Annotated in this window: 58 protein-coding genes and 1 pseudogene (1 of these 59 running past the window's edge); 34 read left to right on the forward strand and 25 right to left on the reverse strand. The window is 69.9% G+C overall.

Translation table 11 applies throughout. From position 1 onward, the window contains the following. Window positions 1–167: 167 nt before the first annotated feature. Window positions 168–1166, forward strand: coding sequence for a DUF4349 domain-containing protein (locus ABE487_RS11155; RefSeq protein WP_346451498.1), 999 nt, complete (start codon window positions 168–170; stop codon window positions 1164–1166). 326 nt (window positions 1167–1492) lie between these two features. Here ABE487_RS11155 and ABE487_RS11160 read toward each other — a convergent pair whose 3' ends face one another. Genes ABE487_RS11160 through ABE487_RS11170 form a run of 3 tightly spaced genes read right to left on the reverse strand, consistent with a single transcriptional unit; the run spans window position 1493 to window position 3825 of the window. Next, window positions 1493–1984, reverse strand: a complete 492-nt coding sequence (locus tag ABE487_RS11160) for a GerMN domain-containing protein (RefSeq protein ID WP_346451500.1) — start codon at window positions 1982–1984, stop codon at window positions 1493–1495. 20 nt (window positions 1985–2004) lie between these two features. Next, a complete protein-coding gene (locus ABE487_RS11165; protein WP_346451501.1) occupies window positions 2005–3516 on the reverse strand; it encodes a YifB family Mg chelatase-like AAA ATPase in 1512 nt (503 codons plus the stop codon). Window positions 3517–3528: 12 nt separating this feature from the next. Beyond that, window positions 3529–3825, reverse strand: a complete 297-nt coding sequence (locus ABE487_RS11170; protein WP_346451503.1) for an accessory factor UbiK family protein — start codon at window positions 3823–3825, stop codon at window positions 3529–3531. Window positions 3826–4050: 225 nt separating this feature from the next. On the opposite strand from ABE487_RS11170, the gene ABE487_RS11175 reads away from it, so the two are divergent. From ABE487_RS11175 to ABE487_RS11190, 4 genes are all read left to right on the forward strand, one after another. Beyond that, complete coding sequence (locus ABE487_RS11175; RefSeq protein WP_183425161.1) at window positions 4051–4389, forward strand: P-II family nitrogen regulator; 339 nt, start codon at window positions 4051–4053, stop codon at window positions 4387–4389. Window positions 4390–4476: 87 nt separating this feature from the next. Beyond that, window positions 4477–5151, forward strand: a complete 675-nt coding sequence (locus ABE487_RS11180) for a hypothetical protein (protein WP_346451504.1) — start codon at window positions 4477–4479, stop codon at window positions 5149–5151. Window positions 5152–5184: 33 nt separating this feature from the next. Continuing rightward, on the forward strand, window positions 5185–5874 hold the full coding sequence (locus ABE487_RS11185; RefSeq protein ID WP_346451506.1) for an AzlC family ABC transporter permease: 690 nt from the start codon (window positions 5185–5187) through the stop codon (window positions 5872–5874). Next, window positions 5871–6185, forward strand: a complete 315-nt coding sequence (locus tag ABE487_RS11190; RefSeq protein ID WP_346448144.1) for an AzlD domain-containing protein — start codon at window positions 5871–5873, stop codon at window positions 6183–6185. Before ABE487_RS11185 ends, ABE487_RS11190 begins: the two co-directional genes overlap by 4 nt. 70 nt (window positions 6186–6255) lie before the next feature. Here ABE487_RS11190 and speE read toward each other — a convergent pair whose 3' ends face one another. Then, the gene (gene speE / locus ABE487_RS11195; protein ID WP_346443568.1) at window positions 6256–7104 is read right to left on the reverse strand and encodes a polyamine aminopropyltransferase; all 849 of its coding nucleotides are present in this window, start codon (window positions 7102–7104) and stop codon (window positions 6256–6258) included. A gap of 159 nt (window positions 7105–7263) precedes the next feature. Here speE and ABE487_RS11200 point away from each other — a divergent pair, with 159 nt between their 5' ends. The 3 genes from ABE487_RS11200 to speA all read left to right on the forward strand — a co-directional run bounded on the left by ABE487_RS11200 (window position 7264) and on the right by speA (window position 11080). Beyond that, the gene (locus ABE487_RS11200) at window positions 7264–8775 is read left to right on the forward strand and encodes a M48 family metallopeptidase (RefSeq protein ID WP_346451507.1); all 1512 of its coding nucleotides are present in this window, start codon (window positions 7264–7266) and stop codon (window positions 8773–8775) included. 165 nt (window positions 8776–8940) lie between these two features. Then, entirely contained in the window at window positions 8941–9120 is a 180-nt protein-coding gene (locus tag ABE487_RS11205) for a hypothetical protein (RefSeq protein WP_346448140.1), read from the forward strand. Window positions 9121–9190: 70 nt separating this feature from the next. Next, window positions 9191–11080: an arginine decarboxylase gene (speA, locus tag ABE487_RS11210; RefSeq protein ID WP_346451509.1), complete on the forward strand. Its 1890-nt coding sequence runs from the start codon at window positions 9191–9193 to the stop codon at window positions 11078–11080. A gap of 74 nt (window positions 11081–11154) precedes the next feature. Here the strand turns inward: speA and ABE487_RS11215 are convergent, their stop codons facing one another. The 4 genes from ABE487_RS11215 to argS form a co-directional block, all read right to left on the reverse strand. Further along, window positions 11155–11907 (reverse strand): SDR family NAD(P)-dependent oxidoreductase, encoded by a 753-nt coding sequence (locus tag ABE487_RS11215; RefSeq protein ID WP_346451511.1) that lies wholly within the window; start codon window positions 11905–11907, stop codon window positions 11155–11157. 77 nt (window positions 11908–11984) lie between these two features. Then, window positions 11985–12752, reverse strand: coding sequence for a UPF0149 family protein (locus tag ABE487_RS11220; protein WP_346451512.1), 768 nt, complete (start codon window positions 12750–12752; stop codon window positions 11985–11987). A 15-nt stretch (window positions 12753–12767) separates the two neighbouring features. Beyond that, window positions 12768–13556 carry an SPOR domain-containing protein gene (locus ABE487_RS11225; protein WP_346451514.1) on the reverse strand — a complete coding sequence of 263 codons (789 nt, stop codon included), beginning with the start codon at window positions 13554–13556 and terminating at the stop codon, window positions 12768–12770. Next, entirely contained in the window at window positions 13556–15256 is a 1701-nt protein-coding gene (argS, locus tag ABE487_RS11230; protein ID WP_346443578.1) for an arginine--tRNA ligase, read from the reverse strand. The genes ABE487_RS11225 and argS overlap by 1 nt, the downstream gene beginning before the upstream one ends. Window positions 15257–15383: 127 nt before the next feature. On the opposite strand from argS, the gene ABE487_RS11235 reads away from it, so the two are divergent. After that, complete coding sequence (locus ABE487_RS11235) at window positions 15384–16136, forward strand: TSUP family transporter (RefSeq protein ID WP_346452902.1); 753 nt, start codon at window positions 15384–15386, stop codon at window positions 16134–16136. 9 nt (window positions 16137–16145) lie between these two features. Here the strand turns inward: ABE487_RS11235 and folE are convergent, their stop codons facing one another. Together folE and ABE487_RS11245 are read right to left on the reverse strand one after the other, a co-directional pair. After that, the gene (gene folE / locus ABE487_RS11240; RefSeq protein WP_346443580.1) at window positions 16146–16754 is read right to left on the reverse strand and encodes a GTP cyclohydrolase I FolE; all 609 of its coding nucleotides are present in this window, start codon (window positions 16752–16754) and stop codon (window positions 16146–16148) included. 61 nt (window positions 16755–16815) lie between these two features. Next, complete coding sequence (locus ABE487_RS11245; protein ID WP_346443581.1) at window positions 16816–17193, reverse strand: hypothetical protein; 378 nt, start codon at window positions 17191–17193, stop codon at window positions 16816–16818. Window positions 17194–17463: 270 nt separating this feature from the next. Here ABE487_RS11245 and ABE487_RS11250 point away from each other — a divergent pair, with 270 nt between their 5' ends. After that, a complete protein-coding gene (locus ABE487_RS11250) occupies window positions 17464–19329 on the forward strand; it encodes a DUF885 domain-containing protein (RefSeq protein WP_346451517.1) in 1866 nt (621 codons plus the stop codon). 151 nt (window positions 19330–19480) lie between these two features. Here ABE487_RS11250 and ABE487_RS11255 read toward each other — a convergent pair whose 3' ends face one another. Further along, entirely contained in the window at window positions 19481–20863 is a 1383-nt protein-coding gene (locus tag ABE487_RS11255; RefSeq protein WP_346451519.1) for a serine hydrolase, read from the reverse strand. 91 nt (window positions 20864–20954) lie between these two features. On the opposite strand from ABE487_RS11255, the gene ABE487_RS11260 reads away from it, so the two are divergent. From ABE487_RS11260 to ABE487_RS11275, 4 genes are all read left to right on the forward strand, one after another. Beyond that, on the forward strand, window positions 20955–21416 hold the full coding sequence (locus tag ABE487_RS11260) for an Rrf2 family transcriptional regulator (protein WP_346443584.1): 462 nt from the start codon (window positions 20955–20957) through the stop codon (window positions 21414–21416). Further along, window positions 21409–22308 carry an NAD(P)/FAD-dependent oxidoreductase gene (locus ABE487_RS11265; protein ID WP_346451520.1) on the forward strand — a complete coding sequence of 300 codons (900 nt, stop codon included), beginning with the start codon at window positions 21409–21411 and terminating at the stop codon, window positions 22306–22308. The genes ABE487_RS11260 and ABE487_RS11265 overlap by 8 nt, the downstream gene beginning before the upstream one ends. An 86-nt stretch (window positions 22309–22394) precedes the next feature. After that, window positions 22395–22964, forward strand: coding sequence for a DUF1190 domain-containing protein (locus ABE487_RS11270; protein WP_346451522.1), 570 nt, complete (start codon window positions 22395–22397; stop codon window positions 22962–22964). 2 nt (window positions 22965–22966) lie between these two features. Next, complete coding sequence (locus ABE487_RS11275) at window positions 22967–24148, forward strand: glutathionylspermidine synthase family protein (protein WP_346451523.1); 1182 nt, start codon at window positions 22967–22969, stop codon at window positions 24146–24148. A gap of 9 nt (window positions 24149–24157) precedes the next feature. Here ABE487_RS11275 and ABE487_RS11280 read toward each other — a convergent pair whose 3' ends face one another. Both ABE487_RS11280 and ABE487_RS11285 read right to left on the reverse strand, forming a co-directional pair. Then, complete coding sequence (locus tag ABE487_RS11280; protein ID WP_346448127.1) at window positions 24158–24496, reverse strand: type II toxin-antitoxin system RelE/ParE family toxin; 339 nt, start codon at window positions 24494–24496, stop codon at window positions 24158–24160. Beyond that, complete coding sequence (locus ABE487_RS11285; RefSeq protein ID WP_346451524.1) at window positions 24484–24741, reverse strand: type II toxin-antitoxin system Phd/YefM family antitoxin; 258 nt, start codon at window positions 24739–24741, stop codon at window positions 24484–24486. The genes ABE487_RS11280 and ABE487_RS11285 overlap by 13 nt, the downstream gene beginning before the upstream one ends. Window positions 24742–24915: 174 nt before the next feature. Between ABE487_RS11285 and dbpA the strand changes: the two genes are divergently transcribed. Beyond that, entirely contained in the window at window positions 24916–26298 is a 1383-nt protein-coding gene (dbpA, locus tag ABE487_RS11290; protein WP_346451525.1) for an ATP-dependent RNA helicase DbpA, read from the forward strand. A gap of 205 nt (window positions 26299–26503) precedes the next feature. Here dbpA and ABE487_RS11295 read toward each other — a convergent pair whose 3' ends face one another. Continuing rightward, window positions 26504–26968, reverse strand: a complete 465-nt coding sequence (locus ABE487_RS11295) for a peptidylprolyl isomerase (RefSeq protein ID WP_346443594.1) — start codon at window positions 26966–26968, stop codon at window positions 26504–26506. Between the two features lie 329 nt (window positions 26969–27297). On the opposite strand from ABE487_RS11295, the gene ABE487_RS11300 reads away from it, so the two are divergent. Continuing rightward, window positions 27298–27765 (forward strand): hypothetical protein, encoded by a 468-nt coding sequence (locus ABE487_RS11300; RefSeq protein ID WP_346451526.1) that lies wholly within the window; start codon window positions 27298–27300, stop codon window positions 27763–27765. Between the two features lie 126 nt (window positions 27766–27891). Here ABE487_RS11300 and ABE487_RS11305 read toward each other — a convergent pair whose 3' ends face one another. After that, a complete protein-coding gene (locus tag ABE487_RS11305) occupies window positions 27892–28911 on the reverse strand; it encodes a PTS sugar transporter subunit IIC (RefSeq protein ID WP_346451527.1) in 1020 nt (339 codons plus the stop codon). A gap of 279 nt (window positions 28912–29190) precedes the next feature. Here ABE487_RS11305 and ABE487_RS11310 point away from each other — a divergent pair, with 279 nt between their 5' ends. After that, the gene (locus ABE487_RS11310; protein ID WP_346451529.1) at window positions 29191–30768 is read left to right on the forward strand and encodes a CocE/NonD family hydrolase; all 1578 of its coding nucleotides are present in this window, start codon (window positions 29191–29193) and stop codon (window positions 30766–30768) included. Between the two features lie 112 nt (window positions 30769–30880). Here the strand turns inward: ABE487_RS11310 and ABE487_RS11315 are convergent, their stop codons facing one another. Then, entirely contained in the window at window positions 30881–31282 is a 402-nt protein-coding gene (locus ABE487_RS11315; RefSeq protein ID WP_346443598.1) for a barstar family protein, read from the reverse strand. Between the two features lie 221 nt (window positions 31283–31503). Here ABE487_RS11315 and ABE487_RS11320 point away from each other — a divergent pair, with 221 nt between their 5' ends. From ABE487_RS11320 to ABE487_RS11340, 5 genes are all read left to right on the forward strand, one after another. Next, window positions 31504–31965, forward strand: a complete 462-nt coding sequence (locus ABE487_RS11320) for a hypothetical protein (protein ID WP_346443599.1) — start codon at window positions 31504–31506, stop codon at window positions 31963–31965. A 565-nt stretch (window positions 31966–32530) separates the two neighbouring features. Then, on the forward strand, window positions 32531–33079 hold the full coding sequence (locus ABE487_RS11325) for an outer membrane beta-barrel protein (RefSeq protein WP_346443600.1): 549 nt from the start codon (window positions 32531–32533) through the stop codon (window positions 33077–33079). A 213-nt stretch (window positions 33080–33292) separates the two neighbouring features. After that, entirely contained in the window at window positions 33293–33793 is a 501-nt protein-coding gene (locus ABE487_RS11330) for a hypothetical protein (protein WP_346451531.1), read from the forward strand. A gap of 103 nt (window positions 33794–33896) precedes the next feature. Continuing rightward, window positions 33897–34187: a nucleotidyltransferase family protein gene (locus ABE487_RS11335; RefSeq protein ID WP_346443603.1), complete on the forward strand. Its 291-nt coding sequence runs from the start codon at window positions 33897–33899 to the stop codon at window positions 34185–34187. Continuing rightward, on the forward strand, window positions 34184–34528 hold the full coding sequence (locus tag ABE487_RS11340; RefSeq protein WP_346451532.1) for a DUF86 domain-containing protein: 345 nt from the start codon (window positions 34184–34186) through the stop codon (window positions 34526–34528). The genes ABE487_RS11335 and ABE487_RS11340 overlap by 4 nt, the downstream gene beginning before the upstream one ends. 124 nt (window positions 34529–34652) lie before the next feature. On the opposite strand, the gene ABE487_RS11345 is transcribed toward ABE487_RS11340, so the two are convergent. Then, on the reverse strand, window positions 34653–35552 hold the full coding sequence (locus ABE487_RS11345; protein ID WP_346451534.1) for a LysR family transcriptional regulator: 900 nt from the start codon (window positions 35550–35552) through the stop codon (window positions 34653–34655). 95 nt (window positions 35553–35647) lie between these two features. Between ABE487_RS11345 and ABE487_RS11350 the strand changes: the two are divergent. The 3 genes and pseudogenes from ABE487_RS11350 (at window position 35648) to ABE487_RS11360 (ending at window position 38382) form a co-directional block, all read left to right on the forward strand. Next, window positions 35648–36381 (forward strand): annotated as a pseudogene (locus ABE487_RS11350) (SDR family oxidoreductase). Window positions 36382–36848: 467 nt separating this feature from the next. Then, window positions 36849–37274, forward strand: coding sequence for a DUF3597 domain-containing protein (locus ABE487_RS11355; protein ID WP_346451535.1), 426 nt, complete (start codon window positions 36849–36851; stop codon window positions 37272–37274). Between the two features lie 229 nt (window positions 37275–37503). Then, window positions 37504–38382: a type II toxin-antitoxin system RelE/ParE family toxin gene (locus ABE487_RS11360; protein WP_346451536.1), complete on the forward strand. Its 879-nt coding sequence runs from the start codon at window positions 37504–37506 to the stop codon at window positions 38380–38382. A 30-nt stretch (window positions 38383–38412) separates the two neighbouring features. Here ABE487_RS11360 and ABE487_RS11365 read toward each other — a convergent pair whose 3' ends face one another. Together ABE487_RS11365 and ABE487_RS11370 are read right to left on the reverse strand one after the other, a co-directional pair. Next, window positions 38413–39435, reverse strand: coding sequence for a DUF4272 domain-containing protein (locus ABE487_RS11365; RefSeq protein WP_346451537.1), 1023 nt, complete (start codon window positions 39433–39435; stop codon window positions 38413–38415). A 74-nt stretch (window positions 39436–39509) separates the two neighbouring features. Continuing rightward, window positions 39510–40958, reverse strand: coding sequence for a PLP-dependent aminotransferase family protein (locus tag ABE487_RS11370; RefSeq protein WP_346451539.1), 1449 nt, complete (start codon window positions 40956–40958; stop codon window positions 39510–39512). A 61-nt stretch (window positions 40959–41019) separates the two neighbouring features. Between ABE487_RS11370 and ABE487_RS11375 the strand changes: the two genes are divergently transcribed. The 7 genes from ABE487_RS11375 (at window position 41020) to ABE487_RS11405 (ending at window position 47329) form a co-directional block, all read left to right on the forward strand. After that, window positions 41020–41682, forward strand: a complete 663-nt coding sequence (locus ABE487_RS11375; RefSeq protein ID WP_346448110.1) for a hypothetical protein — start codon at window positions 41020–41022, stop codon at window positions 41680–41682. A gap of 207 nt (window positions 41683–41889) precedes the next feature. Further along, window positions 41890–42312, forward strand: coding sequence for a DUF2946 family protein (locus ABE487_RS11380; RefSeq protein WP_346451541.1), 423 nt, complete (start codon window positions 41890–41892; stop codon window positions 42310–42312). A 180-nt stretch (window positions 42313–42492) separates the two neighbouring features. Further along, complete coding sequence (locus tag ABE487_RS11385) at window positions 42493–44556, forward strand: TonB-dependent copper receptor (RefSeq protein WP_346451542.1); 2064 nt, start codon at window positions 42493–42495, stop codon at window positions 44554–44556. A gap of 85 nt (window positions 44557–44641) precedes the next feature. Beyond that, entirely contained in the window at window positions 44642–44935 is a 294-nt protein-coding gene (locus tag ABE487_RS11390; protein ID WP_346451544.1) for a helix-turn-helix transcriptional regulator, read from the forward strand. Then, window positions 44932–46215: a HipA domain-containing protein gene (locus ABE487_RS11395; protein WP_346451546.1), complete on the forward strand. Its 1284-nt coding sequence runs from the start codon at window positions 44932–44934 to the stop codon at window positions 46213–46215. The genes ABE487_RS11390 and ABE487_RS11395 overlap by 4 nt, the downstream gene beginning before the upstream one ends. Window positions 46216–46269: 54 nt before the next feature. Further along, window positions 46270–46824, forward strand: a complete 555-nt coding sequence (locus ABE487_RS11400; protein ID WP_346451548.1) for a DUF2058 domain-containing protein — start codon at window positions 46270–46272, stop codon at window positions 46822–46824. Window positions 46825–46885: 61 nt separating this feature from the next. Beyond that, on the forward strand, window positions 46886–47329 hold the full coding sequence (locus tag ABE487_RS11405; protein ID WP_346452899.1) for a hypothetical protein: 444 nt from the start codon (window positions 46886–46888) through the stop codon (window positions 47327–47329). A gap of 20 nt (window positions 47330–47349) precedes the next feature. On the opposite strand, the gene ABE487_RS11410 is transcribed toward ABE487_RS11405, so the two are convergent. Beyond that, window positions 47350–48693, reverse strand: coding sequence for an ATP-binding protein (locus ABE487_RS11410; RefSeq protein ID WP_346451551.1), 1344 nt, complete (start codon window positions 48691–48693; stop codon window positions 47350–47352). After that, window positions 48690–49409 carry a response regulator gene (locus tag ABE487_RS11415; protein ID WP_346448101.1) on the reverse strand — a complete coding sequence of 240 codons (720 nt, stop codon included), beginning with the start codon at window positions 49407–49409 and terminating at the stop codon, window positions 48690–48692. Before ABE487_RS11415 ends, ABE487_RS11410 begins: the two co-directional genes overlap by 4 nt. Before the next feature lie 122 nt (window positions 49410–49531). On the opposite strand from ABE487_RS11415, the gene ABE487_RS11420 reads away from it, so the two are divergent. Next, the gene (locus ABE487_RS11420) at window positions 49532–50500 is read left to right on the forward strand and encodes an aspartyl protease family protein (RefSeq protein ID WP_346451552.1); all 969 of its coding nucleotides are present in this window, start codon (window positions 49532–49534) and stop codon (window positions 50498–50500) included. A gap of 7 nt (window positions 50501–50507) precedes the next feature. On the opposite strand, the gene ABE487_RS11425 is transcribed toward ABE487_RS11420, so the two are convergent. The 3 genes from ABE487_RS11425 to ABE487_RS11435 form a co-directional block, all read right to left on the reverse strand. After that, entirely contained in the window at window positions 50508–51341 is an 834-nt protein-coding gene (locus tag ABE487_RS11425) for a restriction endonuclease (protein ID WP_346451553.1), read from the reverse strand. A gap of 139 nt (window positions 51342–51480) precedes the next feature. Then, window positions 51481–52734, reverse strand: a complete 1254-nt coding sequence (locus ABE487_RS11430) for a hypothetical protein (protein ID WP_346451554.1) — start codon at window positions 52732–52734, stop codon at window positions 51481–51483. Window positions 52735–52824: 90 nt separating this feature from the next. Then, entirely contained in the window at window positions 52825–53526 is a 702-nt protein-coding gene (locus ABE487_RS11435) for a hypothetical protein (RefSeq protein ID WP_346451555.1), read from the reverse strand. On the opposite strand from ABE487_RS11435, the gene ABE487_RS11440 reads away from it, so the two are divergent. Next, window positions 53525–53719: a heavy-metal-associated domain-containing protein gene (locus tag ABE487_RS11440; RefSeq protein WP_346443626.1), complete on the forward strand. Its 195-nt coding sequence runs from the start codon at window positions 53525–53527 to the stop codon at window positions 53717–53719. The two genes, ABE487_RS11435 and ABE487_RS11440, sit on opposite strands and share 2 nt — an antisense overlap. An 89-nt stretch (window positions 53720–53808) precedes the next feature. Here ABE487_RS11440 and cueR read toward each other — a convergent pair whose 3' ends face one another. Continuing rightward, window positions 53809–53963, reverse strand: partial view of a Cu(I)-responsive transcriptional regulator gene (gene cueR, locus ABE487_RS11445; RefSeq protein WP_346448093.1) — the 3' end only. 337 nt of this gene lie beyond the right edge of the window; 155 of the gene's 492 nt are visible here — the last part of the coding sequence; the start codon falls outside the window, past its right edge — the gene reads right to left on this strand; its stop codon occupies window positions 53809–53811.

Genomic DNA, 53963 nt, shown 5'->3' on the forward strand with positions numbered 1-53963 from the left:
GGGCATGTTTATGCAGGTTCATCCGGGGCTCCTGGGGCTGGGTTGGCTTGGTAACCCCCCATCTTCCAGAGACGCCCCGGATGAACAACCTACTGAAAGATCACAGCTAGCCCCGATGCTCGGCGTCGCGCGTTGACCCTGCACCCCGCCCATTCTTGGAGATCCCAATGCACGTCTTCTGCCATCGCCGGCTGCTGTCGACCGGCCTGCTCTGCGTGCTGCTGGCTGCCTGTGCGCGGCCGTCGGGTGAGACCGCTACCGAGTACGCGGCCGATGCGCCGCCGCCAGCGGCCGAGGCGATGCAAGCCGATGCGATGTCGTCGCCGGCGGCGGGCGCCGGACCTGCCGCCGAGGCCGAAGCGGGGGTCGATGCCGCCGTGCAGATGGCCTCCGGCACGCTGGCGCAGACCGATCCCGCGCGCCGCTTCATCCTTGCCGCCCAAGCGCGGTTCGCGGTCGACGACGTCTACCGCTCGGCGCTCGCGATCGAGGATCTCGCCGCCGCGCAAGGCGGCTTCGTGGTCGCCAACCGGATCCGGTCCGAGACCCAGGGCATGCAGCGGCACCGCATTGGAGATGGCAAGCTGCTGGAGCTGATCGAGTACAAGACTGCAGGGGAACTGACCGTGCGCGTGCCCAGCGACCGCGCGCAGACGTTCCTGCGCGAGCTCGCCAAGCAGATGAAATTTCTCGACAGCCGCGACTTCGACGCGCGCGACGTGCAGTTCGACCTGCTGCGCCAGCAACTGGCGTACGCCCGCAGCCAGGAGTTGCAGCAATCGCTGGCGCAGGCGGTGCAGGCCGGCGACCGGCTGGACCGCAAAGGCGACGCGTTCGCCGCCCGCGAACGTGCGCTCGCGGCCCGCGACGAGGCGCGCGTGACCCAGCGCGAAGTCGAGGACCGGATCGCGTTCGCGACGATCGACCTGTCGCTCTATCAGCCTTCGCAGGTCCGGCACAGCGAACGCGTCGACCCCGAGGCCGTGTTCGCCCAGCAACGCCCCGGCTTCTTCGTGCGGATCGGCCAGGCGCTACGCGGCGGCTGGCAAGGCCTGCTCGACGCCGGCGTCGCGGTGGCGCTGCTCTGGCCGCTGTGGCTGTTTGTCGCCATCGTCGTGATCGCCTGGCGTGCGTGGCGTCGTCGCCGGGCGGCGGTGCGGAGTTGAGACCAGATCGCGGGTGACGTTGCGTAGCGCCTGCGATACGCCGTCGGCGCGCATCGTTGCCGCTCTGCGAGGTCTCGCGCCGCGCCGGCAAGCTTGTGCCGGCGCGGCGTATGGCCTTCCCCCACGATTGCCGGTGTCGTCGGAACGCTGGCGAGGTCATGGGGCTGTAGAGACAGACGCACGGTCATGGTGTCCGATTGGAGCGGCCTCGCTGCGAGGTGAGATCCACGTGCTGTGTGATCGGTTCTTCCAGGGTGCCACCGTGCACCTCCGATCAAAGGCCAGGCTGACGTACTGCCGTGGTGCAAGCAGGCGCGAGGCGCGCATCACCGCGAGAGCCCCGATCCTCCTGCGCTGCGCGCCTGGGTAGCAAAGTCGTTGGGGTAATAGAACTCGAGTGGCCGACCGTCGAACAAGAACAGGACTTGGCGCACTCCGTACCCGAGTTCGTTCTCGATGATCCCGAGTACGACGTTCTGCAACGCGGAGAGCCGATCCTCCAGCTCGGCGCCCATGTAGTCGACGTTTGCGGGGAGGTAGCTTTTTGAGATGTTCACCCTGACGACCGCAGCATCCGTTGAGATCGTCACCGAACGCAATGTGGCGCCCAGCGATCCCTGATCGCTCATTACGCATTCGATCCGTTCTTCCAGCATACGTGTGATGCGGTCAATGGCCGCGCTGTCGAGCGTGCGCATCTCTTTCGAAGCGAATGAGGCGGACGCGCTTTGCGCGAAGAGACTCAAAAGGAGGATGCTCGCAGCGAACTGCGCCGCAAAGACGATTCGGAGGCGCGGAGCCTTTGGAATTCCCTGCATGTCATCCTCCTTCGCTAAGCTCAGGCCACGGCGGGCGCTGTCGCATCGACGCCGCGATACCCCAACGCCTCTGTGAGGTGCTTCGATGCGATGTCCACACTGTCGTCGAGATCGGCAATCGTGCGCGCCACGCGCAGGATGCGGTGCATCGCGCGCGCTGATAGATGCAGGGATTCGATCGCGCGTTCGAGCAGCGCCTGGTCGGCGGGGGCGAGGCGGCAGTGGCGGGCGGTCGCGGTCTGGTCGAGTCGGGCGTTGAGGGTGCCGGCGCGCGCCTGCTGGCGCGCGCGCGCGGCGTCGACGCGGATCCGGATCGCGGCGCTGGTTTCGCCCTGCGGCGCGTCGGGGCGCAGGGCGGCCGGCGGCAGACGCGGGACGTCGACGTGCAGGTCGATGCGGTCGAGCAGCGGGCCGGAGATACGCGCGCGGTAGCGGGCGATCGCCTCATTGCTGCAGCGGCAGCGTCCCGACACGTCGCCGGCCCAGCCGCAGGGGCAGGGATTCATCGCGGCGACCAGTTGGAAGCGGGCCGGGAACTCGCTTTGCCGCGCGGCGCGCGAGATGGTCACCGTGCCGGACTCCAACGGCTCGCGCAGCACTTCCAGCGCGCGGCGGTCCCATTCGGGCAGTTCGTCGAGGAACAGCACGCCGTTGTGCGCCAGCGAGATCTCGCCCGGCCGCGGTTCGTTGCCGCCGCCGACCAGCGCGACCGCGCTGGCGGTGTGATGCGGACTGCGGAACGGGCGCGTGCGCCAGCGGGCCGGGTCGAGGCCGCGACCGCTGATCGAGAGTACCGCAGCGGTTTCCAGTGCTTCGGCTTCGCCGGCATCGGGCAGCAGGCCGGGCAGCCGCGAGGCGAGCAGGGTCTTGCCGCAGCCTGGTGGGCCGACGAGCAGCAGGTGATGGCCGCCGGCGGCGGCGATCTCCAGCGCGCGCCGGGCCTGGGCCTGGCCGCGGACCTCGCGCATGTCGGGGCCGGGCAGCGCGCACTGCGGCGGGGCGGCCGCGACCGGCAACGGTTTGGTGCCGCCGAGCAGCGCGCAGACCTCCAGCAGCGTGCGGGCAGTCCGCACCTCGACGTCGGACGCCAGCGCGGCCTCGGCGCCGTTGCCGGCCGGCACGACCAGGCCGCGGCCGGAGTCGGCGACCGCAAGCGCGGCCGGCAGTACACCGTCGACCGCGCGCAGTTCGCCGGTCAGTCCGAGCTCGCCGACAAATTCCCAGTCGCGCAGCGCCTCGGCCGGGACCTGGCCGCTGGCGGCCAGGATGCCGAGCGCGATCGGCAGGTCGAAGCGGCCGCCGCCTTTGGGTAAGTCGGCCGGGGCGAGGTTGACGGTGATCCGGCGCGCCGGGAACTCGTACTGCGCGCATTGGATCGCGGCGCGGACCCGGTCCTTGGCTTCGCGCACTGCGGCTTCCGGCAGGCCGACGATCGACATCGATGGCAGGCCGCCGCCCAGGTGCACCTCGACCTTGACCGCGGGTGCCCGGATGCCTGCGCGCGCACGTCCGTGCACGAGCGCAAGTCCCATGGTGCTGTCCTTTTAGTGGGCGGTGTCGAAACTGTCCGCCGAGGGTGCCGGCGGCGCGGCCTGGGACGTGCCCTGGGTCTCGAGCTGGCGGACCTGCGCTTCCAGGGTCTCGAGCTTCTCGCGCGTGCGCAACAGCACCGCGCGCTGGACTTCGAACTCCTCGCGCGTGACCAGGTCCAGCTTCGCCAGGCCCGATTGCAGCACGGCCTTGAAGTTTTCCTGCAGTTCCTCGCGGCTCTCGCGCAGGCCGGCGGGCACCAGCCCGCTGAGGCGACGCGCGAGCTCGTCGATGTTGTTCAGATCGATCATCAGTCAGTCCTCACGGTGTACAGATAGCGTCGCCGGCATGCGCAACGCATGCAGTCGGCCGCCTCCGCGGCGCGTCGTCAGAAAATTCCCCGGTCGCGGCGCGGGGCGCACTAGACCATGCCTCCCGGCACGCGCACAAGCGTGCTGCGCCGCGTGCTCGGCATCGTGTAGGGCGACGCGTGAGGGTGGCGTATCCTTGGCGCATCCCCTTGCGGAGGCACTGCGATGAAGATGGTCATGGCGATCATCAAGCCGTTCAAGCTCGACGACGTGCGCGAGGCGCTCGCCGAGGTCGGCGTGACCGGCATCACCGTCACCGAGGTCAAGGGCTTCGGCCGCCAGAAGGGCCACACCGAGCTCTATCGCGGCGCGGAGTACGTCGTGGATTTCCTGCCGAAGGTGAAGCTGGAGATCGCGGTGACCGACGACATCGTCGATGCCGTGGTCGAGACCGTGCTCAAGTCCGCAGGCATGGGCCGGATCGGCGACGGCAAGGTCTTCGTCTACGACCTCGAGCGCGTGGTGCGGATCCGCACCGGCGAACTGGACGCCGACGCGCTGTGAGCGGCGCCGTGTTGCGCGGCTAGGCGCAGGCGCCGGATGTCGAGTCGATGCAGGCAATCGGCCTGGCACCGCACGCGGCGCGATGTCATGGCCGGCGCGGTCATTGCGCTCGCCTGCCTCCTCGCCGCCTGCGACCGCCCCGCGGCCGCGCCGTCGCCGCCCGCACCAGTGCACGCGGCCAAGCCTGATCATCTCCACCGCCCGGCGTACTTCCGCGCGCTGCTGGCCGAGCTCGCGGCGCGGCCGGAACTGCGGGGCCACGCACTGCGGCTGCACCGCTTCGTCTACCTCTACGCCGACGGCTCGGCGTTGCTGTGGCTGCAGTCGCCGGGCGACCCGGCAGCGCTGCTGCGCTACACCTACGGCGATGCCTACCCGGCGCCCGGTATGCGCTGGGAGGCCGTCGCGGCCGGGCGCGAGGCGTCGCCGTCCGTTCTTGAACCCGACCTGCTCGACCTCGACGCGTTGCCGCTCGAAGGCCTGCCGGTCGCGGCGGCCGCTGCCGATGCGCAGCTGCGCCGGATGCGGGCCGACGCCGGCGACGATGCCGCATCGCAGGACGCGCTGGCGACCGGCCCCGACGGCCTGTACTACGTGATCGGGCAGGCCGACGGCGGCCCGGGCTGGCGCGCCGACATCAATCCGATTCCGATGCGCTGCGAGCGTACGTGGCGGTTCCACTTCGCGCCGGACGGAGCGTTGCGCGAGGTCGAGGCGATGACCGACCTCGCGCGCCCGGCCGACTGCGACGCCGCGCGTTGATGCGTGCCTGGGGGCGACGACGAGAATGACCGCATGGGACTGTCACTGACGCCGGCCACGCGGATCGGCCTGTCGATCGCGCTGGCCACCGGGCTTTATGGGGTGTCCTTCGGCGCGCTGTCGATCGCTGCCGGGCTCGACCTGTGGCAGACGATGGCGCTGAGCCTGTTGATGTTCACCGGCGGCTCGCAGTTCGCATTCGTCGGCGTGCTCGCCGGCGGCGGCGCGGGCGCGGCGGCGTTCGGGGCGGCCAGCCTGCTGGGCGTGCGCAATGCGGTCTATGCGGTGCAGATCAATCGGTTGCTGCACCCGCGCGGATGGACGCGCTTGCTCGCGGCGCAGGTGACGATCGACGAATCCGCCGCGACTGCTGCCGGCCAGCCCGAACCTGTCGAGCAACGCCGCGGCTTCTGGGTCGCCGGGCTGGGTGTGTTCGTGTGCTGGAACCTGTTCACGCTGGTCGGGGCACTGCTGGGCGATGTGATCGGCGATCCCCGGCGTTGGGGCCTGGACGGTGCCGCGGTCGCGGCCTTCATCGGCCTGCTGTGGCCACGGCTGCGCGGCCGCGAGCCGGTCGCGATTGCGGTGGTCTGCGCCTTGGCGACTGCACTCGCGATGCCGTGGCTGCCCGCGGGCGTGCCGATCCTGGTCGCGGCGGCGGTCGCGGCCGCCTGGGGCGCCTTGCTCGCGCGGCGCAGCGTTGCATTACAGGCGCGGGCGTGAGCGCGACCTGGGGTTGGTTGCTGCTGGCCTGCGCGGTCGCGTTCGCGACCAAGCTCACCGGCTACCTGGTGCCGGCGCGCTGGCTGGAAGGCGCACGCATGGCGCGCATCACCTCGGCGATGACCATCGGGTTGCTGGCGGCGTTGGTGGTCGTCAACGGGTTTGCCGGCGCCGGGGGCGTCGTGCTCGATGCCCGGGCCGGCGCCTTGCTGGTCGCGGTCGTCGCGCTGTGGCGCGGCGTGCCGTTCCTGGGCGTGGTGGTGCTGGGCGCGCTCGCGGCCGCGGGGCTGCGAGCGGCCGGCATCGGCTGAGCGGGTCGAGCGCGATGCGGGCGATGCGGGCGATGCGCGGCGGAAGCCGCGGCATCGCCGGGGTGTGGGCTCAGGCCTCCAGGGCCTTGGCCACGAACGGCGGCAGCACCTGCGCGGCCTGGTGGATCTGGGCACTGTAGTACGCGGTCTCGAAGCCCTTGGCAGCGGCGTCGGCCTGGCGGAAGTCGAAGCCCTGGCCCTTGCGCGCCAGCGTCACGCTCCACCAACCGGTCGGGTAACAAGGCTGCGGGAATGGCAGCGTCTGGAACGTGGTGAAGCCGGCCTTGCCCATCTCGGCGCGCATTTCGCGGATCAGGTCCAGCAGGGCCAGCGGGGATTCGGACTGCTGCACCAGGATGCCGTCGTCCTTGAGCGCGCGGAAGCAGCTGTCGAAGAAGGCCTTGTTGAACAGACCCTCGGCCGGACCGACCGGGTCGGTCGAATCGACGATGACGACGTCGACGCTGCCCGGCGCGCAGTCGCGCATGTAGGCGATGCCGTCGTCGAACAGCAGCTGCGCGCGCGGGTCGTCGTTGGAGGCGCACAGTTCGGGGAAGTACTTCTCCGACATCCGCGTGACCTGCTCGTCGATGTCGCACTGCACTGCGCTTTCGACGCCCGGATGCTTGAGCACTTCGCGCAGCGTGCCGCAGTCGCCGCCGCCGATGATCACCACCCGCTTGGGCGCGGCATGGGTGAACAGCGCCGGGTGCGAGACCATCTCGTGATAGAAGAAATTGTCGCGCGTGGTGACCATCATCGCGCCGTCGATCAGCATCACGTTGCCCCAGTCGGTGCTCTCGTAGATCTCGATCTTCTGGAACGGCGACTGCACTTCGTCGAGCTTCTTCGTCACGCGGAAGCCGATCGACGAGCCGGTGGGATCGAAGGTCTCGTGGAGCCAGGTCGGAGCGGACATGCGAAAGGTTCCGGTCAATTGCGGGCCGCGCATTGTAGCCGAGCCCCCATGACAGGCCGGGCGCCGAGGACTGCCGCGAGGGGCGCTTCTCCTGGACCGGCGCGCGGATTAGGATTCGGGTCGGGGACGCGCCGGACGGCGTGACGAGGGGACGCAAGGATGATGTCGGAAGCGGAGCGCCGTGCGCGGGTCGCGCGGCTGGAGACGTTCGCGCAACGCGCGCCCGGGGCCTACCGGATGCGGCTGGCCCTGCTGGCGGCCTTGGGTTTCTGTGTGCTCGGCGGCGCGGTGGTGCTGGCCCTCGGGTTGTCGGTGGGACTGGTCGCGCTGCTGCTGGTGATCAGCCCGCTGCTGCTGGTCAAGCTGGCGAAGGTGGTCTGGATCCCGATTGGCTTCGGCTGGCTGGTGCTGCGCGCGCTGTGGGTACGCTTCGAGCCGCCAGCAGGGCGGCCGCTCGCACCCGGCGAGGCGCCGCGGCTGGTCGCCGAGGTCGAGCGCCTGCGACGCGCTGCCGGAGCGCCGCGGCTGTCGGGCATCCTGATCGACGACGACCTCAATGCCGCGGCCGCCAGCGTGCCGCGGGTGCTCGGACTGTTCGGCCATCGCCACTATCTCGTGCTGGGCCTGCCGCTGATGCAACTGCTCGACCCGGGGCAGTTCGCATCGGTGGTCGCCCACGAGTTCGGTCACTTCGGCGGCGGGCATGGCCGCTTCTCTGGCTGGATTCACCGTGTGCGCCTGAGCTGGTACCGCGTGCTCGACGGCCTGGCCGCGCGCGGTGCGTGGGCGAGCCGGGTGTTCGAGCGATTCTTCCGCTGGTACGCGCCGTACTTCGACGCCTACAGCTTCGTGCTCGCGCGCCAGAATGAGTATCAGGCCGATGCGATGGCCGCCCGGCTGGCCGGCGCCGATGTCGCCGGCAGTGCGCTGATTCGGGTCAATGTCGGCGCCGCGCGCCTGGCGCACGAGTTCTGGCCGTCGGTGATCGATGCCAACCGCGAGCGCGCCGAGCCGCCGGACCGCCTGCTGCGCGAAATGGCGACCGCGCTGCGGAGTCCGCATCCGGAGGACGACGCCCGGTTGGCCGCGCAGCTGACTGCCCGCGCCGGCGTGCATGACACCCATCCCACGCTCGCACAGCGACTGCAGGCTCTGGGCGTGGAAGCGATGGTCGCGCCGCCGCCCGAGCGCAGCGCGGCCGAGGTTCTGCTGGGCGACCTGTTGCCGTCGCTGGAGGCAGCGTTCAGCGAGGACTGGCGCCTGCGCATCGGCGATGGCTGGCGAGAGCGCCACCGCGCGCACGCCGAGGACCGTGACCGGCTCGCCGCACTCGAAAGCGGTTTGGCTCGCACGCCGGCCGAGACCGTCGAGTACGCGGCCCTGGTCGAGCGCGTGCGGCCGCAGGACGACCCGGTGCCCCTGTACCGCGACGCGGTGCGCGTCGCGCCGCAGGATGCGTTCGCACACTTTCGCCTGGGCGCGTTGCTGCTCGAACGCGACGAGCCCGCTGGCGTGGGGCTGTTGCATCACGCACGGATGCTCGATCCCGGGGCAGCGGATGCGGTCAACGAGGCGCTCGCTGCCTACTATCGCCGACGCGACGACCTCGATGCGCTGGACGCGGTGATCAGCGACCAGGTATCGATCGACGACCGACGGCGCGGTGCGTAGCAAGCGCGCAATGCACTCTCGGCCGGTGATGCGCTTCTGCCGCATGGCCTGGACGGGGCTGCACTCGCCGCCGCGTGCGCCTCACTGGCGGCGACCGGGAAGATCGGCAGTGCCTGGATCGCGCGCAAGCACATCAAGGGCGATGCTGACGGGCTGCCGCACTTCGTGGTGCTGGTGCGGCTGCGCGGCCTGGTGTTCGACGCCGATGCGACGCTGCAGCGGGTGGTCGACGCGCTGGACCTGCCCGGCAGCTACGTCGCCTTCATCGCCTCTGGTCGGCGTCGGATCGCGGGCCGCGTACGCAAGGTTGCCGGCCCGCCAACGTATCGGCACGGTGACCGCTGAGGGCATGTCACCGCAGGTTGCGCCGCCAGCCCCTAGACTATGCGGCCCCTTCGCCGATGGACGCCTGCCGATGACTGCCTGGTCGACCGACCACGCCCGCAAGACCTACTCGATCCCGCATTGGAGCGAGGGGTATTTCGATGTCGACGACGCCGGGCGCATCGTCGTCTCGCCGCGCGGCGCGCAGGGCCCGTCGATCGCGCTGCCCGAGGCGGTCGACGCCGCGCGGGCCAATGGTGCCCAATTGCCGCTGCTGGTGCGCTTTCCCGACATCCTCGGCGACCGCCTGCATCGGCTGCAGGCGGCGTTCGCACAGGCGCAGGCCGAGTGGGAGTATGCCGGCGGCTACACCGCGGTCTATCCGATCAAGGTCAACCAGCACCGCGGTGTGGCCGGCACGCTGGCCGGCCATCACGGCGAGGGCTTCGGCCTGGAAGCGGGCAGCAAGCCCGAGCTGATGGCCGTGCTCGCGCTCTCGCGCCCGGGTGGTCTGGTCGTATGCAACGGCTACAAAGACCGGGAATACATCCGCTTGGCGCTGATCGGCCGCAAGCTGGGCCTTGAGACGTTCATCGTCGTCGAGAAGCCGTCCGAGCTTGCGCTGGTGATGGAGGAAGCGGCCGCGCTCGGCGTGAAGCCGGGTCTGGGCGTGCGCATGCGATTGGCCTCGCTGGGCGCGGGTAAGTGGCAGAACAGCGGCGGTGACAAGGCCAAGTTCGGGCTCAATCCGCGGCAGTTGCTGGACCTGTGGAAGAAGCTGCGCGACGCGGGCATGAGCGACTGCCTGCAGCTGTTGCATTTCCACATGGGTTCGCAGATCTCCAACGTTCGCGACATCGCCAACGGCATGCGCGAGGCGGTGCGCTATTTCGTCGAGCTCTCGCGGCTGGGTGCGCGCATCAGCCACGTCGACGTCGGCGGCGGCCTCGGTGTGGACTACGAAGGCACGCGCTCGCGCAGCTACAACTCGGTCAACTACGGCGTGCGCCAGTACGCCGGCAGCATCGTCCAACCGCTGGCGCAGGCCTGCGCCGAGCATGGGCTGCCGCCGCCGCGCATCGTCACCGAATGCGGGCGTGCAATGACCGCCCACCATGCGGTACTGGTCGCCAACGTGTCGGAGGTCGAGCGCGCGCCCGAAGGCCGCGTGCCCGACGCGCACAGTGACGAGCCGGCGGTGGTGGCCAACCTGCGCGAGTTGCACGGCGAATTGGCGGCGCGGCCAGCGGTGGAGCTGTTCCACGAGGCGCAGCACCACCACGCCGAAGGCCTGGCGCTGTACGCGCTCGGCCAGTTGGACCTGGTGCACCGGGCGCGCATCGACGACCTGTTCTATGCGATCGCGCATGCGGTCCGCGCGCGGCTGACCTTCGACGAGAAGAGCCATCGTCCGCTGCTCGACGAGCTCAACGAGCGCCTGGTCGACAAGTACTTCGTCAACTTCAGCGTGTTCGAGTCGATGCCCGATGTCTGGGCGATCGATCAGGTGTTCCCGATCGTGCCGATCGAGCGCCTCGACGAGCTGCCGGAGCGCCGCGGCGTCATCGCCGATCTGACCTGCGACTCGGACGGCAAGATCGACACCTACGTCGAGAACGAGGACCTCGACACCTCGTTGCCACTGCATGCGCTGCGTGCGGGCGAGCAGTACCGGCTGGGCTTCTTCATGGTCGGCGCTTACCAGGAAATCCTCGGCGACATCCACAACCTGTTCGGCGACACCGATGCGGTCGAGGTCAAGATCGAGGGCGACGGCATCACGATCGCGCAGCAGCGCCGCGGCGACACCACCGACGTGATGCTCGACTACGTCGGCTATCGCCTCGACGACCTGCGCGCGCGCTACACCGCGCTGGTCGACGACGCGGCGCTGACGGCCGATGAAGCGCAGCGGCTCAAGGACGCGCTCGAAGCCGGGCTTACCGGCTACACCTATCTCGACGACACGCCGCTCGAGTAAGCCGCGACAACCGCGTCGGTGGCCTCAGGGCCGCCGGCGCACGAGGCGGCCGGCGATTTCGGTGCACGCGGCGGTCAGCCGCCGCGATGGACCTGGAAGCCGGCGAACGACTGGCTGACCGGCATGATCTCGAGCCGGTTGATGTTCAGATGCGGCGGCAGGTTGGCGACCCACCACAGCTGCTCGGCGATGTCCTCGGCGGTCATCGGCGTGGCGCCGCCGTAGAGCGTGTCAGAGGCGGCCTGGTCGCCGCCGGTGCGCACCAGCGTGAACTCGGTCTCGGCCATGCCCGGTTCGATCGAGGTCACGCGCACGCCGGTGCCGTGCAGATCGGACCGCAAGCCGAGCGAGAACTGGGTGACGAAGGCCTTGGTGCCGCCGTAGACGTTGCCGCCCGGATAGGGATAACTGCCGGCGATCGAACTGATGTTGAGGATCGCGCCGCGGCGTTCGATCAACGTCGGCAACAGGGCATGGGTCAGCGTGGCGAGCGCGGTGACGTTGGTGTCGATCATCTGCGTCCACTGCGCGAGATCGGCGCGTTGCGCCGGCGCGGTGCCCAGCGCCAGCCCGGCGTTGTTGATCAGCACGTCGATGCCGCGGAAGGCGTCTGGCAGTGCGTCGAGCGCGGCGCGCATCGCGTCGGCATCGCGGATGTCGAATGTGGCCACGTGCAGGCGCTCGGTCCCGTGCGTGTCGATCAGCGCCTGCAGCCGCTCGGCGCGGCGGCCAGTGGCGATCACGCGCCAACCGCCCTGCAGGAAGCGGGCGACGGTCGCGGCGCCGAATCCCGAAGTCGCGCCGGTGACGAGAAGGGTGCGGGGCATGGAGGCTCTCCCGGGCTTGCGCCTGTGCTGGGCGCGAATGGGGGCGGGACGGATGCGGCATCGCGCCGCCCCGCCGATCAATGCAGCGTCGGCTTGCCGCAACAGGTCTTGTACTTGCGGCCGCTGCCGCAGGCGCACGGATCGTTGCGGCCGGGCACCTCGGCGCGCCGGACCGGTTGCGGACGCCGATCGTGCAAGCGCTGCAGATACATGTCGTGGAGCATGTCGGGCAGGTCGTAGGCGAGGTCGAAGCGCTCCTCGAGCGACAGCATGTCGCCCTCGGCCATCTCGGCCTCCTCGAGCTGGCTCGCATCGACGATCGCCAACCGGGCGATGACGCCCAGATCGTTCTCGATCGACTCGTGCTCCTGCATCCACTCAGACCACGCGTCTTCGTGTTCGGCGGCGGCGCGCAGGAACCCGGCGGCCCACGCGGCTGCGAACGGGAAGTCGGCCGGCACGCCGTCCAGTCCACCCGCGGCATCGCCTTCGGCCTGGCCATCTTCGGCCTCGGGCGGCAGACCGAGCATCGGCATCAGCGCCTCGTGGGCGACGCCCTCCTGCGGGTCCTGGCGCACGCGGTGCACGATCTCGTCGGCCAGCCGGGCGATCAGCGCCTCGGCCTCGCGGGTCTGGCGGGCATCGCGGCGCGCGACCTCGCCCATGCCCCAGACCAGCGGCAGCACGGTGTCCAGCGCGACTTCGACCGGGCCGACCGCGAACGCCGACAGGAAGCCGTCGAGCATTTCCAGGTTGCCCAGCCCAGTCTCCGGGTCGGTGCAGCGATCGAGCAACGTGTCCAGCCGGTCGAGCTCGGCATCGCTCAGGCGGGTGTCGTCAGCCATGGTCGGGTGCCTCCGTCACTGGGCCTTGATCGCCAGCGCCGGCAGCCCGCCGTTGCCGAGCTTCTGCTTGGCTTCGGCCAGCTCGGTGGCAGTGCCATAGGGCCCCATGCGCACGCGGTAGACCGTCTTGCCCTGCGCCTGGCCGGCTTCGACCCGGGCGCTCAGGCCCAGCAGCGCGATACGGGCCTTGAGCGCTTCGGCATCGCCCGAGGCGCTGAACGAACCTGCCTGCAGCAGGTAGCGGGCATCGCCGCCGGCAGCCGGTGTCGTCGAGGCCGGGGTCGTGGGCCGGGTCGGGGTCGCCGCCGGCGTGGTCGTCGCCGCCGGCGTCTCGCTCAGCGGCGTCGGGCCGGTCGGGGCGCCGGCCAGGTCCGCAGCGTCGGGATGGCGGCCCTGCAGCGCCTGCTGCTGCGCCTCGGCGCGTTGCCGTCGCTCGGTCTCGGCGCGCGCGCTGGCGGCCAGCTCGGCGTCGGACATCGGCACCTCCTGGTCGGGCAGCAGGGTGTAGAAGTCGTAGTCGGCGGCAGGCGCGGGCTGCGGCTGCGCGGTGCGCGGTCGCGGCGCCGGGGGTTCGGCCAGCGGCGCCGGTGCGTCCTCGTCGAGGGCGCCGGTCGCCGGCTGCGCGTCGGGATTGGGGCGCGGGCGGAAGAAGCCGTCTTCGGCGTCGGGCTTGAACAGCCGCGGCACCGCCAGCACCACGCCCAGCGCGAGCACCACGCCAATGATCATCCACGCCCAGCCGGGCAGGCCGCCGGAGCTGCCGCCGTTGCGTCGTGCCTGGGATTTTCCGCGTCTTGCTGCCATTACATCGCCTCCGGAGCCTGCACGCCCAGCAGCGCCAGGCCGTTGCGCAGCACCTGCCCTACGGCCGTCGCCAGCGCCAGCCGCGCGTCGCGCGTCGGGGCGTCGTCGACCAGGAACTGGTGATCGTTGTAGTACGTCTGGAAGGCCTGCGCCAACTCCAGCAGATAGGTCGCGATCAGGTGCGGCTCGAGCTGAACGCCGGCCGCGGCGACGATCTCGGGCCAGCGCGACAGGTCGATCAGCACGTCGCGCAGCGCCGTGTCGGTCATGTCCGGCAACTGCGCCAGGCCGTGCTGCAGATCGAAGGCCAGGCCGCGCTCGGCGAGCTGGCGCTGCAGGCCGCAGATGCGCGCATGCGAGAGCTGGACGTAGTAGACCGGGTTGTCGAGCGACTGGCTGCGCGCCAGGTCGATGTCGAACACCAGCTGCGAGTCGGGCTTGCGCGCGACCAGGAACCAGCGCGTGGCATCGCGCCCGGCCTCGTCGATCAGGTCGCGCAGCGTGAGATAGCTGCCGGCGCGCTTGGACAGCTTCACCTCCTCGCCGCCGCGCATCACCGTGACCATCTGGTGCAGCACGTATTCCGGCCAGCCGGCCGGGATGCCGGCATCGAGCGCCTGCAGGCCGGCGCGCACGCGTGCCAGCGAGCCGTGGTGGTCGGCGCCCAGTTCGGTGATCGCGCGCCGGTAGCCGCGCTGCCACTTGCTCAGGTGATAGGCGACGTCCGGCACGAAATAGGTGTAGCTGCCGTCGGACTTGCGCATCACGCGGTCTTTGTCGTCGCCGTAGTCGGTCGAGCGCAGCCACAGTGCGCCGCCGTCTTCGTAGGTGTGACCATTGGCGACGAGCGCGCTCACGGTTTCCTCGACCTTGCCGTCGGCGTACAGCGACGACTCCAGGAAGTAGACGTCGAAGCTCACCCCGAACGCGGCCAGGTCGGCGTTCTGCTCGCGGCGCAGCCAGGCGACCGCGAACCGGCGGATCGCGTCGAGGTCGTCGGTATCCGCGGTGCCGGTCACGCATTGGCCTTCGACCTCGACCGTGGCGCCGTCCAGGCACGCGCGGGCGACATCGGCGATGTACTCGCCGTTGTAGGCATCGGCCGGCCAATCGGCGTCGCCCGGCGCCAGGCCGCGTGCGCGCGCCTGCACCGAGCGGGCGAGGTTTTCGATCTGCACGCCGGCGTCGTTGTAGTAGAACTCGCGCTTGACGTTCCAGCCGTTGGCGTCGAGCACGCGCGCGATGCAGTCACCGATCACCGCGGCGCGGCCATGGCCCACGTGCAGCGGACCGGTCGGGTTGGCCGACACGTATTCCACGCCGGCGGTCTGCGCCGCGCCGCTGTCGTTGCGGCCGTAGGCGTCGCCTTGCGCGTGTACCGCGACCAGTTGGTCGCGCCAGGCGCCCGGCGTCAGGCGGAAGTTGAGAAAACCCGGGCCTGCGATCTCGACCGAGGCGATCGCGTCATTGGCCGGCAGCGCATCGACCAGCGCCTGCGCGAGCGCGCGCGGGTTCGAGCGGGCCGGGCGTGCCAGCAGCATCGCCGCGTTCGTGGAGAAATCGCCATGGCTGCGGTCCTTCGGTCGCTCGACGACAAAGGCGGGCGTGGCGAGATCGGCGGGCAGCGTGCCGGCCTCGCGCAGGGCGGCGATGGCCCGCTCGACGAGCGGTTCGATGAGGGCGCGGGACGAAGAATTCACGGGCAAAGAGTGTCGCAGAGCACGGCCGGGCATTGTACGCGAGCCATCCTGAGCGGACCGGCGCGTGGAAGGCGTATGCTTGCGCGCCCGGTTCTCCAGGCCCCGCGTGGACGCGCTGTTTCCCGAACTGCTCTGGCTGGTATGCATCGCGTTCATGGCCGGATTGGTAGATGCGGCAGTGGGCGGCGGCGGATTGGTCCAGCTACCGGGTCTGTTCACAGCGTTGCCCCAGCACGCCCCGGCGGCGCTACTGGGCACCAACAAGTTCAGTTCGATCTTCGGGACCGCGGCGGCGGGCTGGCGCTATGCGCGTAACGTGCGGTTTCCCTGGATGCCGGTGCTGTGCGCCTCGGCGACCGCGTTCGTGTTTGCGTTCGCTGGCGCCACCGCAGTCAGCCTGCTCCCGCGCGATGCGGTCCGGCCGCTGATCCTGGTGCTGCTGGTGGCGATGCTGGCCTACACCCTGGTCAAGAAAGACTTCGGCGCGCTGCACCGCCCGCGCGAGGTCGGCCGCCGAGAACTGGCGCTGGCATTGGCGATGGGGGCTGCGATCGGATTCTATGACGGCCTGTTCGGGCCGGGCACCGGCAGCTTCCTGATCTTCCTGTTCATCCGCTTCTTCGGGCTGGATTTCCTGCGCGCGACCGCCGCCTCGAAGATCGTCAATCTGGCGACCAACCTGGCGGCGCTGTCGTTCTTCGTGCCGTCGGGCCACGTGCTGCTGGCGTTCGCGGTGCCGATGGCGGCGGCCAACGTGGGCGGCTCGGTGGTCGGCACGCGATTGGCGCTGCGCGGCGGGACGCCGCTGATCCGCAAGCTGTTCGTCGCGTTGGTGGTGGTGCTGATCGCGAAGATGGCCTGGGACACCTTCGCGAACTGATCGCCGGCGTCAGCGGCGGCCGCCGCCGACCTCGATGAACTGCAGGAATTCGGCGCGGGTGCGCGCATCGTCGCGGAAGCTGCCCAGCATCGTCGAGGTGATCATGCTGACCCCGCGCTTGTGCACACCGCGCGTGGTCATGCACTCGTGCGCGCCTTCGACCACCACGCCCACGCCCAGCGGCGATAGCGCGCGCTGGATGCAGCCGGCGATTTGCGCGGTCATCTTCTCCTGCACCTGGAAACGCTTGGCGTAGGCCTCGACGACGCGCGCGAGCTTGCTGATGCCGACCACGCGACCCGACGGCAGGTAGCCGACATGCACTTTGCCGATGATCGGCGCCATGTGATGCTCGCAATGGCTCTCGTACTCGATGTCGCGCAGCACGATCATCTCGTCGTAGCCGGCGACTTCCTCGAATGTGCGTGCAAGATAGGCATCGGCGTCGATCGCGTAGCCGCTGAACCATTCGCCGTAGGCGTCGACGACGCGGCGGGGGGTATCGAGTAGACCTTCGCGGGCCGGATCCTCGCCGGCCCAGCGCAGCAGCGTACGAACAGCGGTCTCGGCCTCGGCGCGGGGGACACCGTTGCGGGCATCGTCGTGGGAAGCGCTCATCGCGACTCTCGCGGAAAAGACGCTATGGTAGCGCGCCGCCGTTCGGCGCCACAGGGCGCACTCAGGCGTTGCGATCGGCGCGCCGGGCCGCGTCCTGCCGGGATGCGGCGTCCATCGCACAGTGCTGCCAGGCCGCTTCGACCGCGCCGCGCGCTTCCACCCAGCCCAATCGCGAGGCGCCGCGCGTTGCGTTCCAGTCGCGCTCGAGTTGCGCGGCGACCGTTTCGAACTCCTCGCCGCGATGGCGGCGCCAACTGCGCAGACCGAGCCGGTAGGCCGGCGCATAGTCGTCCCAGGTCCGCCCCACCGAGTAGTACGGCGCCTGTTGCAGTGAGGCCGCGAAGCGCTTGAGCGAAGCATGGTCCACGTCGATCTCCGTAATCGACTCGCGCATCGGCTCGGGCGCTGGATGGGCGGCAGTGGCGGGATCGTGCTTCATCTGGGGCGTTTTCCGGATTACCGAGGGGGCAGGCATTGGGGAGCGGTGGACATGGGAGGCAACGCTATGCCCGTCTCCGTTCCCCAGCAGTGAAGCGCACGCGCTGCTCCGACGCGCGTGCAGCCTGCGTTCACGGAGCGGCGCTCGCAGGGCGCCGGCGGAAAAATCTGCACGCCTGCGGGTCCTGGGACCGGTTGCCATGACATTCCGCAGGGGCGCGGCGCTTGGCTGCCCCGCAGAATGCAGGTCCGACCCTCAGGAGTTCAGCCCATGCGCGCCATCGCCGCCGGTTCCACGCTGGCCCTCGCCCTCTCTTTGGCGCTACCGCTGTCGCTATCGCCGTGGGTCGCCGTCGCATCCGTCTCCGACGTGGCAGCGCAGCAACCGGATGACGAATCGTCACGCCTCAACGCCTGGTTCGAAACCTACTACGAGACGGCTCTGCAGATGAGTCCGATCCAACTGAGCTCTCTCGGCCGCAAGGAACGCAATGACAGTCTCAACGACATGTCGGAGCAGGCCAATCGAGACCAGGTGGCTTGGTTGGAGGCTTCGGTTCGGGAAATGGAGGCGAACTTCGACTACGCCTCGCTCGATGCAGAGACCAGAGTGTCGTGGGACCTCTGGAAGCGCGAGTATGAAAGCATGCGCGATGGCATGGCGTTTTCCATGAACGGCTATGTGTTCCACCAGATGGGGGGAATGCACAGCGCGTTCCCGACATTCATGATCAACGTCCACAAAGCCGACGACGAGCAGAGCTACCAGGCCTACATCGCCCGGCTCAAGGCGGCGCCGGCGATGTTCGACCAACTGCTCGAGCGCGGTCGCGCCGCCTCCGCGCAGGGCATCCGCCCGCCGCGGTTCGCGTTCGAAGGCGTGATCGACCAGTCGCGCAAGGTGATCACCGGCGCGCCGTTCGACGACGGCCCTGCCAGCGCGCTGTGGGCCGATGTCCAGGCCAAGGCCGATGCGTTGGTCGAACAGGGCAAGCTGACCGCCGAGCGCGCCGCGCAACTCAAGGAAGACGCCCGCGTGGCGCTGGTCGAGCAACTCAAGCCGGCCTATGAGCGGATCATCGCGTGGAGCGAGCAGGAGCGGCCCCAGGCCCTGGAGAACCCGTCCGGTGTCGGCACGACCCACCCCAATGGCGCGGCGTACTACGCCTACCAGCTGCGCGAGAACACCACGACCGCGATGACCGCCGACGAGGTCCACCAGCTGGGCCTGGACGAGGTGGCGCGCATCCGTGGCGAGATGGAGGCGCTCAAGACCCGCGTCGGCTTCGATGGCGACTTGCAGGCGTTCTTCACCTTCCTCGACACCGACAAGCGCTTCAAGTACCCCGACACCGATGCCGGCCGCCAGGCCTACATCGACGATGCGACCGCCGCGATCGACAACATCCGCCAGCACCTGCCCGAGTACTTCGGCCTGCTGCCCAAGGCCGGCCTGGAGGTGCGTCGCGTGGAGGCATTCCGCGAGCAGCCCGGCGCGGCGCAGCACTACTATCCCGGCACGCCGGACGGGTCGCGCCCGGGCATCTACTACGCGCACCTGTCGGACATGAACGCGATGCCCAAGACCGAACTGGAGGTCATCGCCTACCACGAGGGCCTGCCGGGCCACCACATGCAGATCTCGATCGCCCAGGAGCTGCAGGGCGTGCCGACGTTCCGCACCCAGCAGTTCCACACCGCCTACACCGAGGGCTGGGGCCTGTACTCGGAGTGGCTGGCCAAGGAGATGCCGGGCACCTACCAGGACCCTTACTCGGAGTACGGCCGGTTGATGTCGGAGATGTGGCGTGCGATCCGGCTCGTCGTCGACACCGGCATGCACGCCAAGGGCTGGACGGAACAGCAGGCGGTCGACTACTTCCGACAGAACAGCTCGATCCCGCAGGCGGCGATCGAGTCGGAGATCCGCCGCTACCTGATCATGCCCGGCCAGGCCACCGCCTATAAGGTCGGCATGATCCGCATCCAGGCGCTGCGCCGGAAGGCGGAGGCCGAGCTGGGCGACCGTTTCGACATCCGCGGCTTCCACGATGCCGTGCTCGGCGGCGGCGCGCTGCCGCTGGACCTGCTCGAACAGCGCGTGGATCGCTGGATCGCCGAGAAGAAGGCCAGCTGAGCCGGCACCGACGTCGCGTTCTCGCAGAACGCCGGCGTTTCCAGCGCACCTCCCCCGCCTGCGAGGGAGGGAGGTCGGCGCCGCAGGCGCCGGGTGGGGGCAAGCGCCCGATGATGCGATCGAATTCCGCCCAACGCGGGCGGCGACTCGCTCAGTCCACCGCGGCCAGTACCGCCGCCGCGAACGCGGCGATGTCGAAGCGCTGTCCGGTCGGGTCCTCGCCGCGGCGCACCAGCACGAGGTCTCGCGAAGGCACGACCAGGATGTACTGCCCACGGTTGCCGAACGCGGCGAACGTGTCGGCCGGCACGCCCGGCGAGCGCTGCAGCAGCCACAGCGTCGCGCCATAGCCGAAGTCGCCCTCGGGCTGCGGGCCGGACGGCGTCGTCGCCTGCCGCACCCAGCCTTCCGGTAGCAGTCGACGTCCGTCGGCCACGCCGTCGTCCTTGAGCAACAGGCCGAAGCGGGCCAGGTCGCGCGCGGTCGACCAGACCTGGCTCGACAGCACGTAGCCGCCCTGCCAGTCGGTCTCGGCGAAGGTCCGCGTCATGCCCGTGGGCCAGAACAGGTCGGTATAGGGACGCGACAGCGCCCGTGCGTCGTCGCCGGTGGCCGCGCGCAGCGCATGCACCGCCAGCACGCTGTCGTTGTTGGCGTAGCGGAACCGCACGCCCGGCGGCGCGGCCAGCGGCCAGCCGGGCGCGGCCTCGGCCACGGTCGCGCCGCCGAAGTACAGCGCATCGGTGCGATTGCCGGCGGTGTCGCTGTGCAGGCCGCTGGCCATGCGCAGCAACTGGTTGACGGTGATCGCCGCGCGCGGGTCGCCCGGGCGTTGCCATTCGGGCACCGGCGCCGGGCGCGCCGGATCAAGCGTGCCCTGGGCTGCGGCGACGCCGACCAGCGCGCCGGCCAGGCTCTTGGCGACCGACCACGTGCGCTGCGGCACGTGCGGGCCGAAGCCGTCGCGGTAGCGCTCGGCGACGATGCGCCCGCCCTGCACCACGACGACCGCGGTGGTGACGTGCCCCTCGCCGAACGCGGTGGCATCCAGTGCGCCGTCGAGTGCGGCCGACAGCGCGCGGTCGTCGCCGCGCAGCGGCGCAGTCGCGTCACGCTCACCCAGCGGCCAGGGCCGGGCATCGAGGTCCGGCGCGGCGGCATCGAAGCGCGGCAGCGTCGCCACCGCGGCGGCGCCGGCCCCGATCGGCAACTGCGCGCAGCCCAGGTTCGGACGCCAGGCGGCGATACGCGGCGGCAGCGACGGGTCGAATGCGACCGAGACCGTCTGCGCGTCGCGGTCGACCACGGCGGTCAGCGCATCTACCTGCGCCTGGTATTCGGGATAGATGCCGCGCAGTTCGACCGCGTCCACTTGCGCAGGCGTGCGGCCGCCACCCAGATGCGCGCTGCACAGCGTCAGCGCCTTGTAGCCCGCCGCGACCGCGCGCGCATGCGCCTCGGGGGCCGGCGGCGGCACGGTCTGCGCGAGCGCGGGTGCGGCGGCGAACAGGAGAACGGGCAACAGCTTGCGCATCGGCGGCATTCCGAAGACAGGACGCCGCAGTCTAGGCGGCGCCGCCAGCCTTGGCTTGCTGCCCTCGGCATAATGTAATATTTTGAGTTACATGAAACCCGACAGCCGCCTGTCCTCCGTCCTGCACGTCTTGCTGCACATGGCCCAGCACGACGGCCCGCTGACCTCCGAGACCCTAGCGCGCGCGCTGGGCACGAACCCCGTGGTGGTCCGCCGTACGCTCGCCAGCCTGCGCGAGCGCGGTTACGTCGCTTCGGCCAAGGGGCCGGGCGGCGGCTGGACCCTGGGCTGCGACCTGCGCACGGTGACGTTGCTCGACATCTATCGCGCGGTCGGCGAACCGACCGTGTTCGCGATGGGCCATCGGCTGGCGCAGCCCGCGTGCCTGGTCGAGCAGGCCGTCAACGAGGCGCTCGACGTCGCCTTTCGCGATGCCGAGGCGCTGTTGATCGCGCGCCTGGGCGAGGTGACCTTGGCCGAACTGGCCGCCTCGTTCGCGCGGCGCATGCCGCATGTCCCGACCGTCCCCTGCGAGCGCCCCGACCATGCCTGACCCCATCGCGTCCTTCGATGCCGTCGTCGTCGGCGGCAGCTATGCCGGCCTATCGGCTGCGATGCAGCTCGCCCGCGCGCGCCAGCGCGTGCTCATCATCGACGCCGGCCAGCGGCGCAACCGCTTTGCGTCCGCCTCGCACGGGCTGATCGGGCAGGACGGCCGCGCGCCGGACGCGATCGCCGCCGACGCCCGCGCCCAGGTGCTGGCCTATCCGAATGTCACCTGGCGACAGGCGACCGCGGTGCGCGCCGATGGCGGCATCGGCCTGTTCGCGGTCGAGGACGAGGCCGGCCAGCGCGTGCAGGCCCGCCGGCTGGTGCTGGCAACGGGCGTGGTCGACACCCTGCCGCCGATCGACGGCCTGCAGGTGCGCTGGGGACGCAGCGTGTTCCATTGCCCGTACTGCCACGGCTACGAGCTCGACCGCGGCCGCATCGGTGTGATCGCCGTCGGCGAGGTCTCGATGCACCATGCCCTGATGCTGCCCGACTGGGGCGCGGTGACGTTCTTTCTCGATGGGCGCTTCGTGCCCGACGATACCCAGCGCGCCGCGCTCGCTGCGCGTGGCGTGCGGATCGAGCCGGCGCGGATCGCCGCGGTGTCCGGGCACGCGGATATCGTGCTCGACGACGGCCGGCAGATCGCATGCGACGGGCTGTTCGTCGCCAGCCGCATCCACGTCGCCAGCCCGCTGGCCGAGCAGCTCGGCTGTGCCTTCGAAGATGGGCCGCTGGGCGCCTTCGTGCGCACCGATGCGATGCAGGTCACCTCGGTGCCCGGCGTGTTCGCCTGTGGCGACGCCGCGCGCGCTGCGCACAGTGTTGCGCTGGCGATCGGCGATGGCGCGATGGCCGGCGCCGCGACCCATCGCAGCCTGCTGTTCGACTGAACCAGCGGGCCTGGCGCTTTGCCCGTGCACCGCGCACGCGGCATCATGACAGGCTGGAACCCGCCCACACGACGAGACCCGTGCGCATGAAGCGATCGAAGACGACGGCCCTGCTGCTGATGGGCGCCGCCCCCCTGCTGTTCACCGCCTGCCAGCGCGAGCAGCCGGTGCAGATGCAGGAAGGCCTGTTCACCTCGGTCGAGCGCTGCACCGAAGCCACCGGCGATGCCTCCAACTGCCGCGTCGCGTTCGAGCAGGCCCGCCAGCAGGCCGCCGATGCGGCCCCGCAGTACGGCAGCCGCGAAGCCTGCGCGCGCGACTATCCGGCCGAGGATTGCGTGGAGCAGCGCACGACGGCCGGGCACTCGTTCATCGGACCGATGATGGCCGGCTTCTTCCTGTCGCAGATGATGAGCGGCAACCGCGCCGGGCTCGCCCAGCGGCCCGCCGCGGGCCAGGCACGCGGCGCCGCCCCCGGTCGGCCGCAGGCCACCCCGGCCTGGCGCAGCAACACCGACGGCTGGTTGCGGCCGTCCGGTGCGACGGCTGCCGGCCGCGCCGGCCTGACGCCGGTCGCCGCCACCCCGGATCGCGCGATGACCGCGCAGCGCGGCGGCTTCGGCGCCTCGGGACGCGGTCGCAGCAGCGGCGGCTGAGCGTGCGGCGGATTCCGATCGTCGAGCGCGGCGACTGGCGCGCACGCGCTGCCGAAAGCGGTTTCCGCTTCCACACCATCGACGGCGCCCGCTACTGGGACGAACGCGCCTACTACGCCTTCACCCTGCGCCAGATTGAGGACGACCTCGAGGACCCGAGCGCCGAGCTGCACGCGATGGCGCTCGACTTGGTCGATGAGATCGCCGGCAGCGATGCGCTGATGCAGCGCCTGGCGATTCCCGCGCCGTTCCGCGACTGGGTCGCCGAGAGCTGGCGTCGCCGCGACGGCCATCTCTACGGGCGTCTGGACTTCGCCTACGACGGCCGGGGCCCGGCCAAGCTCTACGAACTCAACTACGACACCCCGACCTCGCTGTTCGAAGCCGCGTTCTTCCAGTGGCAGTGGCTGGAGGACCAGCGCGAGACCGGCCGTCTGCCGGCCGAGGCCGACCAGTTCAATTCGATCCACGAGGCGCTGGTCGAGCGCTTCGGTGTGTTGTCGATGCACCTGCCGCCGCCGCTGCTGTTCGCCGCCTCGCGCGATTCCGAGGAAGACCAGGGCACGGTCGACTATCTGCGCGATTGCGCCGCCCAGGCCGGCCTGCATGGCGCGCCGATCGCGATCGAGGATGTCGGGCTGTCGGACGACGGCCGCTTCACCGACCTCGACGACACCGTGATCGGCACGCTGTTCAAGCTCTACCCGCTCGAAGACCTATTCGCCGAGGACTTCGGCCGCGCGCTGCCCGGCTCGGGCCTGCGCCTGCTCGAACCGCCGTGGAAGGCACTGCTCAGCAACAAGGGCATCCTGCCGCTGCTGTGGGAGCGCCACCCGGGCCATCCCAACCTGTTGGCCGCAGCGTTCGACGACGGCGGCGCGCTGCCGGCCGGCTGGGTGCGCAAGCCGCTGCATTCGCGCGAAGGCGCGAACGTCGCCATGCATCTGCCCGACGGCCGCTGGCTCGAGAGCGAAGGCCCCTATGCCGGCCCCTGCATCCGCCAAGCGCTGCACCCGCTGCCGCAGTTCGACGGCCGCTATCCGCTGGTCGGCAGTTGGGTGGTCGGCGATGTCGCCTGCGGCATCGGCATCCGCGAGGACGACGGCCCGATCACCCGCGACAGCGCCCGCTTCGTGCCGCACGCGATCGTCGAGGACGGCGCGCAGACCACGCTGTACGCCTGAGCGGGCGGATCAATCGCAATCGCGGGGGCGATTCCCGGCCGTGCGTGCGCGAACGCCGAGACGTTCGATGCGCAGCAGGCGCTCGAAACGCATGACGTGGACGATGAGCACGCGTGGGCCCTCGTGCCGATAGAAGACACGGCACGGCGGTTCAACGATCTCTCGGTAGCGCGAGCCGGGCAACTCGGGAGGGCGGCGACCGCTGGCCGGATGATCGGCGAGTCGCTCGACGTGGACGAATACGCGCGCCACGAACGCCGCCGCAGCCCGCGGGTTTTCGATCGCGATGTAGTCGGCGATGGCATCCAGGTCCGCGATCGCCGGCTCCGACCAGACTACTTCAGCCATCGAGCCAGACGTGCCTTGGCCTGGTCGTGGCTTGCAACGCGGCCTTCGGCGATCGCCTGTTCGCCACGTGCGATGCCTTCGAGAATCGACATGCGTTGCTGCATGCGCTCGTAACTCTCCACATCCACCAGATAGGCGCTGGGCAGACCATGCTGCGTGATGAGGATCGGCTGCCTGTCCCGTTCGATGTCGGACAGCAATTCGGTGGCCTGGCGCTTGAGCGTCGTGACGAGTTCGGTGCGCATGAGAGTGACACTAAAGTATCACTAACGCGAGCGCAAGCGGCATGGCGCCTGAGCATGGGTTGGCCTTGAAGCACCAGGCAGGATTGGGTGCATAGCCGCGTGCGGCCATTGTCGTGACGCTTCGCCCGCGACGCCGATGCCACGCACACGGCCCGCGCCTGCGATCATGTGCGGATGACCGAGCCCACCGCGTTTTCCACTCTCCCGCTGTCGCCCGCCCTGCTGCAGGGCGTCGCCGCCCTCGGCTACACGGTGATGACGCCGATCCAGGCGCAGGCGTTGCCGGCCATCCTCGCCGGCCACGACACCATCGCGCAGGCGCCCACCGGCAGCGGCAAGACCGCGGCCTTCGGGCTCGGCCTGCTGCAGCGGCTCGATCCGGCGCGCGTGGAAACGCAGGCGCTGGTGCTGTGCCCCACGCGCGAGCTCGCCGACCAGGTCGCGCGCCAGCTGCGCCGGCTCGCGGTCGGCATTCCGAACCTCAAGGTCTCGGTGCTGTGCGGCGGCATTCCGCTGGGTCCGCAGCTCGCGTCGTTGACCCACGATCCGCATATCGTCGTCGGCACCCCCGGACGCATCCAGGAACTGACCAAGAAGAAGGCGTTGCACCTGCGGCATGTACGCACGCTGGTGCTCGACGAAGCCGACCGCATGCTCGACATGGGCTTCGAAGAACCGATCCGCGACATCGTCGGACGCACGCCCAAGACCCGCCAGGGCCTGCTGTTCTCGGCCACGTTTCCCGGCGACATCCGCGCGCTGGGTGCGGCGATGCTGCGCGACCCGGTCAGCATCGGCATCGGCGGCGACACCGAGGCCCCGGCCATCGATCAACGCTGCTTCGAGGTCGAACCCGCGCGCCGCGCGCCGCTGTTGGCCGCCCTGCTGCTGCGCTATCGGCCCGAGTCGGCGGTGGTGTTCTGCAACACTCGCGCCGACGTGGTCGAGGTCGCCGGCTCGCTGGCACATTACGGCTTCGCGGCGCTTGCGCTGCACGGTGACATGGAGCAGCGCGATCGCGACGAAGTGCTGCTGCAGTTCGCCAACCGCAGTTGCGCCGTGCTGGTCGCCAGCGACGTCGCCGCGCGCGGGCTCGATGTCGAGGACCTCGCCGCGGTCGTCAATTTCGAACTGCCGCACGACCCCGATACCTACGTGCACCGCATCGGCCGCACCGGCCGCGCCGGTCGCACCGGGTTGGCGTTGAACCTGGTGACGCCACGGGAGTTGCCGCGCACGACGGCGATCGAGGCGCACCTGGGCCAGCCGATGCGCTGGGAGACGCTGATGCCGTTGTCCGGCAAGGCGACGAACGTGCCGCCGGCGGCGATGGCCACGCTGCGCATCGACGCCGGCCGCAGCGACAAGCTGCGCCCCGGCGACATCGTCGGCGCGCTGACCGGCGAGGCCGGTCTGCACAAGGAGGCGATCGGCAAGATCGACGTATTCGCGACCCGCAGCTATGTCGCGATCGCACGCGGCCAGGCCGCACAGGCGCTTGCGCGGCTGCGCGAAGGCAAGATCAAGGGAAGGCGGTTCCGGATCGCGCGGCTCTGACATCACGCGCGCCGAACGCCTCGGGGGCGGACGCGCTCAGCGCCCGCGCCAGCGCGCCCACACCGCGCGAACGGCCGCGTAGACCACGCCGATCGCCAGGCCAAGGCCGATCCATTGCAGCAACGTCATTGCGAAGATCTCCTCGGGCCGGGGGACGGACGGACCGGCGCGCGCCACGACGGCGCGGCCGGGGTACAACGCGGTATCAGCCCTGCACGCGGCCGACGTTCTTCTCGTCCTCGGTGGCCTCGCGGACCTCGGCCACTTCGACGGCGAAGTGCAGCGTCTGGCCGGCCAGGGGATGGTTGCCGTCGATGCGCACCTGCGTGTCGGTCACGTCCACCACGGTCACCAGCACCGCGCCCTGGCCGCCCTGTGCCTGGAACTGCATGCCAGGCTCGACGGTATCCACGCCCTGGAAGGCTTCGCGCGGCAGCACCTGGACCAGTGCGTCGTTGCGCTCGCCGTAGGCCTCCTGCGGCGGCACATCGACGGTTAGCGAGTCGCCGACCTTGCGGCCCGCCAACGCCTTCTCCAGGCCGGGGATGATGTTGCCGGCGCCGTGGAAGTAGCGCAGCGGCTGATCGGCGGGCGACTTGTCGAGCACCTGCCCGGCATCGTTGGTCAGGGTGTAGTGGATGCTGGCAACGCGTGCAGCGGCGATCTCCATGAGGATCTCCTTGAGATTCGAATAAAAGGGGGAGGCGTGGCGGAAGACGAAACGACACCGGACGACACACGGTGTGGATGACCACCTCGCCACCCTACCGGGCGGGCTGGCCGCACGCAAACCGGCGCGCGCGCTGCGATGCGCCTGGACAGTGCTGTTCGGCCACGCCTGCGCCGTCGTGGCGCGGTCGGGAATGGATGACGCCACAATGAACCGGCGCGCGCGCCCCTAGGGCGAACCCCAGATCCTGGCCGCAACCGCCGCGATTACGTTGTCCGCCATCCACCGCGTTTGCACGCGGTGCCCCTTTTCCGATCAGGAGAAACGACATGACCGATGGCGCTTCTGGCGTTTCGGGTGGTTCTGGCGCAGCAGATGCCGCCAACGATGCCGCGCAGTCCGCGGCCAACGATGCCGCCGCCAGCGCCGTCGAATCGATGGGCCCGGCTTCGGCCGAGGCGGTGAGCTCGGCCGAGGCCGCTGCGGAGGCTGCGAAGGTGGGCGATGCCTGCACCGCCGAGGCCGCCCTGTCGCGCGCCGAAGCGGCGGCATCGCAGACCGCGCACGCGGCGCAGTCCGTGGCCGACATCGCCTCCCAGACCTCCACCCAGGTGACCGAAGCGGCCGCAGCCCTTGCGGCTGAAGACGCGCAGAACGCCGCCGCCGCCGTCGATGCCGCGCGTCAGGCGGTCGAGAGCATGCGCGAAGACCTCGGCGTCAGCGGCTGCATCTCTCAGGCCCCCACCGCGCCGACCCAGGGCTTGGCCCTGAACACCATCGAGCAACTCTGGGCCTAAAAACCGGGGTCAGAGTCGCTTTTAAAACCGGGGTCAGGCTCGCTTTTCCCTCAGCCAAACAGCAGCTGCGACATCACTGCGGGAAAAGCGACCCTGACCCCCGCACGCTGACCCGGCATAGTGCGGTCAGAGTTTTGCGTCGACCTTGAGGTCGCCGGGCTGGATCCAGCCGCGGCGGCGCATCGGCGCGGCGATGGCCAGCGTCAGCAGGGCGGGCGCCAGGAAATGCAACAGGCCGATCGACAGCCACACCGACGGTGCGTTCCCCATCGCCGCCAGTGTGCCGACCTGACCGACGAAGCCACTGGTGCCCATGCCCGAGCCCGTCGGCACGTTCTGCATGCCGAAGCCCAGCGTCGCGACGGGGCCGAGGATCGCGCCGGCCAGCGTCGGCGGCATCCAGATTCGCGGATTGCGCACGATGTTGGGCAGTTGCAGCATGCTCGTGCCCAGGCCCTGGCTGAGCAGCCCGGACGTGCCGTTCTCGCGCCAGCTCATGACCGCGAAGCCGACCATCTGCGCCGCGCAGCCTGCGGTCGCCGCGCCGCCGGCCAGGCCACCCAGGCCCAGCGAGATCGCCAGCGCCGCGCTCGAGGTCGGGCCGGTCAGGATCATCCCCATCGTCACCGCGATCAGCACGCTCATCAGCAACGGCTGCAGCGTCATCGCCCACTCGATGGTCTGCCCGGTCACCGCCAGCACGTTGCCGATCACCGGCGCCAGCGCGTGTGCGGTGGCGAAGCCGGCGACCAGGGCCGCGGCCGGCGTTGCGATGATGTCGATCGGCGTGGTGCGGCTGACCAGCTTGCCGATCTCGGTTCCCACCGCGACCGCGACGAAGCAGCCGACCGGTCCACCGAGCTTGGCGCCCAGCAGGCCCGTCGCGGCGCTGGCGAAGATCACGATCGGTGGGCCCTTCAATCCATAGGCCACCGCTACGCCGATCGCGGCCCCCATCGCCTGCTGCGCCATCGTGCCGGCGTCGATCAGCCAGGCCTGTGCGGTCCAGCCGCCGACGGTCTTGAGGATCAACCCGATCACCAGCGAGCCGAACAGGCCCAGCGTCATTGCGTTGAGCGCCTCGATGCCGTAGCGCCGCAGCGAGAACTCGATGTCGCGCGCGCGCAGGAAAGAGGTCAGGGACATGGTCGTGCCGGTACGGGGGAGCGGGACGGCCTGGACGGACCGTGTGGATCAAACGAGCGCGCAAGGATAGCGGCTCGGCGACCCCGGCCGTCCGCTACGGGCGTGCGGCCCCGGGCATGGGCGATGGCGCCCTGCCGCCGACCGTGCGCGACAGGCCGCCGACGATCCTGATCCACATCTCCATACTTGATGGTATGGTCGAGTTGCTCACCTCCCCCGCGGCGGGCCTTTGGATGTCGGTCGGACCCGCCGGTCCGGCGCCTACTGGAGGACCGTTGTATGAGCCGCTCACTGATCCGCTGGCTTGCGCTGTGCGTGTTGCTGGCTGTCTGCACTGCTGCCTCGGCCGCGGGATTCAACAAGACCTACGAACGCATCCCCAGCTGGGACGGCACGCAGCTGGGCGCCCTGGTGCTGGTGCCGCGCGGGCACGGCCCCGGCCCGTTTCCGCTGATCGTGATGCCGGCCAGCTGGTCGCTCCCGAATCTGGAATACGTCGGCCGCGCCGCACAACTGGCGAATGATGGCTACGTGGTGGTGAGCTACACCTCGCGCGGCTTCTGGGATTCGGCCGGCCGGATCGATATCGCCGGGCCGCCGACGGTCGAGGACGTCAGCGCGGTGATCGACTGGGCCTTGACGCATACACCGGCCAACCCGGACGCGATCGGTGCGTCCGGCATCTCGTATGGCGCTGGCGTCAGTTTGCTGGCGGCGGCGCGCGACCCGCGGATTCGCGCGGTCGCGGCGCTGAGTGGCTGGGCCGACCTGGAGGCCTCGCTCTACGCGAACCGCACCGTCAGCCGACAGGGCGTCGCCCTGCTGGTGGGCGCGGGCGCGTTGACCGGCCGGCCCGGTCAGGAGCTGGCGGCGATCACCGCCCGGGTCGCCCTCGGCGACTACGACGGCGCGGTCGAGGGCTTCCTGCCGCAAGCGGCCAGCCGCGGCGCGGTGCACGAGGTCGACGAGATCAACCGCAACGGCACCGCCGTGCTGATCGCCAACGCGTTCAACGACAGCCTGTTCCCGCCCAATCAGTCCGTGGACTTCTACCAACGGCTGCGTGGCCCCCGGCAGTTGCTGCTCAGCCAGGGCGACCATGCGACCGCCGAACTGCCGGGCGCGTTGGGCCTGCCGAACACGGTGTACGAGGCCACCACCCGCTGGTTCGACCGTCACCTCAAAGGTCGGGACCCGGATGCGTCCGAGCCGGCGGTGCGGCTTGCCACGCTCGACGGCCAATGGCTCGCCTACGCGGACTGGGACGCCGTCCAGGCGGACCAGGTGACGTACGGACTGACCCGCCCGTCCGGCCTAGTGCAGGCGACCGGCACCCTGGCCGCACGCGACGCCACCGGCTGGAACCACCGCATCGCCACCGGCGTGCCGACCGTCGCCGAGGCCGGTCCGGTGCTGATCGGCGGCCTGTTGCAAGGCTTCGGTGTGCCCGTGGTCACCTCGATGCCGCTGGTCTCGCGGCTGGGTGCCGCTGTCTGGGCGGGGCCGGTCTACCCGAACGGGCGCATCCTGGCTGGCGCGCCGACACTGCGGATCACCGTGGTGCCCGACCGCCGCGAGGTTTCGCTGTTCGCCTATCTGTACAGCGTCGACGCGCTGGGCATGGGCCAACTGCTCACGCACAAGCCCTACAGCCTGCGCGACGCGGTGCCCGGCCAGCCCCGGACGCTGGACATCGCGTTGGAGGCCACAGCCGCGAAGATCCCCGCGGGTCGCAGGCTGGTGCTGGTCGTGGACACACTCGACCTGCGCTATGCCGATGCCACCGCGCCGGGGCGCGCACTCACGTTCGCCTCGCCGCGCGAAGCGCCGTCGCAGCTGCGCGTGCCGCTGCACTGAGCCACGGCCGACGCGGCGCGCAGGGCGCCGGTGCAACAGGACCGGCGCCCTGCGCGCGCATCGCGCGGCCCGTCCGCCGGGCGAGTGGTGTGCCCGGTGGGCAGGGCCAAAGTCAGCGCACAACCAGCTCGATGTTCGGATGGCTGGCCAGAATCTCGAGCACGATCTCGAAATACGTCTGTCCGGTGCCGGCCTCCAGCGCATCGAGCTGGCGCTGCACATGCGCCACGTTGAAGCGCTCGGGCTGATCGAGCTTGGCCTGCAGGAAGCGGCGCGTCGTCTCCACGCCCAGGTCCTGCCGGTTCTTCTCGAACGCTGTCCACACCAGCGTGACCGGCGCATCGCCGTCGAGCGCGCCGTATCCGCCATAGAGCATATCGTCGAGTGCATCCAGGCTCGGCCCGAGCGTCCAGTCGACCTCCGCCATGAAGACGCGGTTGATCTCGTCGTAGAACGACGCGATGTCGTGGATCCGGCTACCGTCGAGCAGCAGCGATTTGGGCGCGGTGGGCAAGGCGGTCGGCATCGAGTTCGGGCAGAGACGAGCCTGATGGAAGCGAGTGGAAAAGTGAACCTGCCGAGGGCTTAGGGATCGATCCTGCTGTCCTGGCAACCAGAGGGGTCAGCTGGCACAGTGGCAGCCGGACGAGGCGCAGTGTGGCCGTCTTCGAACGAGCTGCGCGGCCTTCGTCCAATCGATTACAGCTTTGGATTCATTCCCGCCCGAGGATAGGCATGAGATACGTACTCATCATTTTCCTTGCTGTGCTCGCTCCATCCACGGGTTTCGCAGGGTTCCCCTTCGAGGCCACGCTCGAAGAAATGAGTCAGAGCGCTGATCACATCTTGATTGGCCGCGTCACCGGCGTCGACATGATCGACGAATACGGTCAGCCTGTTCTGGACCGAGCGGCGAGGACTGGTCCTGGGATGACAAATACCATCAGACTCGTGATTGCGGTCGACGAGGTGCTCGTCACGAACGCAGCGACAGTCCCCAAAGTGCTGTCCGTGCCGCTTGCAAGCCACTTGCACTACAGTCTCGGACAAGTGGCGGATGCGCATGAGGGCGATACCGCTGTGCGACTGTTGCTGCTTCAAGGGGACGGGTTTGTCGGGATAAAACCAGGCGTGTTCATGCGTTCGATACGTGACAGGGACGAAGCGCTTCGCCTTTATAGCGCTGCGCATCCATAGGGCCTGATCTGAAGTTCCTTTCGACTGTGGGCTCCCTCAGGTCTCGACTGAATGGATGCATTGCTCGGAACACGCAGGTATCTCAGGCCACTGCGGGTACGCGGTTGGGACATGCTTGATGGCGCATCAATTTTTCGAATCTCGGGTTCTCCAAGGCGTCCTTTGGCTTGTGCTCGTTGGGAGCCTTGCTGGCGCGCTGTGGTGCTCCAATCTGTTGGTGTTTCACTACTGGGCCGCGTACGCGCCGCCCGGCGATACAGAGCGTCACCTCCACTGGGCCAAGGTGTCCGTGGCGGCGGCTGCGGTTTTTTTGCCATGACGTTGCTGTCCGCGGGCGGGATTGCCGCCATTCGTAGGCACCACGGGCCGCATGCTGGTTAGGTCGTGCACCCGCGGGTGACCGCAGCGGCTTGAGGCTGGCGATCTTGGAGGTGCTGATACGGCGCGCGGGTCAAGGTGGGCGTCAGTCGAGCCCACTCTCGAATTAACGAAATATTGACATCGCCGTAGCCCGGTCCCACAGTGCGCGCGCCCGGATGGGCATCCACTTTCTGGAAGGACCTGAATGAAGCACACCCTGATTCTTGCCGCCGCCATCGCGTTGGCCGGCGCCTCGACGCACGCCGCCGCCAGCGGCGCCTTCATCCGCGCCGAGGTCGGCAGCGCGGACACCGAGGCCCGCTATGGCGGTCTGCGCGAAAGCGACTCGGACACCTCGGCGTTGTTCGGCGGCGGCTATTGGTTCACGCCGAACATCGCCGTCGAAGGCCATGCGGGCACGCTGTACACCGAAGACCTGGGCTACGACACCGATTTCGATCTGGTGACGTTTGGTGTGGGCGTGGCGCTGAAGCACAACTTCGGCGCAGATGGCACCGGCTTCTTCGTTGGCGCGCGCGCGGGCGTGGCGCGCATGGTCGCGCAGATCCGCGAGGACACATTCGATGTCGTCGACGACGAGGGTTCGACCAAGCCGTACTACGGCGCGACGCTCGGCTACGACATCAACCGCCGCTGGGGCCTGAGCCTGAACTACACGCGCCATCGCGGCGAGTTTTCGGGGATCGAGGTCGACGTGGAGAACGTGACCGTGGGCGGCGAGTTCCGCTTCTAAGCCATCGATAGCGCGTCATCGCGGCGGCAGGTCCGGCATCGGGCCTGCCGTCGTCGTTTCGGGCGACCGCCGCCGGCCACCGCGGATCATCAGCAGCATGTCGTTGGCGGTGCTCTGCGGCGCGACCTGCATGTGGAACGGGCGGTCGTGAATGCCTTGCAACCATGTGACCACTGCTTCAGCCTGGCTCGATTCGCTGCAAGGCGAAATCAGATGTTAGACAACCCCGTGATCCGACAGTCTGCTCCAGTCAATAAATGCCTGGTCATCGCGTCCGGCCTGAGCGCGCTCGCCGCGCTGCTGCATCTTGTCTGCATTGCTGTGGGTCCTGCTGGATACCGATTGCTCGGTGCCGGCGAGGGCATGGCTCAGATGGCAGCGGCTGGGCATTGGTACCCGACCCTCGTGACATTGAGCATTGCCGGGATCCTGTCGATATGGTCGCTGTATGCGGCCTCAGGTGCTGGGCTGATTGGCCGCCTGCCCTTGCTGCGCTGGGTTCTGTTGGCCATTACCCTTGTGTATCTGTTGCGTGGCCTGGGATTTTTCTTTCTGACGGAAACATTCCCTGACAACAGCATTGCATTCTGGTATGTCAGCTCAGCGATCTGTCTGGTGTTCGGCGTTGTGCACGCCGTCGGCCTTCGGCAAGTCTGGTCGCGCCTAACGCTATCTCTTCATCAACGTGATAGCCGTGCGGTGACGCAGGGCTGAAGTATTCTCACTGCTCCGGTGGCTTTGCGAGATGCCGACGAGCGACCCGTTACTATGGACCCGGTCCAGCGCAAGAAATTGTCCGCAGATGAGATAGAAGGCCATGAAACCCTCCGACGCCATCCGCCACCAGTTGACCGCTTTGCGCGGCACCGCGCGCCGCTTTCGCGTCGCCAATCCGCGCGTGTATGGATCGGTGATCCATGGCACCGATCGTGACGGCAGCGACCTCGATCTGCTGGTAGACCCTACGCCCGAGACCACGCTGTTCGACCTCGGCGGGCTGCAGGTTGCCTTAGAGGAACTGCTCGGTGTCCCGGTCGACGTGCGCACGCCTGGCGATCTACCGGCCCGGTTCCGGGATACCGTGTTGCGGGAAGCTCGGCCGCTGTGAGCCCCGACCGATTCGAGGGTTGGCTCGATGACATGCGTGGGGCGGCGCAGCAAGCCTGCGGTTACGTGGAAGGCATGACACGCGAGGAGTTCCTCAACGACTCCCGCACTCAACAAGCGGTTGCCATGAACTTGCTGATCATCGGCGAGATTGCGGCAAAGATGATCGAGCGGTACCCAGAGCGCATCGCACGGTACCCCGGCATTCCCTGGGCGGGTATGAAGGGGTTGCGCAATCGCATCGCGCACGGATACTTCGAGATCGACATGGGCGTGGTATGGGAAACCGTGCAACGTGCCTTGCCCGATCTTGTCAGCTACCTCGAAACGCGCTCCGACTGACGCTGCGTAATCAAACTTCTCGGGCGGGGCGGCGACGGCATCCGCGGCCTTCTTGCGACGGTGCTCAGTCCTAGGCCGCATTCGATACCAAGGCAACGGCGCCGCGATCGCAATGCCGGCGTCGTCAGCGGTCATTCTCCCGATACGCTCGCACATGCTCGATCATCGCGCGCAGCTTCGGCGGCTGGTGCCGGCGGTTCGGGAAGTACATGAAAAAGCCCGGGAATGGCGGGAGATAGGCCTGCAGCAGCGGCACCAGTTCGCCGCGTGCGAGGTAGGGCGCGAAGGTGTCCTCGATACCGAAGGTGATGCCGCCGCCGGCCAGTGCGGTGCGGATCATCAGCAGCATGTCGTTGGTGGTGATCTGCGGGGCGACCTGCACGTCGAACGGGCGGCCGTCCTCGACGAACTCCCAGCGGTGCGGCGCGACGGCTGGCGTCACGCGCCAGCCGATGCAGCGGTGTGCGAGGAGCTCGCGCGGGTGCGCAGGCACGCCGTGGCGGGCGAGGTAGTCCGGCGCGGCGACGGCGACTTCGCGCTGCGGGCCGGTTAGCGGCACGGCGACCATGTCCTGCTCGATCACCTCGCCCAGGCGCACGCCGGCGTCGAAGCCGGCAGCGACGATGTCGAAGACCTCGTCGGTGACAGTCACATCCAGCGTGATGCCGGGATAGGCCCGGGCGAATGTCGCGATCAGCGGCCCGGACAGGAAGCGCTCGGCGATCGAGGTGACCGCGACGCGCAACAGGCCACGCGGCGGGCCGTCATCGACGGCTTCCTCGAGTGCGGTGCCCAGTGCGGCCAGCGGCATGGCGACCTGGCGATGCAGGCGCTCGCCGGCGTCGGTCAGGCGCACGCTGCGCGTGGAGCGGTGGACCAGCGCGATGCCGAGCGCGTCTTCGAGCCGGCGGATGCCCTGGCTGACCGCTGAGCGCGTCACTCCGAGCCGGTCGGCGGCGTCGCGGAAGTTGGGGCCTTCGGCGACGGCGAGAAAGACGCGCAGCAGGTTGAGGTCGAGGTCCATTGGTTAGCGAGTCTAACCAATACGTCCAGCGGCCAGGGAGTTCCGGCCGCGTTGCACGACGCCTACCGTGGGCGCTCCCCACTGGAGACCGTCTCATGCAGACCCTGACCGACCGCATCATCCTGATCACCGGCGCCAGCAGCGGCATCGGCGCCGCCACGGCGCGCGAGCTTGCGGTCCGCGGCGCGACCGTCGTGCTCGGCGCGCGGCGGACCGAACGTCTCGACGCCCTGGTCGCCGAGATCGTCGCTGCCGGCGGGCGCGCGCAGGCGCGTGCGCTGGATGTCGTGTCGCCCGACGACATGCAGGCCTTCGCCGATCACGCGCTCGCTGCGCACGGCCGCCTCGACGCCATCGTCAACAACGCCGGTGTGATGCCGCTCTCGCCGCTGTCGGCGCTCAAGCGCGACGAATGGAACCGGATGATCGATGTGAACCTGCGCGGCGTCCTGCACGGTATTGCCGCGGTGTTGCCGGCGATGGAGCGGCAGGGCTTCGGGCACGTAGTCAACGTCGCCTCGATCGGCGCCCACCGCGTGTTTCCCACATCGGCGGTGTACTGCGCGACCAAGTACGCGGTGTGGGCGCTGTCGGAAGGTCTGCGCCAGGAGACCGACCGCCTGCGAGTGACCGTGGTCAGCCCGGGTACCACGACTTCGGAGCTTGCCGACACCATCACCCATGCGGGCGCGGCCGAGGGCATGCGGATTTCCGTCGCATCACGATCGCGCCCGAGGCGGTCGCACGCGCGATCGCCTATGCGATGGAACAGCCGACGGATGTCGATGTCAGCGAAGTCGTCGTGCGCCCGGTCGCCAGTCCGTACTGAGGCGCGATCGCCGTCCCGTGCCGCGTTCCACAAGCGATGGTCCGTCCGAGCTCGACTTCCCGCGTGCGGGGCAAGCGCCGTGCAGTGGGAGTCTCCGACATCCGCGCTGCAGCCCGAGCGCGCCACTGGGCGTGAGCGTCAGTCCGCGGCCGCTGTCGGGGATGGCGCATCGTCGTCTCCCGTCGACGTAAGGGAGGCATCGATAGGGCCGTGATCGGCGAGCAGACCGTTGAGCCGGTTGACGAGATGTGGAATGAACCCTTCGGAGTCGCCGCGCATGATGTCCGCGGTGTTGCCGTGCCGGGCGTCAACGGCGACCGGAGGACCGATACGCAGCGCAATGCACGCAGAGGCTGGTGCGCCCGGCATCGTGGGCCAGGGCGATCGGTAGAGGGGCAGGCCGCTTTCATACGATCTTTGCGACCCCGATCGCACAATCGCCGCTCCCGACAGATGGAGCGTCACGCATGGGCCTGTTCTCCAAGATCACCGATCGCATTTTCGGCCGCAAGGCCACCCCCGCACCGCCGGCCGAGACCAAGCAGCCCAAGGCCGTCGTCTTCACCGGCAGCGAAGACGATCCCAAGGTGTCGCCGCCCGCGCGCAATCCGGCGCCTGCGGCGGCTGCCGCCGAGCCGGTGGATGTCGAAGCGGTGCTGACCGGCATTGCGCAGGAGAAGGGCGGCAAGTCCGACTGGCGGCATTCGATCGTCGACCTGCTGAAGCTGCTCGACCTCGACTCCAGCCTCGATGCCCGCAAGGAACTGGCGACCGAGTTGGGCGTCAATGCCGGCGCGCACGGCAGCGCCGAGCAGAACATCGCCTTGCACAAGGCGGTGATGCGCAAGCTGGCCGAGAACGGCGGCAAGGTGCCGGCCGAACTGCGCGACTGACGCGCGATATCGCGGCGACGGCCCGGTGCGCTTGCACCGGGCCGTTCGCGTACTCGTCGCAAGACGATCCCTGCCGCTGCCGTTTTCCGGTTCGCAGCACCGTTCGACGTGCAATGGCGACCGTACGCGGCGCCGATCCGGGGCCGCATCGCGTTAGGATGCCGAACTCCCCGGTCGTCCCTCCTGGCACCCGCATGAAGGCCCGCTTCCCCGACGCCTTACAGGCGGCATGAGCACTGCACCGCGCCGCGCGGGCGCCCGAATCGAACCCCGTATCGAACGTCTGCAACCCTGGCTCGCCGCGCTGGGCAGCCTGCTGGTGCACGTACTCGCGGTGCTGCTTCTGCTGGCGTCGACGCCGGTGCCGGTGACGTCGCCGCAGGGGGCCTCGTCCGGCAGCCGAATGGTCGTGGACTTCATCGGCATCCCGCCACCGCAGACCGCTGAGGCGCCGCCCAGCCCGCCGCCGCCCACGCGTCCGCCGGTCGCGCCGCCGCCAGCGGCCTCGCGCCTGCAGACCACGCGCGTCGAACGCGCGGAACTGGCCTTGCCGCCGGAGCGACGGGCGCCTGCGGACGTCCCGATGGACCCGCCGCGCCCGGCACCGCAGCCCGCGCTACCGCAGGCGGTGCCGCCCCCCACACCCGCGCCTGCGCAGGCACAAGCCGCCAGTCCGCCATCGCCGCCGCGGCGCGACCACACCTGGGGGCAGCCGCCGGGCATGCTGCCCACCGAGACCGCACCCGTGAACGCCGGCATGACCCGAAGCCCGACCGCCGGACGCACGCGCGGCCGCGATTCGGACGCCGACCATCCCAGCCTGGAAGTGGGCGGCTACCAGGTCTATTACGACCTGCGCAGCGAAACCCGGCTGCAGGCCTGGCGCGACCAGGGCATGACCGAGGTGTTCCTGCCGTTACCGGGAACGCGCAAGCTGATGGCCTGCCCGCTGGAGACCGCGCTGCGGCGCGATTCGGGGCCGTGCCGACTGCTCGATCCGGAGGACCCGGCGCTGGCGAAGATCGGCGATGCGCGCGAGGTCATCAACATGCAGCAGGTCTATCGTCGCGGCGAGCCGGTCTGGCGCGGCCCGGGTCCATATCGCTGAGTCCGGCGCGGCCGTGCGCCGCAGCCCGACTCAGGTCGGCGTGTCGACGTCGTCCCAGTCGGCGTCCTCGAACCGCACCAGCCAGTTGAGCGCGTGATGGCGCTCGATCACCACGCCGCCGATGAGGCCGCCGGCCGGCGCCTGGGCGTCGAGCTGCGCCTGGCGGACCAGCCAGTGCAGCCGCAGATGCAGATCGAGCGCATCGAGGATCTCGGCGGCTGGGCGTGGCGTCGGCAGTGCCGGCAGCGTGCCGTCGGCCCAGGCGAGCGCCCGTTGCGCGCATTCGGGCACATCGCAGATCCGGTCCGGGAACGGCAGCGCCTCCGACAGCCCCAGCGCCCACTGCAGGACCGCGAGTGCTTCGTAACGCCACACCGCATCGATGGTCTGCTGGCGCGTCGGTGCCTCGTCGTGCAGGAAGGCCGCTTCCTTGGGCGACAGCGCCGGCCAGCCGGCCGCCAGACGAGCGCGGATGTCGGCCAGCGGCAGCGGATCGCCTTCGTTGAGGGTTTCGCCGCGAATCGCCACCGCCATCAGCGCCAGCATGCGGCCCGCCATTTCGTCGGGGCTGCGCAGGACGACCTCACCCTCGCCGACGACGGGCGGCAGCGAGGCCGGCACGCGCAGCGACCTCGCGGCCAGGGCCTCCAAGGTGCGTGCGCGGCGATGGCGCGCATCTGCGGGATAGGGCACCTCGGCATCGGGATCGGCCCCGGCATGGCCGACAAGACGCTGGCCGTTCGGCGCATGGACATCGCCGTCGGCGTCCGCGTAGATCGCGTTCGCATCTTCCGCCCACTGCTGGAACGCCGGCAACGCATCGCGTGTGATCTCCACCCGATAGTGCCAGTGCGTGCGCTGCAGATGACGGAACGTGTGATAGCGCTGCGCCGTCATCTGCTCGCGCGCGACGTGCATGACGTTCGCGATGCGCGTCTGCAGATGCGCGGCCAGCGCCGGATCGTTGCGCCCCCAGCGGGCGTGATGCACATGCGGCACGTCGAGTGGCGGCGGATCGCGCAAGGTGGCGTAGGCGTCGAGGGTGAGCGTCATGCGAGGTTAGGGCGGTGGCGGAAACGAGAAAGTGTGCCAGCGCCGGCGCAGTGCAGCCGTCGAGGGGCGCTGGATCAGGCGATCAGAAGCGGCGCGGACGTTGTGTGCCGTTCGCGCCCGCGCGCGCGTGGCAACGCCGTCCAGCGGAGGGTCATCCGCTCGACGGCGTCGAGCAGCAGCGCCTCCGACTTCGCGTAGGGCATCCGCAGCCAGTGGTCGAAGCCGCCGTCGACGGCGAACGCCGGCCCCGGCGCGAGATGCACGTCGTCGCGTTCGAGCGCCGCGGCCAGTTCGGTCGCGCTGCCGTGGGGCAGCCGCAGCCACAGGCTCAAGCCGCCGGTCGGCAGCCGGAAGCGCCAGTCGGGCAGGTGGGTCTGCAGCGCGTGTGCGAGCGCATCGCGCTGGCGGCGGACCTGCTCACGGCGGGCCGCGAGCATCGGCCCGTCGTCGAGCAGTTCGGCGGCCACCAGTTGATCGAACAGCGAGCTGCCGAGGTCGAGCTGTACGCGCGTGGCGACCAGCCGCTCGACCAGCGGCTGCGGCGCACGGATCCAGCCCACGCGCAGGCCGCCCCAGCACAGCTTGGAGGCACTGCCGACGGTGATCGCGTCGCGCGCGAACGTGGCGAACGACGCCGGCATCGGCGCGTTGGACAAGCCGGTTGCCTGCAAGGTCTCGTCGACGATGGCCTGGGTGCCGATGGCCGCCAGCGCGGTGGCGTAGCGCGCGCGCTGGGCCGCGTCCATCAGCAGGCCGGTCGGGTTGTGGAAATCGGCGATGACGTAGGCCAGCCGTGGCCGGGCCTGCCGCAACGTCGCCTCCAGACCGTCGAGGTCCCAGCCTGCGTCGCCGAGCGGATCGCCCATCGGCACGGCGACCAGCCGCGCGCCGCCCAGCATCAGCGCCCCCATCGCGTTGGGATAGACCGGGGTGTCCACCGCGATGCGGTCGCCCGGACGCGACAGGGTGCGCGCGACGATCGCGAGCGCCGAGAGCGCGCCGGATGTGACGACGATCTGGCCCGGCGTCGTCGGCAGCCCACGCCGCGCATAGCTGGCCGCGATGCGCGCCTGCAAGGCCGGCAAGCCGGACGGCAGATAACCGTCGCCCGACAGGTAGGCCGGCAGCGCCGCGAGCGCGCGCGCATATGCGGCTGCGGTGCCCGGCGTGGCCGAACCCGCGGCGCGGGTCAGGTCGATCGCGTCGTCGGCGAACTTCGACGCACCGAGCGTGTGGTCGTGTGCGCGGCGCCGGGCGACCGGAACCGCGGCGAATGTGCCCGCCCCCTGGCGCGCGGTCGCAAAGCCCGCCGATGCCAGTTCGGCATAGGCACGCGTGACGGTGTTGCGCGACACGCCGAGTGCACCGGCGACCGCGCGCTCGCTGGGCAGCCGGGTGTCGATCGGGATGCGGCCGTCGCCGATCAGCTCCTGCAGCGCCTGGCACAGCGCGCGGTAGGCCGGCGCGCCATCGAGGCGGCCGACCAAGGCGGCGAGTCGTTCGGGTGCGAGGCTGCGTTGCATCCGGGCCACTATGTCACAAATGGCTCTATCGGAAAGGGCCAATTTTCGACATCGTGACGTCATGCACGCGACCTCCGCCCCGACCCTCGCCAACCTTGGTCCGCTCGCCCAACTGCGCGCCGGTCGCCTGCCCGAACGCCTGGGCCGGTTGCTGATCGGCCTGTGGATCTACGGGCTGGCGATCGCGCTGATGATCCGTGCCGCAGTGGGCGCCTCGCCCTGGGACGTGTTCCACCTCGGCGCCACGCGACATGTGCCGATGTCGTTTGGCATGGTGATGGTCGTCACCGCGCTGGCGGTGCTGCTGGCATGGATCCCACTGCGGCAGATGCCGGGGCTGGGTACGTTGGCGAATACGTTCCTGCTGGGCCCGTTCGCCGACCTGCATTTGCTGTGGCTGCCCGTGCCCGAAGGCTTGGCGCTGCGCTGGGCCTACATGCTCGGCGGCGTGGTCGCGTGCGCGTTCGCCACCGCGCTGTACGTGGGTGCGCAACTGGGGCCGGGCCCGCGCGACGGGCTGATGACGGGGCTCGCGCGCCGGACAGGCTGGTCGATCCGCAGCGTGCGCACCGGCATCGAACTGTCGGCACTGGTGATCGGCATGCTGCTTGGCGGCACCGCGGGCCTGGGCACGCTGGTGTTCGCGTTCGGCGTCGGTCCGCTGACCCAGCGCTTCCTGCGGCCGTTGGCGGTCAGGCTCGACCCGCCTGCGGCACGCCCCTGAGTCCGCCCAGTCCGGACCGACGGCCTGCGCGTGCCGTCCGGCTTCGCTGGCGTTGCCGTCGACGCTGGATCCAGCGCGCACTTGATCGTGGTCAAGGTGACTGAGGCCGGTTGCACGGACACTGCAGCCATGCACACGTACCGCCCTCGTCCACTGCGATCCGCACTGCCGGTCTTGCGTCGGTGCGATGCGGTGAGGCCGCGCGTGATGGCGTTGCGCAGGCGATATGGTCAGTCGCGGAATGCGCCGTCGGCATGGCACTGGCTTGCCCTGCTGGCGATGCTGCTGCTCGCTGTGGCGCCGGCGATCAGCCGGCTCCAGGCCGGCGTGCAGGCCGAGACTGCGCTGTCGTCTGCGGCCGCGCCTGCGCACGCGCACGCAGCAGGCCATGCCGCCGCGGACGACCACCCGCACGAGGGCGCGCGCGAGCACGCGGGCGCGGACGGCCATTGCGGCTACTGCCCGCTCGCCTCGCACCTGACGCTGCTGTCCAAGGTGCCGGTCGTGGTGTCTCCGACCGTATGGGCCGCAGCGCCGCCAGTCCGGTTCCAGTCGGTCGGGCGTATCGCTGCGACCAATCTCCGTGGCCTCGGCGGGCAAGGCCCTCCAACGCACGCGATCGCTGCCTGACCGCGGAATCCCGGTTCCAGCGCGCACCGTCCAAGCGCACGCCCGTGGCGTGATGCCGGGGGCAGGGCCGCGCGCGCCCGCATTCCCAATCCCAGACGTCGACCGGCCACAAGGCCTGCGTTTCGACGAAGCCGCATGCGTCACCGGCAGGGCCGGCGACGTTCGATCCGGAGCTCTTCCATGTTGTCCACACCTCCCCAGGCGCAACGCGCCTCCCGCATCGCGATGGCCATCGCCTGCGCGCTGGCGCTACCGCTCGCCGCCCAGGCCGACGACCTGCCCGAACCCGTCAACCTCGACGCCGTGCTGGTGACCGCCGCACCGGTGTCGCCGCTGACCTACGACCTCGACCCGCGCCTGCCGCGCCAGCCGGTGCCGGCCAGCGATGGCGCCGACTACCTCAAGACCATTCCCGGCTTCACCGCGCTGCGCAACGGCGGCACCAACGGCGACCCGGTGCTGCGCGGCATGTTCGGTTCGCGCCTGAACCTGCTCACCAACGACGGCAGCATGCCCGGCGCGTGCCCATCGCGGATGGACAACCCGATGTCCTACGTCTCGCCGGAAACCTTCGACAGCCTGGTCGTGATCAAGGGGCCGCAGACGGTGTTGTGGGGCCCGGGCGCCTCGGCCGGCACGGTGCGCTTCGAACGCGAGACGCCGGTGTTAGAAGCGCCGGGCGTACGCATCAACGGTAGCCTGCTGGGCGGTTCGAACGGCCGCAACGACCAGGTGCTCGACCTCGTGGCCGGCGCGCCGCAGGGCTATCTGCGTGTGAGCGGCAACCGCTCGGAAGCCGACGATTACGAGGACGGCGACGGCGTCGTGGTGCCCTCGTCGTGGAAGAAGTGGAACGGGGATGTGGCACTGGGCTGGACGCCAGATGCCGACACCGTGCTCGAGCTCAACGCCGGCGTCGGCGACGGGCAGGCGCGCTACGCAGGTCGTGGCATGGACGGCGCACAGTTCCGGCGCGAGAGCTACAGCCTGCGGGTCGAGAAGCGGGCCATCGGCGGCGCGCTCGACGCGATCGAGGGCAGCGTGTTCTACAACCATGCCGACCACGTCATGGACAACTACACGCTGCGCGACCCCAATCCGGCCAGTGCAATGCCGATGCCGATGGCGTCCAACGTCGACCGGCGCACGACCGGCGGGCGCATCGCGCTAGGCTGGAAGTGGACGGGCTGGGACCTTCAGGCGGGCGTGGATACGCAGCAAAGCCGCCATCGCGCGCGCAAGGGCATGGGCCGGGGTACGTATGCAGCGCAGCCCTGGACCACCGACGCGCGTTTCGAGACCGCCGGTGTATTCGCCGAGGGCACCCGCCACCTGCCGCCGGGCCGGCACCTGACCGGCGGCGTGCGCGTCGACCGCGCCAAGGCCACCGACGAGCGCGCCCTTGCCGGCATGATGGGCATGCCCAACCCGACCGCAGGCCAGACGCGCGAGGAGACGCTGCGCGCCGGGTTCCTGCGCTACGAGCAGGAACTGAAGGACACGCCGGTCAGCGCGTACGCCGGCCTGGGCCACACCCAGCGCATGCCCGACTACTGGGAGCTGTTCTCGCCCGGACGCGGGCCGGTCGGCGCCGTCAACGCCTTTGTCGGCATCGCGCCGGAAAAGACCACGCAACTCGACATCGGCGTGCGCTACCGCACGCGGAAACTGGATGCGTGGGTGTCGGGCTATGCCGGGCGTATCGAGGACTACATCCTGTTCACCTACTCGGCCGGCGGCATGATGGGCATGACCTCGTCGGCGGCGAACGTCGATGCCGATATCCGCGGCGCCGAGGCCGGCGTGGAATTCCGGCCGTCGTCGACCTGGAAGTTTGGTGGCACGCTCGCCTACGCCTGGGGCGAGAACCGCACCACCGGTCAGGCGCTGCCGCAGATGCCGCCGCTCGAGGCGCGTCTGTCGGCAGGCTACGACGACACGCGCTGGAGCTTCGGCGCCCTGGTGCGCGCGGTCGCCAGCCAGGACCGCATCGCCGTCGGCCAGGGCAACGTGGTCGGGCGCGACCTCGACGCCAGCGCCGGCTTCGCCACGCTCGCCCTCAACGGCGGCTATCGCATCAACGAGCGCCTGCAGCTGACGGTCGGCATCGACAACGTCTTCGACCGGACCTACAGCGAGCATTTGAACCTGACCGGCAGCGCCGACTTCGGCTACCCGGCCGACCCGGTACGGATCAACGAGCCCGGCCGCACCGCGTGGGTGAAGTTGAACGTGAACTACTGAGGGTTCGGACGATGAGTAAATTAATTTACATTACAGGCCGGAAAGATGTAATTTAATTTCCATGCCGAAGCGAACGCCGCCGACGATGCCACGCGCCCAACGCCAGATCCAAGCGTTGGGCGCGCGGCTGCGCGCGGCGCGCATGCGCCGGCAGATGACCCAGGGCGAGCTCGCGGCGCGGGTGGGGGTGAGCGTACCGACGATCGGCAAGCTGGAGCGCGGCGATCCGGCGACGAGCCTGGCCACGATGTTGCGCGTGCTCACGGCGCTGGGGCTGGAGCAGGACATCGACCAGTTGGCGCAGAACGATGAACTCGGCCGCGAACTGCAGGACAGTCGCCTGCGTCGCCCCGCTGCACGTCGCGCGAGCGCGTCGTGAGTCCGTCTCCTGCCGATGTTCAGGCGATCGACCAGGTCGAGGTCTGGTTGGATGCCGCTGGCCTCGGCGGCGAGACGTTGGTCGGCCATCTGGCCCGGCTGCCCAGCCGGACCGGCGACACGCTCCAGTTCCAGTACGCCGACGACTGGGTGGACAGCACAGCCCCGATCCGCAGCTTTGCGCTGGACCCGCAATTACCGCTCCATCGCGGCCTCCATGTCGCGCGCACGGGCGCCAGCACGTTGACCGGTGCATTCACCGATTGCTCGCCCGATCGTTGGGGCAAACGCCTCATGGATCGGCGCGAGGTCATCGATGCCCGCGAACAGAATCGACGGGTGCGAGCACTGCGCCCGTGGGACTATCTGATCGGCATCCACGATGCCTCCCGGATGGGCGCACTGCGGCTGCGCGCGGCCAACGGCCGATATCTGGACGATCGTGAACTCAGCGCGCCGCCGATGACCGAGTTGCGCGCGCTGGAGGCGATCGCCGTGCGCGTGGAACGCGACGACATCGAAGACAGCGCGCTCGACGCCAGATGGATCAGGCAATTGGTGGCACCGGGCGCGTCGCTGGGCGGCGCCCGTCCCAAGGCGAGCGTGCGCGATGTCGATCAGACACTGTGGCTGGCGAAGTTCCCGTCCAGCGACGATCGGCACGATGTGGGCCTGTGGGAGTACGTGACCTATCGCCTCGCGCGCGCGGCTGGCATCGACATGCCTCAAGCACGTCCGCTGTCTCTGTCCAACCTGGGCACCACCTATGCGGTGCGCCGGTTCGATCGGAGTGGGGCCGACCGCCATGCATATGCCTCGGCGCTTACGCTGTTGGATGCGGACGACAGCGAGGACATCAGCTACGTCGAGATCGCCCACGCGATCGAAAACCAGGGCGTTGCCTCGGCGATCGTCGCTGATCTGTCGCAGCTCTATCGTCGCGCGGTGTTCAACGTCCTGGTCGGTAATCGCGACGACCATCTGCGTAACCACGGATTTCTGCGGGCGCCCGATGGCTGGCGCCTGGCCCCGGCCTTCGATGTGAATCCCAACCCGGACAAGGACACGCACGTCCTTTCGATCGGCCTGGACGATCCGTCCCCCGATACCCGGCTGTTGCTGGACACCTGCGCCTACTACCGTCTGAGCAAAACGCGGGCGCGCACGATCGTCGAGGAGGTACGGGTGGCGGTGCGCGGCTGGAGGGACGAAGCCAGGCGCTGCCAGGCACGTGGTACTGAGATCGCGGCGATGGAGGCGGTGATCGACCCGGAGCGCTGACTGGCTGTGGTCCCCCGTATCATGGGGCCCGACACTCCACACGACGTTTCGGACATGGCGAAGGCGAACCCGCTCCAGGAACAACTGCTCAAGGCGGGCCTGGTCAAGAAGAGCAAGGTGGCCGAGGTCGCGCGCGAGCAGCACAAGGCGCGGCATGGCAAGGGCGCGCCAGCGCCGACAGAGAGCCAGCGCGAGGCCGAGCGCGCACGCGCGGAGAAGGTCGAACGCGACCGCGCGCTGGCCGCCGAGCACAAGGCCCGGGCTCGCGCTGCCGAACTGGCCGCCCAGGCGCGGCAGATCGTCCAAGACAAGCAGGTGCCGCGCGCCGGACAACTGGAGTATCGGTTCACCGCCGACGGCGCGATCCGCAGCCTGCTGGTCGACGAGGCGCAGCGCAAGCAACTGGCCGCAGGCACGCTGGTCGTGGCGCGGTTGGGCGATGGTTACGCGCTGCTGCCACGTGCGGCGGCCGACAAGGTGCGCGAGCGCGATGCCGCGCTGATCGTGGTCGATCACGGACAGGCTGCGGAGGCACCGCCTTCCGACTCCAACGCCGAGGACGACGCCTATTACGCGCAGTTCAAGGTGCCCGACGATCTGATGTGGTGAGGCTGTTGCGGTTCGCGATGACGCGATGTGGTGTGCGCCGGCGATGCACAGAGGTCATGACGTGACCGCGGTGCCGCGGTTGGCGTTCGCGCCCGATGGCGAGAGTCAGCCGATGTGGCTGGGCGATGCCGATCTGCAATCGCCAGACGGCCGGCACGTGGTCATGCTGCGCTACGCGGGCGAGCCGCCGCATGGCGCAAACTTCTACGAGGGGCAGATCGATGGCGTGCCCGTTCCCGGTTTCTTCTGGGCCGGCGCGCTGGGCTTTTCGGCCGATTCGCGCTTCTTCATCGGCGGGTGGATGCCGGCGCGCTATGCGCGCAAGACCATCGTTGTCGACATGGCCGCACGTCGGTGTCTGGTGTTGCCGTTGTATCTGCGGAGCTTCGCGTTCCACTGGCCGCTGTTGCAGGGCGTCGGGGCCGACACCGACACCGCATACACCGGCGTCGACGACGCACTGACCTTCACCCTCCGCAGCGACGCGGCGTGGACCGCCTACTGATCCACGCCCAGCCGCGCGCCTCAGGGCGCGGCGATCGGCAGGACCAACCGCGCCCGCAGGCCACCGCCGTCGCGGTCGAGCAGTTCGAGCGCGCCACCGTGGCGCTGCGCGGTCGAGCGCGCAACGGCGAGACCGAGCCCTGCACCACCGGTGTCGCGACTGCGCGAGCGTTCCAGGCGCTGGAACGGCTGCACCAGCCGCGCGCGTGCCTCGGCCGGAATGCCCGGACCACGGTCGACCACGTCGACGTATAGCCGGTCGTCGCGCGTGTGGAGCTCGATCTCGGCCGCACCGGTGTAGCGCACGGCGTTGTCGATCAGATTCGACAGTGCGCGACGCAGCGCGAGCGCATCGCCGTGCACGATGGCCGGTGCGTGCGCCTGCACCTGCACCGACTGGCCCAGCGCGTGCGCGGCCATCGCCAACTCGCCCGCAAGCGCGGTCATGTCGACCGGCGCGCGCTGCAGCGGCGCGACCTCGCCCTGCGCATAGGCCAGCACCTGCGCGATCATCGTCTGCATCCGCGCGATGTCGGCGACCATGCGCTCGCGATCCGGAGACGGTGCGGTCTCGGCGCGCAGCCGCAGGCCGGTCAGTGGCGTGCGCAGATCGTGCGCCACGGCGGCGAGCATCGCGGTGACATCGTCGGCCTGCGCGCGCAGACGGGCGTGTGCGTCGGCGATCGCCTGGCCCAGCATGCGGACCTCCGCGGCGCCTTCGACCGGCACCGGTGGCGCGCGCGCGGCCAGGTCCATCCGCGCGCTGGCCTCGGCCAGTCGCCGCAGCGGCAATGTGAGCCGGCGCGCCATCCACCACACCAGCGGCGCGATCAGCAGCGCGCCCAACGCCAGCGCCAGCAGCACCTGGCGGCGCCACTGCCCGCGTCCGGCGTCGACCGCGCGCACGACCCGCCACGTTCCATCCGGTTGCGCGACCGCCAGTTCGAATGCCGGCACCTGCAACCCGGTCGCCAGCAACGCAGCGCGCACGCGCGCCTGGCGTGCGCGGTCGGTCTGTCCGGCCATCGCCAGTTGACCGTCGTCGACGACCTGCAGCGCGACGTCCGGCTTGCGCTGCCAGGTCGCGCGCACCTGCGCGGCGGGACGCTGCAGGCGCTCGGCGGCCAGCCCGGCCAGCCACGGCACCGGCGTGCCGGTCGGCGCGGCCGTCTGCGTGCGCACCTGCAGTCCGGGCGCCGGCGGCTGCGCGCCCGACAAGGCCGCGATCGCGTCGGCGGGCACCATCGTGGGCATCGGCGGTGCCGGCCACCAGCCGACCACCGCGAAGCTCACCGCCTGTGCCAGCACCAGCGTGGCCAGCGCGAGGCCCCCGACCAGAACCAGAATGCCGCGCGGCCGGCTCACAGGCGGTGCACCGTGGCCGCGAAGCGGTAGCCCTCGCCGCGCAGCGTCTGGATCAGCGCATCGGCGCCGGGCCGCGCCTGCGCCAGCTTGCGGCGCAGCCGGCTGATGGCCAGGTCCACGGCGCGATCGAAGGGTTCGGCCGCGTCGCCGTGGGTCAGCGCCATCAGGCGTTCGCGGTCGAGCACGCGGCCGGCGCGTTCCACCAGCGCCCGTAGCAATGCGAATTCGCCCGCGGTCAGCACCACGTCGCTGCCGTCGGGCGTGCGCAGGACACGGGTGTCGAGCCGCAGCGTCCAGCCATCGAAGCCGTAGCCTTCGGCCGGGCGCCTCGCCTGCTGGCGCAGCTGCGCACCGCGCCGCAGCAGCGCGCGTACACGGGCCAGCAGCTCGCGTGGGTCGAACGGCTTGGCCAGGTAATCGTCGGCGCCGACTTCCAGCCCGATCACCCGGTCGGGCGGGCTGTCGAGTGCGCTGAGCATCAGCACCGCGACATCGGCATCGGCCAGGCGCCGGCACACCGACAGGCCATCTTCGCCGGGCATCATCCAGTCCAGCACCACCAGGTCGACCGGCCCCTGCGCGAGCAACCGATCCATGGCGGCGGCGCCGTCCGCACCGCGCACGGCGTAGCCGTGGCGCGCGAGGTAATCGCACAGCGCGTCGCGGATACTGGCGTCGTCGTCGACGACGACGATGCGGGCGGTCTCGGCAGTCATGTGGGCATTGTCGCCCGCCTGTGTATCGCGTTCGTATCGGCGATACCGGCACCGCGCCGGCGACGACATCGTCGCGATACCTGCGCCTGCTGCAATGGCGGCTCCTTCATCGAGGTGCCCTCATGTCGCTCCGCTTCCTGCTGTCCACTTGCTTGCTGTCCCTGGCTCTGGGCGCCCACTGCGCCGCCGCCGCCGCATCGCCTTCGATTCCCGCAAGTCAGACTCACCGCATCGAGATGCGCCTCGTCGGCAAGCACCCGCGCGTGCAGGTGCAGATTGAAGGTGTCGCGCGCCCGTTGAGTTTCGTCGTCGACACCGCGGCCGGCGCCAGCGTCGTCGATGCCGCGCTGGCCGAGCGCTTCGGGCTGCTCGCGCCGGCGTTGCGCGAGATGACCATCCAGGGCGCCGGCGGCAGTGCGGCCGCCACCCGGGTGACCGCGCTGCAGGCCTTGTCGGCCGGCGACTTCGCATGGAAGGCGCAGCTGCTGGCGATGGATCTATCGCAGATCGCCGAGGGCGATGCGCCGCCGATCGAGGGCATCCTGGGCAACGATCTGATGGCGCGTTTCGACCTGCGCTTCGATCTGCCGGCCGGCGAGCTGCTGCTCGCCTCACCTGGTAGCCTGGCGCGCGCCGATTGCCTGGACAACGCATTGCCGCAGCGCGCCGCGGGCCTGCAACGCTTCGCGTTCGTGCCGGTGCAATTGCGCGACCGCGCGCAGGCCGTTGAAGCAATCGCCGTCGTCGACACCGGCGCTGCGCAGACCGTGCTCAATCTTCCCGCCGCGCGGGCGCTGGGGGTGACCGAGGGCGATGCGCGGCTGCGTCGTCGCGAGGCCGGCACCCGCGGCATCGCCGAGCAGGTGGTCGAGACCTGGCTCTACACACTGCCGGCGCTGGCGGTCGACGACTGGCAGCTCGCGGCCACGGAAGTGCGGATCAGCGCATTGCCGGTGTTCTCGGTGCTGGGCCTGGCCGAGCGGCCCGCGGTGATCCTGGGCATCGATGCACTGCGCCACGGCCACGTCGACGTGCTGGCGAACGCGGTGGGGGTGTGCCTGGCAAGCGGAGCAGGCGCGGGCACGCCCTGATCGCGCGCTATCGCGTTCCGCGGCAGGCCGGATAGGCTGCGCATCCCCAGAACGTGGCGCCGGTCTTGCGGTTGGCGCGCCGGATCATCGTGGCGCCGCAACGTGGGCAAGCAGGCGATGCACCGGCCTGGGGATCGGGCTCGCGTTCGACGGCGACAGCGGGCGACACGACCGGTGCATCGTGCGTGCCGGCGCTGCTGGGGTCGGCGGCCTGCACGCTGCGGATCATCGCCAGCAGCGTGGGTCCGTCGATGAGGTCGATCGGTTTGCCCTGCGCGAAGCGTGCAGCGTCCCGGGTGAATCCGCCCAGTGCGGCGATGCGCACCGCCTGCGCGCGATGGTGCGCGAGCAGGCCGTACATCTCGCGCACGACGCCGACCGGCACCTGCCGGCGTCGCCACTGCTTGCATTGCACGAGGGTGCGTTGCCCGCCCTTGCGCAGGATCAGGTCGATGCCGCCGTCGGCGCCGCCCAGGCCAGTCTCCTCGACGCCGTAGCCCTGGCGGCGGAACGCCTCGCCGACGAGACGCTCGAAATCGCGCCAGCCCAGCGCCGCCACGTGGTCGAGCTGCGTGCAGGCATCGAGCAGGCGGCGGCGCCGGCGCGCGCGGACGAACGCGGCCAACGAGCCGAGGCTGCAGGCCGCGAGCCACAGCCAGGCGATCGGGGCGAACGCATCGGCTTGCGTCGCCAATCCTTGGGCGAACGGACCGTCGAGTCGCGCGAGATAGGCCGGCACGCCATGCCGGATCGCCGCATAACCGAGCAGCCCGCTCACGAGCGCGACCGGCCACGGCCATGCGGCCAGAGCATCGAAAATGTTGCCGCGTCCGCGTCCCATGCGTCCCCCGCTGTCCTGCGGTGCACGATAGCGGCACGCGGGGGCCAGGAGAAGCGACGCCCCGGCGCGGAGCACCGAGGCGTCGAGCCTGCGGAGATATCAGCCGAGGTCGGTCGGCGTCACGCAGACAGACAGTGCATCAGTAGACCAGGCTCAATCCCAGCGCCGAGTAGGCGTAGTCGGTGCTGGTGTAGACGCACCGGCCCGCCGAGGGGTTGCCGGCGCTGTGGACCCCGGCGGCGACCACGCCACCGGCGACGGCAATGAACCACGGGCCGCCGCTGTCGCCGCCTTGGCACAGGCCTACGCTGGAGTTGAGGCCGACGAAGGTCGCCGAACACGCGGCAGTGCCCGGGACGGCCGGGCCGCAGATACTGCCGGGGCTGTAGGCCGTGGAGAACACCGTTGCGCAGCCGTAGCCGCCGGTGCGGCCGTAGCGGCAGATCACATTGCCCACGGTCGTGGCCGCCTGGGTCCGGCGTCCGGTGACCTGCGCATAGGCGGCGCCCGTCCACACCCAGGGGCCGACGCTCACGGCCGGTACGGGACGCGCCCAGCCGATGTCCGAGGTGCCGTTGTAGGCCCGGGCCACGTGGGTCAGGCTGTGGCTGGCGCCATCGTGGCCGACGTAGCTGTAAGTGCCCGAGGTTGGCTGGCAATGGCCGGCAGTCAGCGTCCCGTATTGGCTGGCGGTGTTGCCGACGACGAAGCCGCCGGTACAGATGTACGTGGTGCCCGAACGCACGTAGTCCAGCAGCCCGCCGCCGAATACCGCCTGTTGCTCGTTGGGCGCATCGAGTTCGACCAGACGCACCGGGACACCGAAATGCGCGGCGGCGATGCGTTGGATGTCGGCTTGGCGCATCGCTTTCTCGCCGCGGACGCGTTCGATCACGATCTGGCCGGTGCGCTCGTCGACATAACCGCCCTGCAGGCCCTGCACCTCCTGGCCGAGGGTCGAAAAGCCAGTGTCGAATCGATGTTGCAGGTCGGCGAGCGTGTGGTCGGCGCCCACCTCGTACGCCACCTCCAATGGGTCGGCGCCGAACTGGTGGAACTCCGGTCGCACAGCATCGTGGCCGGTCAGCCGCACGACAAGCCGACTGGTCGGGGCGTGTTCGAGGTAGACGCCGGCCAGCCGGCTTGCGTAACGCTGGCGGACACGCTCGGCGATGGCGTCGGCGAATGGTTGGACATTCAACTGTCGGCGCGCCGCGTCTTCGGAAATGCCCAACGCGTCGGCGACGCCGGCCACATCGCGCGACATCGATGCGTCCGCGCTCAGCAGGCCATCCGGTGCGATCCATCGCGGATCGGCCGCATGGCCGTTTCCGATACTCCCTACGCCCAGAACCGCGATGCAAGCGACATACGGTAACAACTTGGCGTTCATGGTCACTCTCCATTGACTCGGGAAAATGTCACGTTCTCGTGACGCCCCGACCGTACGCCGATCCCGCACGGGGAGATGTGACGCGCATGCTTATTTTGGCGGTCCGGGCGGCGCCTGATCCGCTCGCCGCTGACGCAGCGCTTGGTACTCGGCCGCATTCATCAGTTGCCCGGCCATCCAGTACTCGCCGGTCGCGCATGCAGCCGGCATCTCCGGGATGACGCGCGCGGGCGCGTTCGGCCCGCCCGCACCGCCCAGGGCGATGTTCTCGCCGATCGAGGCCGCGTGGCCGGTGAAGCCGTCGATGACCTGGACGCGGCCGTCGGCCCCACGCTCCAGGCGGCTGTCGTGATGCCAGATGAGCAGCGGGCCGCTGTCGTCGCCGATCCGCAGGCAGCCGGCGGGGTCTGCGTGCAGTCGGCCTTCGATCAGGGCCTGATGGGCCACCATGAATCGCTCGGCGTTGCGGATCAGAATCGGGGGCGCTCCGGGGCGGTCGCTGGACGTGCCAGTGGTCGTGCTGGCAGGGGCGTCGACGTTCGACGAGCAGGCCGCCAGCATCGCGACCGCGGCGCTGGCGAGGAGCAACGTGCCTGGATGCTTCATCTGGATGCACTCCCTTGTGATCGCCTGGATCGGTGTCGGGCCGAACCGCATCGGCGGCTCGACGTTACCAGCCTGCGTGCGAACGGGCCGAGGCGCCCGATGGGGTCGACGGCGCGCGGTCGCGCTTGACCTTCCCACGGTGGCAAGCCGCACACTGCTGCCAACGCATCCCAAGGAGTCCGCCATGCAGTTCCATCTCGACGACATGACCTGCGGCGGTTGCGCGCGGTCGGTGACCAAGGCGATCCAGTCGGTCGATGCGCAGGCGGGCGTGGAGGCCGATCCGCCGAACCGCACGGTGGTCGTGCAGACCTCGGCCTCGCGCGAGGCCGTCGTCGCGGCGCTGCGCGAGGCGGGCTTTCCGCCGCGCGAAGACTAAGCTTGGCGCGCGCGTTGCGGCCTGCATCGCCAGGTTGCCATCGTCGTCCTGCTGTGTAGGCAGACGATCGCGCGACGCCTCTGCCTGCGCTAGCGCGGCCGCGTCCGTTTCGGCGCAGGTCGCGTCGCCCCTGGTGCGCTCGGGCGCCGGCGGACGGCGCCGGTCCGTGGGCTGTCGTCCACGGGTCCGCAGACCGGTTGTTGCAACTGGTCGAGGATCGGGCAGTCGGGCCGGTCGTCGCCGG

This window comes from Luteimonas sp. TWI596 (assembly GCF_039674105.1).
In the GTDB taxonomy this organism is placed as follows: Bacteria; Pseudomonadota; Gammaproteobacteria; order Xanthomonadales; family Xanthomonadaceae; genus Luteimonas.

Excerpts from the sequence above, each read along its gene's own strand:
- ABE487_RS11375 (WP_346448110.1), top strand. The coding sequence starts at position 41,020 with ATGCACGCGACCTCCGCCCCGACCCTCGCCAACCTTGGTCCGCTCGCC.
- ABE487_RS11385 (WP_346451542.1), top strand. The coding sequence starts at position 42,493 with ATGTTGTCCACACCTCCCCAGGCGCAACGCGCCTCCCGCATCGCGATG.
- speA (WP_346451509.1), top strand. The coding sequence starts at position 9,191 with ATGACTGCCTGGTCGACCGACCACGCCCGCAAGACCTACTCGATCCCG.
- ABE487_RS11400 (WP_346451548.1), top strand. The coding sequence starts at position 46,270 with ATGGCGAAGGCGAACCCGCTCCAGGAACAACTGCTCAAGGCGGGCCTG.
- ABE487_RS11225 (WP_346451514.1), bottom strand. The coding sequence starts at position 13,556 with ATGGCAGCAAGACGCGGAAAATCCCAGGCACGACGCAACGGCGGCAGC.
- ABE487_RS11335 (WP_346443603.1), top strand. The coding sequence starts at position 33,897 with ATGAAACCCTCCGACGCCATCCGCCACCAGTTGACCGCTTTGCGCGGC.
- ABE487_RS11165 (WP_346451501.1), bottom strand. The coding sequence starts at position 3,516 with ATGGGACTTGCGCTCGTGCACGGACGTGCGCGCGCAGGCATCCGGGCA.
- ABE487_RS11430 (WP_346451554.1), bottom strand. The coding sequence starts at position 52,734 with ATGAACGCCAAGTTGTTACCGTATGTCGCTTGCATCGCGGTTCTGGGC.
- folE (WP_346443580.1), bottom strand. The coding sequence starts at position 16,754 with ATGAGCGCTTCCCACGACGATGCCCGCAACGGTGTCCCCCGCGCCGAG.
- ABE487_RS11155 (WP_346451498.1), top strand. The coding sequence starts at position 168 with ATGCACGTCTTCTGCCATCGCCGGCTGCTGTCGACCGGCCTGCTCTGC.
- ABE487_RS11435 (WP_346451555.1), bottom strand. The coding sequence starts at position 53,526 with ATGGCGGACTCCTTGGGATGCGTTGGCAGCAGTGTGCGGCTTGCCACC.
- ABE487_RS11200 (WP_346451507.1), top strand. The coding sequence starts at position 7,264 with ATGATGTCGGAAGCGGAGCGCCGTGCGCGGGTCGCGCGGCTGGAGACG.
- ABE487_RS11355 (WP_346451535.1), top strand. The coding sequence starts at position 36,849 with ATGGGCCTGTTCTCCAAGATCACCGATCGCATTTTCGGCCGCAAGGCC.
- ABE487_RS11280 (WP_346448127.1), bottom strand. The coding sequence starts at position 24,496 with ATGGCTGAAGTAGTCTGGTCGGAGCCGGCGATCGCGGACCTGGATGCC.
- ABE487_RS11420 (WP_346451552.1), top strand. The coding sequence starts at position 49,532 with ATGTCGCTCCGCTTCCTGCTGTCCACTTGCTTGCTGTCCCTGGCTCTG.
- ABE487_RS11160 (WP_346451500.1), bottom strand. The coding sequence starts at position 1,984 with ATGCAGGGAATTCCAAAGGCTCCGCGCCTCCGAATCGTCTTTGCGGCG.
- ABE487_RS11440 (WP_346443626.1), top strand. The coding sequence starts at position 53,525 with ATGCAGTTCCATCTCGACGACATGACCTGCGGCGGTTGCGCGCGGTCG.
- ABE487_RS11270 (WP_346451522.1), top strand. The coding sequence starts at position 22,395 with ATGAAGCGATCGAAGACGACGGCCCTGCTGCTGATGGGCGCCGCCCCC.
- ABE487_RS11305 (WP_346451527.1), bottom strand. The coding sequence starts at position 28,911 with ATGTCCCTGACCTCTTTCCTGCGCGCGCGCGACATCGAGTTCTCGCTG.
- ABE487_RS11185 (WP_346451506.1), top strand. The coding sequence starts at position 5,185 with ATGGGACTGTCACTGACGCCGGCCACGCGGATCGGCCTGTCGATCGCG.
- dbpA (WP_346451525.1), top strand. The coding sequence starts at position 24,916 with ATGACCGAGCCCACCGCGTTTTCCACTCTCCCGCTGTCGCCCGCCCTG.
- ABE487_RS11325 (WP_346443600.1), top strand. The coding sequence starts at position 32,531 with ATGAAGCACACCCTGATTCTTGCCGCCGCCATCGCGTTGGCCGGCGCC.
- ABE487_RS11310 (WP_346451529.1), top strand. The coding sequence starts at position 29,191 with ATGAGCCGCTCACTGATCCGCTGGCTTGCGCTGTGCGTGTTGCTGGCT.
- speE (WP_346443568.1), bottom strand. The coding sequence starts at position 7,104 with ATGTCCGCTCCGACCTGGCTCCACGAGACCTTCGATCCCACCGGCTCG.
- ABE487_RS11360 (WP_346451536.1), top strand. The coding sequence starts at position 37,504 with ATGAGCACTGCACCGCGCCGCGCGGGCGCCCGAATCGAACCCCGTATC.
- ABE487_RS11415 (WP_346448101.1), bottom strand. The coding sequence starts at position 49,409 with ATGACTGCCGAGACCGCCCGCATCGTCGTCGTCGACGACGACGCCAGT.
- ABE487_RS11215 (WP_346451511.1), bottom strand. The coding sequence starts at position 11,907 with ATGCCCCGCACCCTTCTCGTCACCGGCGCGACTTCGGGATTCGGCGCC.
- ABE487_RS11370 (WP_346451539.1), bottom strand. The coding sequence starts at position 40,958 with ATGCAACGCAGCCTCGCACCCGAACGACTCGCCGCCTTGGTCGGCCGC.
- ABE487_RS11265 (WP_346451520.1), top strand. The coding sequence starts at position 21,409 with ATGCCTGACCCCATCGCGTCCTTCGATGCCGTCGTCGTCGGCGGCAGC.
- ABE487_RS11175 (WP_183425161.1), top strand. The coding sequence starts at position 4,051 with ATGAAGATGGTCATGGCGATCATCAAGCCGTTCAAGCTCGACGACGTG.
- ABE487_RS11330 (WP_346451531.1), top strand. The coding sequence starts at position 33,293 with ATGTTAGACAACCCCGTGATCCGACAGTCTGCTCCAGTCAATAAATGC.
- ABE487_RS11260 (WP_346443584.1), top strand. The coding sequence starts at position 20,955 with ATGAAACCCGACAGCCGCCTGTCCTCCGTCCTGCACGTCTTGCTGCAC.
- ABE487_RS11390 (WP_346451544.1), top strand. The coding sequence starts at position 44,642 with ATGCCACGCGCCCAACGCCAGATCCAAGCGTTGGGCGCGCGGCTGCGC.
- ABE487_RS11250 (WP_346451517.1), top strand. The coding sequence starts at position 17,464 with ATGCGCGCCATCGCCGCCGGTTCCACGCTGGCCCTCGCCCTCTCTTTG.
- ABE487_RS11220 (WP_346451512.1), bottom strand. The coding sequence starts at position 12,752 with ATGGCTGACGACACCCGCCTGAGCGATGCCGAGCTCGACCGGCTGGAC.
- ABE487_RS11295 (WP_346443594.1), bottom strand. The coding sequence starts at position 26,968 with ATGGAGATCGCCGCTGCACGCGTTGCCAGCATCCACTACACCCTGACC.
- ABE487_RS11285 (WP_346451524.1), bottom strand. The coding sequence starts at position 24,741 with ATGCGCACCGAACTCGTCACGACGCTCAAGCGCCAGGCCACCGAATTG.
- ABE487_RS11345 (WP_346451534.1), bottom strand. The coding sequence starts at position 35,552 with ATGGACCTCGACCTCAACCTGCTGCGCGTCTTTCTCGCCGTCGCCGAA.
- ABE487_RS11245 (WP_346443581.1), bottom strand. The coding sequence starts at position 17,193 with ATGAAGCACGATCCCGCCACTGCCGCCCATCCAGCGCCCGAGCCGATG.
- ABE487_RS11425 (WP_346451553.1), bottom strand. The coding sequence starts at position 51,341 with ATGGGACGCGGACGCGGCAACATTTTCGATGCTCTGGCCGCATGGCCG.
- ABE487_RS11365 (WP_346451537.1), bottom strand. The coding sequence starts at position 39,435 with ATGACGCTCACCCTCGACGCCTACGCCACCTTGCGCGATCCGCCGCCA.
- ABE487_RS11255 (WP_346451519.1), bottom strand. The coding sequence starts at position 20,863 with ATGCGCAAGCTGTTGCCCGTTCTCCTGTTCGCCGCCGCACCCGCGCTC.
- ABE487_RS11300 (WP_346451526.1), top strand. The coding sequence starts at position 27,298 with ATGACCGATGGCGCTTCTGGCGTTTCGGGTGGTTCTGGCGCAGCAGAT.
- ABE487_RS11170 (WP_346451503.1), bottom strand. The coding sequence starts at position 3,825 with ATGATCGATCTGAACAACATCGACGAGCTCGCGCGTCGCCTCAGCGGG.
- ABE487_RS11380 (WP_346451541.1), top strand. The coding sequence starts at position 41,890 with ATGGCGTTGCGCAGGCGATATGGTCAGTCGCGGAATGCGCCGTCGGCA.
- ABE487_RS11180 (WP_346451504.1), top strand. The coding sequence starts at position 4,477 with ATGGCCGGCGCGGTCATTGCGCTCGCCTGCCTCCTCGCCGCCTGCGAC.
- ABE487_RS11320 (WP_346443599.1), top strand. The coding sequence starts at position 31,504 with ATGAGATACGTACTCATCATTTTCCTTGCTGTGCTCGCTCCATCCACG.